The sequence below is a fragment of the Galactobacter sp. genome (assembly GCF_022712295.1).
In the GTDB taxonomy this organism is placed as follows: Bacteria; Actinomycetota; Actinomycetes; order Actinomycetales; family Micrococcaceae; genus Galactobacter.
In genome coordinates this window covers 1-42,022 of sequence record NZ_JALAGT010000061.1, presented here as the reverse complement: position 1 = coordinate 42,022, position 42,022 = coordinate 1, and the positions used below count along the sequence as shown (strand labels likewise).

Below are 42,022 nucleotides of genomic sequence, written 5' to 3'. Positions count from 1 at the left end.
TTGAAGACCTCATCCAGCCCGCCGGAGGCCTTCAACGCCTCCACCGCAGCAGCACCGCCACCGTTGGCATGAGGATCCGTATTCGTCATGGTCATGATTGTCCTTCCCAGAAGGGCTTACACAGACCATCTGACACGCTCACGCCCCGGCCCAGGCACCGCGTCTCTTCGAAGAATTCAGCCAAGGCCAGGTCAGTGAGGATCACCTCGTCACGTTCTTCGACGAGACCACCCTGCTCACCGAGGACGGCAAACGCCAAGCCGACACCGACCTCGCCGACGAGGCACCCCACCTCGGTGAACGCGAACTACGCCACCGCCTACGCTTCACCACCGCCCAACTCGAACCAGAACTCGCCGCAGAACGGGCGCGGAAAGCCGCCGAACAACGCCACGTCAGCGTCCGACCCCGCCCAGACAGCATGGCCAACCTCACCGCACTCCTGCCCGGAGCGGTCGCCATGGCCATCGACACCATCCTCACCCGCTACGCCAAATCCAAGCGCGCCGCAGGCGAGGAACGCCTCGAAGCCCACATCAAAGCCGACGCGTTGACCGGCATCGTCATCGGCTGGGCCGAAGCCACCGGCCACGTCCCCCGCAGTTTCACCCAGGCGCACCGCATCAAGACCAGCGGGAACGGTCCAACTGACCGCCCGAGTTCTCCCTCCGCCGGCACCGCCATGCCCGGCGCCGAACCTACCAAGGGCGGGACCTTGGGAAATACCGGCGCCATCATGCACGGTGCTCACCCTGACGGCACCCTCGAGGCTGAAGGTGCTACCGCCCGGACCAGTGAAGGTGTCTCATGCGCTCCGGACGAGATTGACACCGAGCCCGCGTTCGGAACGACCGCGGCCGTCGCGCATGGGGACCTGTCTGCCAACACCGACACCGACACCGATGCTGCCGCCAAGGACGACGGCTTCTTGCCCGGTTTCGCGGAGGTGGATCAGGCGAGGGACGCGTTCGCTGCCTTTTTGCGGTCCCCTGAAGGCCTGCCAGCCCCCACCGGCCCAACTCATCCCACCGGTGCAGGCCAGCACACCGGTTTTCACGCCCGTGTGGGTGTCCAGGTGAACGTCGTGATCACGGACCTGGCGCTCTTCGGCATCCAAGACACTCCCGCGGAGGTCTTCGGCCTCGGCCCCGTCCCCGCCGAGACCGCCAGGACCATGATCGCCACCGCCACCGCCAACCACCAGGCGACGCTGAAACGGCTCTACACCGACCCGGCATCCGGGGCACTGGTCGCCATGGAATCCAAGTCCCGGACCTTCCCCGACGGACTGGCCCAGATGATCGGCTTCCGAGATAAATTCTGCAGGCACCCCTACTGCAACTCCCCGATCAAACACCTGGACCACATCACCCCACACGTAACAGGCGGTCCCACCAGCTTCGCTAACGGCCAAGGTCTCTGCGCCCGCCACAACCTCATCAAAGACTCCGGCAACACCACCGCCACACCCCAACCTGCTGGCCCCACTCCAGCATCCACGGGAACCGCACCAGCACCCGACGGCACGGATCCCTCACCCATCGGCACAACGTCATCGCCCGATGGCACCGGGCCAACACCGAACGGCACAACGCCATTGCCCAACGGCACCGGGCCGATCACCACACGCCTACCCTCCGGCGCCTCATTCACCTCCCCAGCCAGGCCCTTCCCCCACGAGAACCCCAACACCATCGACTCGACCCTCTACTGGACCGGCTACCGTGCAGGCACCGCCGCAGCGGAAACCACGCTGACCCGACGGGAAGAACTGATGCAGCTGGGCCAAGACGCCAACTACGCCTTCGCCGACCAACTCAAGAAAGCAGCCGAACACGCCAAGAAAGTCCGCACCTGCCTCGCCGACGAATACCAAGAACTCACACGACTTCAGGCCGAACAGGAACGCGACGCCAAAGAGTTGCAGCGACAGCGCGAAAGCCTCGACCACGACGCCAACGCCCTGGGCAGGCTCCGCACCCACGTCGAGGCCCTACTGACCGACCACGCCACCCAACGCGACGAAAGCGAAGCCCAACCGGCCAACGGCGAAACCCCGCACGCCTACATCGAAGCCCCGTCCAGCGGCCTCGAAAGCCAGCTTCACGCATGGGCGCTCTCAGTCCCGGCAGTGGACATCCACCACTCAGCCACCGCGTTCGTCGTCGCAGGCATGGCAGCAACACTGAAACTGACGGCACCAACGCCCTGAGTTCCCACCACGGCTGAACTGTTCACGGCAATTAGTGAATCAACCGTGCAACGCCGACCACTCAGAAAGGCGGCAAGATCAGGGCCGGCATGAGTGCAACGCTTCACCCGTAGGGGGCACCGGTCAGGTCCCGCGCGGTGGGACCTGACCACCGATCGTCGGGCACAGGTGATAAACATGATGAGGCCGCCCAGCCGCACCGTTGCCGTATCCATCGAAGGAGCCATGTGAGCGCGTCCGCCTCCGAACCACAGAAGTTCGCCGCGTTGCGTCAGAAGACGCCGCGCAACTATCTGATCGGCGGAGCGCTGGCGATGATGGCGGACAACATCGAACACGTGATCACCTACTGGGTGTTGTGGGAGATGTTCCACTCCGAAGTGCTGGTCGGGTTCGAGGTCGTGTCCCACTGGCTGCCGTTCCTGCTGCTCTCCGTTCCCTTCGGCGCACTGGCGGAGCGCGTGGACTGCCGCAAGATCATCCAGTTCTCGCAGGTACTTTTCATGCTGGTGTCGCTGAGTTGGGGACTGCTCTTCCTCACCGACTCTTTGCAGATGTGGTCGGCCTGCGTCCTGCTGATTCTTCACGGCATCGCCGGTGCCATGTGGGCGCCGGCGGAACAGCTGCTGCTCCACGACTTCGTCGAGGAACGCGACCTGCCGGGCGCCGTTCGCCTGAACGCGACCTTCCGCAGCCTAGGGATCCTCTGTGGCCCAGTGGTCGGGTCCGCGTTGCTGCTCGGTCTGGGGCCGGTGTGGGGCATCTTCGTGAACATTCTCTTCTACCTGCCGCTGACACTCATGCTGATGAGGGTCGAGCAGACCGGGCACGGGTCCACGCAGGGGATGGTCGGCACCCGCCCCGGATTCCGGGCCATGTTCTCCTCGTTGGGATCCGTGGTCCGTGATCGCACGCTCTTCGGCGTCATCCTGCTCTCCGGGCTCTCCGCGGTGGCCATTGGCGGCTCCCTCCAGGTCTCCATCCCTGATTTCGCCACCAGCAACCTAGCGATCGGCGATGGTGGGATCGGCTACGGTGTGCTGCTCTTCGCCAACGGCGCAGGCGGCGTGATCGGCGGTCTTCTCATCGAGGCGCTGACTCGCGGGCGCCCAACACCGCGGGCCATCGTGGGCTGGTCCATCCTCTTCGGCGTGACCACGGTGGCTGTTGCCATGACCCACACCTACTGGCTTGCACTGCTGGCCCTGGTGCTCGGCGGCGTGGCGAACCTGGTGTCGAACTCCATGGGGCAAGCCCTTGCGCAGCTGCGGGCAGAGCCGTCGGAGCGTGGGCGTGTGATCGGCGTGTACGGAATGTTCTCCTCCGGCTTCCGCATCGGCAACGGGATCACCCTGGCTGTGCTCGGAACGATGTGGGGCATCGGCCCGGCCGTTGCACTGGGCGGCGGCTTCCTGGTGGTGGCCGCATTGGTGATGGGTTGGTACATGCGGGCAAACCGGAGTTCCTCCGCCGCAGAAGCGTGACCTAGGGGTACCTCGTCTCATAGGCTCGGCAGGGAAAACAGAGCGACAAGGAGACAAGCCATGAAGACCCCCGGACGCACACTCATCCGCAGCGTTGGACGCCTACTCACCGGAACCACGTTCGTGGTCCTCGGCGCTGACGCAGCCCGCAAACCCGGCGGCCGGGTGGAGCAGGCAGGGCCCACCTTGGACAGCATTCGCAAGGTGGTCCCGCTCCCCAAGAACGACGAGCTGCTGGTCCGAGCCAATGGTGCAGCCCAAGCAGCGGGAGGGGCTTTGCTGGCCCTGGGGCGTTTCCCTCGGTTCTCCTCGGCCGTGATCGCCGGTTCCATGGTCCCCACCACCTTGGCCGGGCATGCATTCTGGAAGATCCAGGATCCGGTGGCCCGCAAGCAGCAGCAGGTGCAGTTCTTCAAGAACGCGGCCCTGGTGGGTGGCCTGCTGCTGGAGGTCGCGTTGGATCAGCCCAAGAAGAAGGCCAAGAAGAGCAAGAAGTAGACCCTTCAACCGGCGTTGCCGGATCACGAATTGCGGCATGAGCGCACGGATGGCGGTGTGGATCCGAGGATCCACACCGCCATCCGTGCCAACGCACCGCAGGATGTAACCGGCTCAGCGCTTGCGGCGGCGCTTGCCGTCCTGCTCCAGGTCCTCCGGCAGCCCCGTGATATCGATGGCCCCCGTCACTGGGATCCGACCCACATCGGCCTGGGAGTCCTCGTGGATCTCGTCACGGATCTCCCGGATCACACCGGTCTCCGTACCGACGTCGCGCAGCTCGTGCACCAACTGCTCCAGCTCGGCCCCACCGGCCATCATGCTGGTCAGTTCTTCCAGTGTGATGTCCTCCTTCTCGTGGTAGCCGATGGACTGGCCCCGCTTGAGCAGAAGGAAACGGTCTCCCACGGGATAGGCATGGTGGGGGTTGTGGGTGATGAAGATGACCCCGAGGCCTCGCTCACGAGCCTGGATGATGTAACGCAACACCACACCGGACTGTTTCACGCCGAGTGCGGCGGTGGGCTCATCCAGAATCAGCACCTTGGCGCCGAAGTACACGGCTCGGGCGATCGCCACACACTGACGCTCACCGCCGGAGAGCGTCCCGATGGGCTGGTCCACATCGCGCAGGTCGATACCCATGTCCAACAGTTCCTTCTTGGCGGTCCTCCGCATGAACGCAACGTCCATCTTGGAGAACGGACCCCAACCCTTGGTGACCTCTGAACCCAGGAAGAAGTTGCGCCACACCGGCATCAGCGGCGCGACCGCCAGATCCTGATACACCGTGGCGATACCGGCGGCGAGGGCCTCACGCGGTGAACTGAAATGGACCTCTTCACCCTGGACGAGGTACTGGCCTGACGTGTTCTGGTGCAGGCCCGCGATGATCTTGATCAACGTGGACTTGCCCGCACCGTTGTCGCCCAGCACGCACATGACCTCACCCGCGCCGACCTTCAGGCTCACGTCCTTGAGCGCGATGATGTTGCCGTAGCGCTTGCCGGCTTCCTTCAGTTCCACCAGCGGCTGAGCGCCCTTGTCCGTGCCCGACGAGGGGGCGGTTACCTGGGCAGTCATTTCTTGCCTCCCTTCGCGGCCCTACGTTGCAGTGTGAAGTTCAGGACGGTGGCGCCCAAGAGCATGGCGCCCAGGAAGAACTTCAACCAGTCCGGGTTCCATTCCGCGTACACGACTCCCTTGAGGGCCATGCCGTAGATGAGAGCGCCGATGGCGCCGCCGATCGCGGATCCATAGCCACCGGTCATGAGGCAACCTCCCACAACCGCGGCGATGATGTAGAGGAACTCGTTACCGATGCCCTCGCCAGACTGAACCGTCTTGAAGGCGAAGAGCTGATGCATACCCAGCAACCAGGCGCAGAACCCCACACCCATGTAGAGGCCGATCTTGGTTCGAGCCACCGGAACCCCGACGGCACGTGCTGAATCAGGTGCTCCGCCGGACGCGAAGATCCAGTTACCCGTCCTGGTGCGCTGCAGGATCCAGGTTGCGACGGCCACCATGAGAATCCAGTAGAAGACCGTGATCTTCACCTTGACTCCGAACACCGACACGTCGGAGGCGAAAACGGCTGCTGCCGACTCGAAACCGGACCAACGTTCGATGGACGGGGTCGCGACCCCGCCCGTCAGGGATCTGGTCAGGCCCAGGTTCAGACCGGTCAGCATGAAGAACGTGGCGAGGGTGACGATGAAGCTCGCCAGTTTCGTCTTGGTCAACAGCCAACCGTTGAGAAAGCCGATGCCGAGGGAGAACACCAGGCTGGCCAGCACACCCCACCAGACATTGGTGCCGAACCAGTACAGGAACAGCCCGCCGCACAAGGCGGAGGAGACCACACCCACACCGGCGGAGAGGTCGACCTCGCCGCCGATCATCAGCAGGGAGACACCCACGGCCATGATGCCCACGGTGGAGGCACCGTAGAGGATCGTCGCGATGGAGCTGGCCTGAGTGAACTGCGGTGCCACCACTGCAAACAGGATCGCAATGACCACCGCTGCGGCCGTGGCGCCGGCTTCGGGTTTGGTGAAGAAGCGGACGAAGAGATTGCTCCGAGCGATACGCTCGTCCTTCTTCGTCGGCGTCCGATTCGAGGCTGGGAGAGTGGCCGTCATCGGGTGCCCTTCTCCACGTACTCCTCAAGCTCGTCGGCATCATCCTTGGTGATGATCTGCGGACCGGTCAGTACGGCACGGCCACCACCGAGTACATTGGCATTGCGCTTGTTCAGCCAGACCGCGTCCACGGCCTCATATCCCTGAAGGTACGGCTGCTGATCCACACCGAACTGCAACGAGTCGTTCTTGAGCCCCTTGATGACGTCAGCATTCATATCGAACGTTGCGAGCTTGGCGTCGGAACCAGCTTCAGAGATGGCCTTCTGGGCGATGGGCGCCTGCGGAGCACCGAGTGTCAGGACGTAGTCAACGCTCTTAGTGGTCTGCAGCTTCGAAGTGATGGTGGAGGAGATGTTGGTCGAATCCGCGGCAGTGACGTAGAGCCGCTCCATTTTGCCTCCCAGCTTCTCCTCGACGCCGGTGCAGCGATTCTCCAGCCCTACGTGGCCCTGTTCCTGAATCACGCAGACCACATGCTTTGCACCGAGCTCCTTGAGCTTCTCGCCTGCTGCCTGCCCTGCCACGCGGTCATCCTGGCCGAAGTGCGCCAGGACACCCATGTCCTTGTACTCGTTCTCACCGGAGTTCACGCTGTAGACCGGGATGCCCGCGTCCAGTGCCTTCTTGACCGACCCGGCCATGGCCTCCGGCTTGGCCAAGGAAACGATGATTCCGTCCACCTTCTGATCCACGGCTTGGTCCACGAGCTGAGCCTGCCTGGCGCCGTCGGGATCGGAGCTGTAGAGGACCTCGATATTGTCCTTCTTCCCCGCGGTGTCAGCGCCCTTGCGCATGATGTCCCAGAACGTGTCACCCGGGGTGGAGTGGGTGATCAGGGCGACCTTCATCTTGGGGCCACCGCCGGCAGCGACGCCATCTCCGGAGTCGTCCTTGCCGCCGGCCGGGCCCGAACAGGCCGCGAGCGACACCGCAGCGAGACCAGCTGCTAAGACGACACCCCAACGTCGCCGGCCCTTGGCCGTGCGGTTGAACTTGTTTGCACTCACTTTTGCACTCCATCGTGTCGTAGGTGCCCGCCCTCGAGTTTCTCAAGAGGGTGGGAGCGTCGCTCCGCTCCATAAAAGGCGAACGACTGCTCGAGTACCCGAATTCTAAGCACGTGATGCGCGTCACCACAATAGGAGTTCGAATATTTTTCGCAAGTAGTTTGGATGTGTTTTAAATAAACTCTTCCGGCCCGTTTTCTTCATGAATCGGAGTCATGAAGAAAACGGGCTACCGGATTTGTCGGTTGTCTCACACGCCCCCTCACGGGCTCAGAGAATCGCCTCCGTTGCGCGAAATGCTCGACGCAAACCTTCCGCGACAGATAGGGATCGGTGTTCCTCGGAGAGGATTTCAACACCCCACGCGCCTTGATACCCGAGATCCCTCATGCACTGCACAAAGCCGTGCATGTCTTGCACACCTTCGCCGGGATAACGGCGACGATCACGCGTATCCTCGAACAACGTGCCGATCGGCTCCGCATCGGCATCATTCAGCTCGACCCCGAAAATCATTTCCGGTGTCAAATTATTCACAACGTCAGAGAAACTCGTTCCCGCCCTGAAAATATGCCAGTAGTCCACCACGAGCCCACAGGCCGGATGGTCCGTGGCCCGCACCAGCTCCGCTCCAGCCGGCATGGAGGCCACCATCCCGAAGGGAAGCGGCTCCAGTGCGACCCTGGTGCCGTGGGCCTCCGCCTCGATGCCGAGCCTCCTGAACGCTGGCGCAAGCACGGTGGGGTCCTCCAGCGCCGGAGCCTGGTCGGTACCTGCCTTGATCATGGCCGCCCCGCCGAAGGCGTCCGAGGCCTCCAGTAGCTCCTTCCAAGCCCCGCGCCAGACCTCGTCCGGTTTCCACCATTCACCGACGAGTTCCACCTCAACGTGCGAGAGCCCCACGGCCGCCATCGCCTCCGCGACGGCCGCATATCCCACCCCGGCTTTGATGGCACGAAGGTCCTCCAAGACCCAACCCATACCGCGGTAGCCGGCCTCGGCGACAGCCCGCACCCGCTCCAGGGGGTCCACGGGGCTGGCCTCACTGGCCCGCATGGGAGCGGCATCGCCTGCACTGGTCCAGCAGGTGGCGACGATCGCCTCAGTCATGGCTGGTCACCGCTTCCGTTTCCTGGGACGCAGAGGCCCTCCGTGCCAGTCGATCCGCGGTCTCCCGATCGCGTTCGTCGCGCCACTCGGAGAAGCGATATGCCTGGCCTGACACCACGCCTTCCTCCATTCGTTCTAGGGAGACTCCACGGGTCTCAGGTACCTGCGTCACCACGAAGATCAGAGCGAGAACCCCGACCCCGGCAAACAGGAAGAAGACCCCGGTGATGCCGATGCCGGCCACGAGACTCGGGAAGAACAGTGCGAGCAGACCGTTGATTCCCCAGCCGAACAACTGAGAGATGCCGGTACCGACGCCACGCATGGGCAGCGGGAACGCCTCGGCAAGCCACACCCATACCGCCACGTTGAGGAAGGTCTGCATGGAGGCCACGAAACACACGATGAGGAAGAGCAGGACCCAGGGCCGTAACGCGGCGCCCTGCGGGATCGCCACGGAGCAGATCCCGATCAGCAGGTGGAACAGAGTGGTCAGGCTCAATCCGATGGTGAAGGTCTTGCGCCGGTCCACCTTGTCCATCATGTACAGGGCGAAACAGCCACCGACCACGGCCACGATGCCTGGAGCGATATTGGCGATGAGCGCGGCATTGGAAGCAAAACCGGACTCGATGAGCACGGTCTGCCCGTAGTACATGATCGAGTTGATCCCAGTCAGCTGCTGTGCCACGGCTACGCCGATGCCGACCAGGACGATACGCAAAGCCCATTTGGAGGTGAACACGGCCCTGAAGCCCACGCGGTTCTCCCCGGTGGTGTCCTTGGCCAGGTCCTCGATGATCTGCATCTCCGCCACGGCACGGTCCTCGGTGCGCACGCTCTTGAGCACCTGCAGAGCCTCGTCGTTCCGTCCATGTTCGATCAGCCAGCGGGGTGACTCCGGCATCCTCAGCATGCCGATGAAGAGGCAAACGGCCGGAACGGCACAGATGGCGAGCATGACACGCCAGATTCCGTCGATATGTCCCCACACCGTCCCGATCACGGCGTTGATCACGAATGCCGCAAGCTGACCTGTGACGATGGCGAGCTCGTTGCGCCCGGACAACGATCCGCGGATCTCGAACGGGGCCAGCTCCGACAGGTACACCGGCACCGTGATGGAGGCGCCGCCCACCGCGAGCCCGAGGCAGATGCGCCCTGCCACCAACACAGCGACCCCCGGTGTGAAGACACACAGCAACGTTCCCACGAAGAACAGGACGGAAAGCACGATGATCGTGCTTCGCCGCCCTACGGCATCGGAAAGTCGTCCACCGAACAGTGCGCCGATCGCGGCTGCGAACACCAGGGATGAGGTGACCACGCCCTCGGACAGAGCGGTCAGTCCGAGTTCGGAGGACATCGGGTTCAAGGCGCCGTTGATGACTCCGGTGTCATATCCGAAAAGCAGCCCGCCGAAGCACGCCACGATGGAAATGACGCCGATTCGCTTTCGATGCGGACCCTTGACGGGCATGGTCGGTAGGTCGTTGTCCTTGATCATGAGCGGTGGGACGTTGGTGCTCAACTTCTGAGCCTCCTGAGGTATCTGTGCGTGGTTGCACGCACCCGGCCGAGGGCCGAAGGTTTCCTGTGTCGGTTCTACTGTTCGTGGTGTGGGGACCACCGTCGTCGGTTCAGACGGCGACCACGGTGCCCGTATCGGCTGAACGCTGGGCCGCGTCCGCCAGAGCCAGGGCCGCACGCCCGTCCGCATAGGTCGCCAACTGCGAGGACTCGCCCCGGAGCAGTCCCACGAAGGCAGAGAGTTCGTCGGTGTAGGCCTGTGCGTATCGGTCCAGGAAGAAGTGCTGGTAGGGACCGCCAACCGACTCGACGGCCGTCGCGGTGGAGGAACGCAGCAGCGAGGTGGGTGCGTTGACCACGTCCAGCATCCCGTCGGGGCCGAACACCTCGATGCGCTGGTCGTAGCCCACGGCGCTGTGCCGAGAGTTCTGGATGCACACCAACGCACCGGTTGCCGCGCGAAGGGTCAGCATGACGGTGTCGAAGTCGCCATGCTGCGCAGCACCCGCGTCGAAGAGCCTGGCGCCCGTGGCCGAGACCTCCACGATGTCCCCGGCGATGTAGCGAGCCATGTCCAGGTCGTGGATGGTCATGTCGCGGAAGATGCCGCCGGATACGGCCACGTAGTCGGCGGGCGGGGCTGCGGGGTCGCGGCTGGTGATGCGCAATTGCTCAAGCTGGCCGATCTCCCCTGCGTCGAGACGAGCTCGCGCCGCTGCGAAGTCACGATCGAAGCGGCGGTTGAAGCCAACCACCACGGGTACGCCCGAGGCCTCGACCACGGGTGCCAGCCGGTCCACCCGCGCCAGGTCCAGGTCGATGGGCTTCTCGCACAGCACGGGGACGCCCGCGCCGACGGCCGCCTCGATGAGGTCCGCGTGCGTGGGGGTCGGGGAGGCGATGATGACCCCGTCCACGTCGCCGGCCGCGATGGCCGCTGCTGGGTCGTCGGTTGCCCGCGCCCCGGTCTGCGCTGCCACCCGGTTGGCGCCGTCCACGAATGGATCGGCCACCCAGGCAAGGTCGGCCTCGGAGGAGGCCCCGATGTTGGTGGCGTGGACGGATCCGATACGACCGGTCCCGATCAAACCCAGTCTCGCGTTGCTCATGCGGATGCTCCTTGTGTGCTTTCGATGTCCGACGCCGTGTGGTCGGCTTCGGTGCTCTTCTCGCCGTTTGCTACGGCGTCCTTGATCTCCGCCAACAGGACCGGACGCCCCGTGCGGACCGATTCCTCTGCTGCGAGCGCCAACCGCGATGCGGTGACTCCCGCACTGGGCGAGGTCAGCGAGTCCGCCTCGCCGTGCACCATGGCCACGAAGTGGGCGATCTCCCGGCGGAAGGCCGGTTCGAATCGGTTGACGAATTCGTCATACGTCGAGGCGGGAACGGGGCCGTCGGGTTCCGTGGAGGCGATGGGGGTCCTGGAGTCGTAGCCGGCCGCCGCGACGCCCTCGGAACCGTAGACCGTGGCGTCCACGTGCTGACCGGTACCGATGCGGCGGCCTGCGGACACGACGGCCTGCACGCCGGACTCGAAGGTCACCACGGCCGTGGCGGTGTCCAGGTCCCCGTGGTCTCCGTAGTCCGACCGATCCAGGACGGACCCCGAAGCGAACACGGACACCGGTTCCTCTCCCAGGATCCAGGGGATGACGTCGAAGTCGTGGATCACGAGGTCGCGCCAGATGCCGCCAGAGGTCGGGATGTAGTCCGGCGTGACGTGGTAGTGGTCGTGATCAACGGCCGCGACCTGACGGATCAGGCCGAGTTCCCGGGATTGCACCTGACGGCGCAGTTCCTGGTAGCCCTGATCGTAGCGGCGGTGGAAGGCCACCATGATGGGGGTTCCGTACGCCTCGAGTCGGGCAGCGAGGTTCGCGGTGTGCTCCAGGTCCAGCCCCAGTGGCTTCTCCAGCAGTTGCGGTACGCCCGCTGAGGCGGCCGTCTCAGCCAGTTCGGGATGGGTCCCGGTCGACGTGGCGATGACGACCCCGTCGAGGCCATCCGTCCAGGATCCCTCCGAGGTGAGTCGGGTCCGGATGGTGGGTGTCTCGACGTCCGCAGGCGCCAGCTCACCCGCGATCTCCGCCGGTGCGCCGGGGGCCAACGCCCGCTCCAACTCGGCCTTCGCAGCGTCCAGCTTCTCTTGGTTACGACCGATCAGCACCAGGACCTCGACGCCGGGCTGCTGCGCCAGATTCCTGGCGTGCATGATGCCGATCCGGCCGAGCCCGATGACGCCGATCGTCAGGGCAGCATCCTGCAGCGAACTCATGCGTTGACCTCCCGAGCTGAACCGTGTCCATCGGCCACGGAACGCAAGTACGCGAGGCTCGCCGCGGCGTCGGACACAGGGCCGTCACCAGGCGCCGGTTCTTCACTGATCACGTTGTCCTGCTCCAGCGTGAACCAGCCGGTGTAGCCGGCGTCCAACAGCGAGGTGACGATGGCCGCGATATCGATGTCGCCCTGGCCGAGCGGCCGATACATTCCCGCCACGACCTCGTCGTAGTACGTGCTCTGGCCCGCACGCACGCGCTCCGCGTGCTGCAGGGACACGTCCTTCAGGTGTGCGTGGAGAATACGGTCCGCGTGCTCGGCCGCGAAGGTCACTGGGTCTGTTCCGCCGATGAAGAGGTGTCCGGTGTCGAAGCAGAAGCCGATCTCGCTGCCGTCGAGGACCTGTTGCACATCCGCGGTGGTCTCCACCATGGTCCCGGCGTGGGGGTGCAGCACGGCGGTGACACCCACGTTCGCTGCGGCCTCACGCGCCCGCCCCAGGTTGTCCAGCAGGGTGGCCCAGCCGGTACGGTCCAGCTCGGGGCGGGCGTCGTAGCCATCCTGGCCGGAGACTGCGGAAAGCACGATGGTCCCGGCGCCTGCCGCCTCGTAGGAGGCCAGTTCCCTGACGATCTCCGGCAGCGGGTCGTGGTCCGGATCGTGCAAGAGGACGGGAACGAAACCTCCCACGGCCCGCATGCCGTGCTCGGCCAACAGCCGTGCCTTGGCCTCCGGGTCGGTGGGCAGGAAGCCCTCCGGGCCGAACTCGGTGGCCGCGAACCCGAGCTCGCCCATTTCGGTGAGCACGCGATCGGGATCCATCTGGTGGCCCCAGTCCGGGACCTCGCAGACACCCCAGGAGATGGGGGCTGCCGCGATCTGAATATCAGTCATGAGCTGGTTACTCGTCTTCTTCGTCGAAGTGATGGGGGGTTCAGGTGTCCGGTTGGGCCACCGCGGCCGGTGCGCCACCGTCCAGCACCGCGCGAACGGCACGGGCCGCGTCGATGAAGGTGGCACGCGCCGCCTTGGCGGACAGGCCCATGACATGGGGGGTGAGCACCACGCGCGGGTGACGGTAGAGCGGATGTGGGGTCGCAGGTTCAGGGTCGAAGGAATCCAGTCCCAGGCCACCCAGGTGACCGGATTCCAGCGAAGCGAGTCCCGCATCCAGATCCACCAACCCGCCGCGCGACACGTTGACGAGGACCGCGCCGGGCTTCATCCGGCTCAAGGCCTCCGCGTCCACCAGGTTGCGGGTGCTCGCGAGCAGCGGCACGTGCAGGGAGACGATGTCGGAGTTCTCGAGCAGTGCCTCCAGCCCTCCGGCATCTCGGTCCTCGGGTACCGGTGCCACGGGGTCGTAGGCCAAGACCCGGGCGCCGAAGGCCGTGGCCAGGTGAGCCACCCGTCGTCCGATCCGGCCATAGCCCACGATGCCCAGCGTTGCATCCTCGAGGTCACCCACGGGGATGCCGGTGCGTTCCGCCCACCCGCCCTTCCTGATGAGTTCCGTCAAGGGGCCGAGCGACTTCACGAGATGCAGGATGTGAGCCAACGCCCCTTCGGCCACGGCGTTGGTGTTGGCACCCGGGGTGATGGCCACCGGAATGGCGCGGGCGGCGGCGGCCGCCATGTCCACGTCGTCCACACCCACGCCGGTGCGGGCGATGACCCGCAGCTCCGGCATGTTCTCCAGTTGTTCCTCCCCCACCGTGACCGCCGCGCGCACGATGGCGCCGTGCGCCCGTGCGAGGTCTGCGGCGGTCGGCTCGGCCACGAACTCCACGTCACCGAGCACGGGCTCCACGACGTCTGCCGGAACCGGCCCGAGACCTACGACCACGGGACGTGTCATGCCGACGCTCCGGCTGCGCTGGGGACCGCGCTGGTGTTGCGGGCCGCAGTGGTTCCTGCGACTTGCTCCACATCCACCCAGGCGCGGCTCGCCGCCGCCTGTTCCCCCGCATACACGACACGGTTCGCGGCCAGTGCGTCATGCACATCTGCGTGCGCCGAGTCCTGCCCCACGAACGAGAGCAGGAACTTCTTGGCCTCCACGACCTTGAAGTCGTCGTAGCCCATGGAGGTGCCCGCGCCAGGCTGGAAGTGGCTGAAGTCCCCGAAGTCCGGGCCGGCCATGACACGAGTGAAGCCCACGTGAGGACCGTCGTAGCCCAATGCCAGTTCGAGTTCGTTCATGCGCTCGAAGTTCCAGCGAAGAGAGCCCTCGGTGCCATAGACCTCGAGCGAATACTCCGCACGCGGACCCACCGTGACCCGGGAGGCCTCGAGCGTGCCCACGGCACCGGCACCCACGGCGTCGGGCCCGAAACGCACCAGCAGTCCGGCGTAGTCCTCGTTCTCCACCGGAGCCATCTCGCCGTTCTCCACCACGGCGAAGTGGGTGGCCTGCCCCATGGGCAGCTTGGGACGCTCTGCGTAGACGGTCTTGGTGGTGGCAGCGACCGAGTCGATGGGACCCACGACGTAGTGAGCCAGGTCGGTCAAGTGACCCAGGAGGTCGCCCAGTACGCCGGAGCCGGCCAGGTTACGGATGAAGCGCCAGGACAGGGCACCGTTGGGTTCGGCGGAGTAGTCCGCGAAGAAGGCGCCGCGGACGTTGTTGATCCGCCCCAACTTGCCCTCCGCGATGATCTTGCGGGCATACTCGATGGCCGGCGCATTGCGGTAGTTGAAGCCCACCGCGGTAGCCACCCCCGCGGCATCCGCCGCGTCCACCACGGCCTGCGTCTCGTCGGCGGAACGGCCCACCGGCTTCTCGATCCAGAAGGCCTTGCCTGCAGCGGCCGCGGCAGCACCGATCTCTGCGTGAAGGAAGTTGGGCGCGCAGATGGAGACCACCTCGACCTCGGGGTCGGTCAGGACCTCGTGGTAGTCGGTGACGCCGCGCTCGTACCCGAGTACGTCCACGGCGTACTGGGCGCGCTCGGGATTGGTGTCTGCCGCGACGACCAGTCGGGGCTTGATGCCGAGCTCGGGGTACATGACGGGCAGCGCTGAGTAGGCGCGGGAGTGAAGCTGGCCCATCCAGCCGACGCTGATGAGGCCTACACCGATGGTGCGAGGTGAGTTCATGGGGGTACTCCTAGGGAAGATGAGGGGCGAGCGGCTCAGGCGAGCGTCGAGATGATGCCGCGGGCGGCATCGACCAGCAAAGTGGCGTCCGAGCCAACGGGGAGGAAGGTGAATCCCTCTTCGGCGCGACCGGCTGCGATGTCGGTGGTGGCGGAGAGGATTCCTGCGGATTTTCCGTGGTCCTTGGCCGCCTTGATGACCCGGTCCACCGCGGCCTTGAACGGTTCCGAGGAGAAGTCCAAGGGCGTGCCGAGCGCGTAGGAGAGGTCCAGCGGCCCGATGAAGAGGACATCCACGCCGGGAATCGCGGCGATCCGTTCCACCTGGTCCAGGGCGCCGAGCGTCTCGATCTGCACGATCACGAGGGCCGGGTCCGCTTCCAGCGCGGCCTTGTCCAGGCCCCACCGCACGGAGCGGTTGTAGGTCGCGACTCCTCGGTCACCGAGCGGCGGGTAGGAGAAGTGCTTCAGGGACTCCTCCACTTGCTCCGCAGAGGCGATGCGGGGCAGCATCACCCCTGCGGCTCCCGCGTCAAGGACACGGCCGATCCGGATGCGTTCTGCGCTCTCGACGCGCACCAGCGTGGCCGCACCGTAGGCACCTGCCGCCGCGACGGCGTCGCCCACCTGGGATTCGTCCCCGCCGCCATGTTCCAGGTCTACGAGGACCCAGTCGAGGCCCGCAGCGGCCAGCACCTCGATCGCCGTGGTGGAGCCGAGTCCCGCGAACGTTCCGATGGTGCGTTCGCCGGAGAGAATTCGCGCCACCACGCTCGTGGCGTCGCCGCCGCGCTGTACTGGGGTCATCGGCTGTACTGGGGTCATCGTCAGATCTTCCTGTCCGCTCACACGTGCCACCGCTGCTCCTTCAGGTCTTCTTCGTACTCGGCGCGGATGGGGGCCACCCACGCCTGTTCAGAGACCTCGGCCGGAGCCACGTCCCAGAACACCTCCGACCCGGGCAGGTCCACGAGCGGGACGGTCGGGACCACAATGGCCACAGGGCCGTCGATGTCCCGCGTGGAGTCCAACGCGGCACGCACCTCGGCAGCCGTGGTGGCTCGCACCGTGTGGGCGCCAAGGCCCTCAGCGATCTTCTCCAGACCCACGGCGAGGTAACCACCATCCAGGGCCGCCTGCTCGGTTCCGCCCTCGCCGCGGTAGCGGAAGTCGTTGCCGAACTGCTTGCCCACCTTGAGCATCTGCAGGCGACGAATCACCTGGAACCCGTGGTTCTCCGAGACGATGTAGGTGACCTTGAGGCCTTCCTGCGCCGCGGTCAGGATCTCGGTGGGGTTCATGAGGAACGTGCCGTCCCCGATGAAGACGGAAACGCGGTGTGCCGGGTCAGGGTCCGCGAGCCGCACACCCATGCCTGCTGGGATCTCGTAGCCCATGCAAGAGAAGCCGAACTCCAGGTGGCAGTGTCGAGCGCCCGTGGCGTCCCAGACCTTCAGCAGGTCTCCTGGAGGGCCACCTGCCGCAGCGATGAGGGTGTCGCCACCCTTGGCGTGCTCCTGCATCAGGCCGATGAGCTGCCCCTGCGTCAGGATCGCGTCGGTGTCCGGGGTGTCCGATGTCTTGGCGTAGACCTCATCGGGGTTCAGTGCGGCTGCGCGACGCGGAGCCCATTCGGCCTTCTGCGCTGCGGTCTCCTGGGTCCAGGAGGTATCCACGTGGTAACCGTCCAGCCGCTCGGTGAGGCCGGCGAGCCCCAGCTTGGCGTCGGCCACGGCCGCGATGGCGCCCTGCTTGATGGCGTCGAGTTCCGCCACGTTGATGCTCGCGAAACGCACGTCCGGGTGTTTGAACATGGTCTGCGCTCCCGTGGCGAAGTCCGTGAGCCGGGTGCCGACCGAGATGATCAGGTCCGCCTGCGCCACGAGCCTATTGGTGGCGGGCGTTCCCTCGAGCCCCAGCCCGCCCAGGAACCATTCCGCGTCGGTGCTGACCGCACCCTTGCCGCCGAAGGTTTCCGCCACGGGGATCCCGGTAGCTTCCCCGAAGGCCTCCAGCTCGGTGAAGGCTCGTGAGTAGTGCACACCGCCTCCCGCGATCAACAGCGGCTTCTCTGCGGAACGGACGGCCTCAGCGATCGCGTCGAGTTCCGTGGGCTGCGGGATGGTGCGGCGAATGACCCAGTCGCGGTCGCGGAACAAGGATTCGGGGAAGTCGTAGGCATGGGACTGGATGTCCTGGGGCACCGAGAGCACCACCGCGCCGGTCTCCACCGGGTTCGCGAGCACCCGGAAGGCCTGCGGAAGCGCGGTGATGAGCTGCTCCGGCCTGGTGATGCGGTCGAAGAAGGAGGAGACCGGACGGAAGGCATCGTTGACCGTGAGGCCCGGGTCCTGGGGGTTCTCGAGCTGCTGCAACACGGGGCCCTGTCGGCGGGTGGCGTAGGTGTCGCCCGGCAGCAGGAACAGCGGTAGCCGGTTCACGGTGGCCAAGGCGGCCGCCGTCACCAGGTTCATGGCCCCGGGGCCGATGGATGCGGTCACGGCCAGGGTCTGGGTCCGCTGCGTGGCCTTACCCAGGGCGGCGCCTGCGTGAGCCAGTGCCTGCTCGTTGCGTCCCTGGATGAAGGGCATGTCGTCACCGAACTGGGAGAAGGCCTGGCTGAATCCGGAGACATTGCCGTGGCCGAAGATGCCGGCGGAGGCCGGGATCATGCGACGGCGTTCCCCGTCCAGCACCGAGTATTGGTGATTCAGGAAACGCACCACGGCCTGCGCCACGGTGAGTCGGACGGTCGCGTCCTGAGGATGGCTTGACATCGGTGGTGTTCTCCTTCGAACAGATTCCGGGATGGTCCGGAGTAGGGCGCCCAAGGCGCCTTTTCGAGCGATTCTGTGCCCGACGCGTCGGGCATGGGTTGGGCGCCTGCGGCACCCGTGGTCGGGTGTCGGGATCAGGACCAGGGGCGGCCGTGCAGCACCACGGTCTTGACTTCCGTCATTTCCTCGACCGCGCTGCGCACACCTTCCTTGCCGATGCCAGAGGCGCCGAGTCCGCCGTAGGGCATCAGGTCGGCGCGGAAGAGGGAGGTCCAGTTCATGTCCACGGTGCCCGCGTCGATCTCACGCGCGCAGCGAACCACGGTGTCGAGATCATTGGTGAAGACACCGGCGCCCAGGCCGTAGCGGGAGGAATTCGCTACTTCGATGGCCTCATCCACGTCCTTGACTCTCACCAGTGCCATGACCGGGCCGAAGATCTCCTCCTGAGCGATCTCGGCGTCCGGGGCAACGTCGGTGAGCAGCGTGGGCTGCATGACCGCGCCTTCACGCTGACCTCCCGTGACCAACGTGGCGCCTGCGGCGATAGCGCGCTGCACCATCTCCTCCACGCGCTGCGCCTCCGGCTCGGAGATCAAGGGGCCGATGGTGGTCCCGGAGTCCTGAGGATCACCCGCCGTGATCTGCTCGGTGCGCTCCTTGAGGCGCTGCGTCAGCTCCGCCGCGATGTCCTGGTGCACCATGACGCGCTGGACGGAGATGCAGGCCTCACCGGTGTTGGTGTAGGCGCCAAGAGCCAAAGCGTTGGTGGCAAGATCCAGATCGGCGTCCGGGAGCACGATGACCGGGCAGCAGGAGCCGAGTTCCAGGGAGAGCTTCTTGATTCCGGCCACCGCGGCCAGGTGCTCACCTACCGAGGTGGAGCCGGTGAAGGAGATCTTGCGAATCCGATCGTCGGTGGCGAGCGCGTCGCCGATCGTTGATCCGCGGCCCGTGATCACGTTGAGAACGCCCGCCGGCAGTCCTGCATCCACGAAGCACTCCGCGATCGCCAAGGCGGTCAAGGGGGTCGCGGTGGCCGGCTTGAGGATCACCGCGTTCCCGGCGGCGATCGCCGGAGCGATCTTGTGGTTGACCAGCAGTGCGGGGTAGTTGAAGGGGGTGATGGCGGCGACGATGCCAACAGGCTGGCGCAGGGTGAAGCCGATCTTTTCCTGGCCGGTGCCCCGGTTGGCGTCCAGGGGCAGGGTCTCCCCGTAGAGCTGGGTTCCCTCGAAGGCGGCCAGGCGGATGATGTCTCCTGTACGTCCGGCCTCGCTGCGTGCCTCGGTGAGGGTCTTGCCGTTCTCGTAGGACATGACGCGGGCGATGTCTTCCGTCCGCTCGTCCGCCAGGGCCGCGGCCTTGGTCAGGACGTCTGCACGCTTCCAGGCCGGGGTGCGACGCCATTCCTCCGCACCCTGCTGCGCAGCCTTGATGGCGGCCTCCACGTCCTGGGCCCCGGCTGCCGGAACCGTTCCGACCACCCGAGAGTCATAGGGAGAACGCACATCCACGGTATCGCCGCTGCTCGCGGCGACCCACTCGTTGCCGATCAACATGTCTTGGCGCGCCATTGCTGCTCCTGATTGTTCTTGGTGGTCTTATCTGCTGGGTGGTCTTGTTGCTGGGTGGTCCTGCTCGGGCTTGTTCCAGGGCCGGGATGGTGCCCGCTGGCGGCGAGCTTCTGTCCCCGGCTCTTGAGACCGGGTCGCTCCATTTTGAACCGGTTCAAAATTGGGCCGAACAACGCCCTCGTTGAATGGAGGGAGATTTTGGACCGGTTCAAACCCGATCGAGACCACGCTATGGTGACACGTGGCACAGTGTCAAGCGGCGATTATGCAAGGATGTGCGGGTGGACGATTTGAACGCAGGCAGCCCGGAGGATCACGCCTCCCCAGGCAAGTCTGCACGCGCCACGATTCGCGACGTCGCTGCGGCAGCCGGCGTATCCAAGTCGCTGGTTTCCCTGGCGTTCAAGGAGCCGGAACGGGTCAGCGAAAGACGCCGCGAAGCCATCCTGAAAACCGCAGCCCGGCTCGGCTACCGCCCCAATATGCTGGCCAGATCCCTGGCCACCGACGGCATGCCCTTCGTCGCCATCGTGGTGGTGAACCTGCACAATCCGCTCTTCGCAGCCATCGCAGACGCCGTACGTGCCGAACTGGACCTCCACGGCGAGTATGGACTGATCACCGCCGCAACCCTTCCCGGGTACCCAGGAAAAGTCACCTCGTACGGTCGGCTCGATACGCGGGTCGTGACGATGGTGAAGGATCTCCGACCCAAGGCGTTGATCATCATCGGCACGGCAGAGGGTTCCCCCCTCTTCGACGACATCCCGACCGTGTACGCGTCCGCAGCCCCCGGACCCGGCTCTTACTCCATCCACGTGGATGACGCCGTCGGCATGCGTCTGGCCGTGGAGCATCTGGTCGCGGCCGGTCGCCAGCGCATCGGGTTCGTGGGCGGTAAGGCCGGCCCGGTTTCCGAAGCTCGCGAACGGGCCTATCGGGTCCTGGCCGCGGAACACGACGTCACGCCGCGCTCCCGACCGGCCGGTTTCTCCGAATCGGAAGGCAGGCAGGCGGCTGCCGAACTGCTTGCCCAGCCCGCGGGCCACCGGCCTGACGCCATCATCGCCGTCAACGACATGGCCGCCATCGGGGCGCTCACCGCCGTGGATGAGGCCGGTTTACGCGTTGCCCGGGACGTGGCCGTGGTCGGGTTCGACAATTCCACTCTGGCCTCCATGCCCCGGATCGATCTCACGAGCGTGGACCCCCACAATGACGAGATCGGCCGCCTTGCCGCCCGGACCGCGCTGACCCTCATGCGGGGCGATGAACCCAGCCAGCTGGAACAGGTCATCACTCCACACCTGGTGATACGCGGTTCCAGCGCTGGCTGACCCCCTCCTTCCAACGGAATATCGCGTTGTGCACGTGCGTTCCCGTAGTGAAGCACCAAGCCCGGTCAGTGACCACTGGGACTCCAGATCGTGACCTGGCCGGTTCGTAGACAAGGAGCAGAGCATGGCCATCAGTGACAAGAAGATCGCATTCCTCCTGACCCGTGGTGTGGAGCAGGTGGAACTGACCAGCCCCCGCGAGGCCCTGGACGAAGCTGGAGCCACCACGGTGCTGGTCTCGCCATCCGAGAAAACAGTGCAGGCCATGAACGGCGACTGGGAGCACGCCGCCGTCTTCACGGTGGACGTGCCCGTTGCGGAGGCCAAGGCAGAAGACTACGACGCCCTGGTGTTGCCCGGCGGAACCCTGAACGCCGATTCCCTCCGCCTGAATCCCGACGCCCAGGCCTTCGTGAAGGCCTTCTTCGATGCCAACAAGCCGGTCGCCGCGATCTGCCACGCCCCATGGATGCTGGCCGAGACGGGCCTGTCCAACGGACGCAAACTGACCTCCTACATCTCCACCCGCACCGACCTCGTCAATGCCGGCGCGGACTGGGTGGATGCAGAGGTCGTGGTGGACGGCAACCTCATCACGTCTCGCAACCCGGGTGACCTGGAGGCCTTCAACAACGCGATCGCAGAGGCTCTGAGCTGACCTCGGTTGTGAACGCCTGACACCGTCGGCGCCCACTACCCTTGACACCATGGCCCGCAACGAACCCCTTCACCACCAGCTCTACGCTGTGATGGCGGAACGCATCCGCACCGGGACGTGGAAGCAGGGCGATCGCGTCCCCAGCGAGAGCTCCCTGGTCAAGGAGTTCGGTACCTCCCGCGGGCCCGTGCGGCAGGCGTTGGCCAGGCTGCGCACGGAGGGACTGATCGTCGGTGGACAGGGCTCCCCGCCGACCGTGCAGCCGGCCGTCCCCTCTCAATCCTTCGACACCTATGTTTCCTTCACCGACTGGGCGGAGCAGTTGGGCAAGGAACCCGGGCAGAAGACGATCGAGATCGCCAGGCGTCTCGCGGATTCCACCGCGGCGGACCTCCTGCACGTCCGCGAGGGAGATCCCATCGTGACCGTGGACCGGCTGCGCATGTTCGATGGCGACCCCGTGATGATCGAGCACAGCATGTACACGGAACCCTGCGGAAAACACCTGCTGGCCGTGGACTTGGACCACAACAGCGTCTACCAGGTGCTCAAGGAGAACGGCATCCAAGCCAGCCGCGCACACAACGTCATCGACGCCATGTCCGCGGACGAATTCGACGCCCACTGGCTCGGGGCGAAGCCCGACTCCGCGCTGCTGCGGCTGCGGCGAACCACGTCGGATCAGCACGGCGTGGTCATGGACTACACGGACAATCGCTATCTCCCCGGACGGGCCACCTTCGCCATCGACAATGTGCGCAGGCAGCAGAGTCCGGCGGCCCGGATCTCCATCCGCACCGCACCCAAGCCCAGGGACTGAGCGGACAACACAGACTGAGCGGACAACACAAGGTCCGACGGCGGTGCCCCCTTTCGCGCGAAAGGGGGCACCGCCGTCGGACCTTGGGCCGCGCTGCGCGCGGGGTCATACTCCCGAGTTGAGCACCGCCAGGACCTGATCGTGGAGCTCCGGCGTTGCCGAGGCCACGCACGTCCCGCCGGTGGTCAGCAGGACCGGGCCACCGAAGCCGTCGGTCACCTTGCCTCCCGCACCCTCAATGATGGGGACAAGGCAGTTGATGTCGTACGGACCCACGGTCCCGGATTCCACCGCGATATCCACGCCCCCGGCGGCCAGACGGCCGTAACCGTACGCGGCCGCGCCGTAGACCCACCAGGCGGTGCGGTCCTCGAGGTCAGCCCACCCCGCGCGCTGGGAGTCGATGACCTTGGTCGGGTTACTGACGGCACCGGTGGCGCCGTCCAGCTCGGTGCGCCCGCTGGTTCGGATCGGCACGTCGTTGAGGGTCGTGGGACGACCTTCAACACCTAAGAAACGGTCCCTGGAACTCGGCGCGTTGATGACGCCGATGACCGGAACCCCGTTGTGGCACAGGGCGATCAACGTCGTGTAGATCGGGATCCCAACGACGAAGGACTTGGTGCCGTCGATGGGATCCATGATCCACACGAACTCGGCTTCCTCATTGTGGGGAGCGAACTCCTCCCCCACGATCCCGTGCTCCGGGTAGCGCTCACGGATCATCTCCCGCAGGCGGGTCTCGACGCCGCGGTCGAACTCCGTGACCGGGCTGGCATCCGGCTTGGTCTCGAAACGGCTGCCCTCGTGTCGCTCGCTCAGGAAGGTCCCGGCGGCGTCGGCGAGTTCGTGGATGAAGGAGACGAACTCCTCCACTTCCGGGTGGTCACTGATACTCACTTGGTGAGCTCCTTCCACAGTTCCAGGAATTCTTCGCGGCCGGCCTCGTCTTCATCGGTATCGATGTCCACGAGGGTGAGGTCGTCCAAACTCTTGAAGTCGGTGTAGTCACTGGGGTCGATGTCGGTCCGCACGGGGCGTCGGAAGGAGTCCTCAAGCTCTTGGATCTGGATGTCCTTGGACAGCATCTGATCCACGACCTCTGCCGCCTTCTGCGGATTCGGGGAGTCCTTCACCAGATAGACGCAGTCATAGGCGATCGCCGTGCCGTCGGTGGGGTAGTTCATCTCGATACCCGGCTGCTTGTTGGCCACATAAGGGTAGATGTTGGCCTCATAGCCGATCGACACCTGGTACTCGCCCTGCGAGACGGCCGGATAGATGTTGCCGGAGTTGTCACTGACCTCGAGGTTGTCCACCAACTTCTTGAAGTCGTCTTCGCCGAGCGTCTTGTAGGCGGCGTAGAGGCCCACCAACGCGGTGCTCGAATCCTCAGGGGAGGCCACGATGATCTTGCCCTTGAGCTTGGGGTCAAGCAGGTCCTCCCACGAGGTCGGTGCGTCAACATCAAGGCGAGTCGTGTTGACCATGAAGGCCACCACGTGGCCGTTGATCGGTATCCAGCCTTCCTGCTGCTCGAGCACCTCAGGATCGATGGCCTCCGTCTCGGAGGATTCCACGGGAGTTGCGTACTCCTCGTACGGGGCCAGGTTCTCCACCGGCGCACCGAAGAAGATGTCTGCCTTGGGCTTCTTGGACTCGGACTTGATGCGTTCGAGCAGGGGGCCGGAGCTGCCCGTGACGAGATCCAGTTTCAGGTCGTTGTCCCTGGCGGAGTCCTGGAGGATCCCCACCGTGGTCTCGTTGGCCGAGGAGTACATGACCACGGTCTTCTCCGGGTCCGATCCGCCGGAGCATGCGCTCAGGGCGAAGGCACTGGCGGCCAGGGCCGCCACCGCCCGCAAACTCCTACGTGGCTTCTTGGTGGTTTTCATGCTGCTTGCCTTTCGCCAGGGCGCTGACGCCGGCTGGGGGCTGATAAGGGATGACTGGGGTAATCCGTTGAATGGCTCATGCGAACAACCGAACCTTGAACACACGGGCCAGGATGATCGGCACGATGGCCAGCAGGAGCAGGAAGACACCGTAGGCGGCGGCCTGCCCGTTCAGTCCCGTCCCCATCAGGTTGTAGACCTTGATGGTGATGGTCTCCTGGCCGGCCGAGTACACCACCAGGGAGGCGGAGAGTTCCGCGATGATGGTGGTCCACGTCAACACCGTGGCGGCCGCGATACCGGGGACCATCAGTGGGAGCACCACCTTCACGAAGGACTTGAACGGTGGGACGCCGAGGCTGATCGAGGCATCCTCCAAGCTGTCCGGAATCGCGTGGAGGCTGGAGGAGGCGTTACGGATACCGTGTGGCAGTCGCCTGATCACATAGACGATCACCATGATGGCGGTAGTGCCTGCGAGCGCCAACGGGCCGTTGCCCAGGGAGGTCATGACGCCGATACCGAGCACGGTTCCGGAGAGCGCCAGCGGAAGCATCACCAGGTAATCCAACAGGGGCGTCAACAGGTTCTTCTTCTTCACCACCAGCACGGAGATGATGATCGAGACGCAGACACCGATGAGGCAGGCCATCAGACCGAAGGTGATGGTGTTCAGGATGGGCTGGGGATCACGCGTGATGACGTTGCGGAAGTTGTCCAGGGAGAACGTTCCCCACTCCATCACCGGCCCACGGGCCTTGGTGAAGGCGATGACCAGCACCATGACCATCGGCAGCGTGGAGGCGATCAACATGACTGCGGCGATGATGGACTGCACCACTCCGGAGACGCCGCGCAGCTTCATCGGGACCCAGGAGCGGCCCTGAACCATCTCGTACTTGCGCTTACCCACGGTTGACCGCTGTACATACAGGACGAGCAGGACGATGAGGATCGACACCGTCGCGAGCGTCGACTGCATCATGGGGTTGCCACCGGTCTCCGCGAGGAAGGCCTTGTAGGTCAGCGGCGCCAGCAGGTCCACCTTGCCGCCGATGATGGTGGAGGTTGCGAAGTTGCCGAGTGTGAGCGTGAAGACCAGCAGGGAATTGGCGATCACGGCGGGCATGATGGCCGGGAACGTGACCTTGATCCGGGCCATCAGAGGTGAGGTGCCCAGGCTCTGGGCCGCCTCCTCCAACTGGGCGTCGAAGCCGCGCAGTGCGGCCAAGGTGCCCAGGTAGACGTAGGTGTAGTACAGCAGCGGGAGGATCAGGATGAGGCCACGCCAGCCGTAGAGCGAGGGCAGGAGGATGTCGAAGTTCTCGTAGAACCAGCGAGTCACCACGCCGTTGTTGCCCAGGACCATCAGCCACGCCTGGGTCACGATGACCTCAGGGACCAGGATCGCGGTGATGGGCAGGATCGCGACCACGGCCTTGACCCAGAATCTGAACCGTGCCGTGAAGTAGGCAAGGTACACACCGATGATCGTGGCGATCACCGTGACGATGGCCGCGAGGAGAACCGAGTTCCCCACCGCCTTCAGATAGCTGGATTCACCGAAGAACTCCTTCCAGCCTCCCAGTCCTCCGCCGGCGAACGAGCCGACCAGGACGGAGAGCACCGGCCAGGCCACGAAACCCAGGGCCAGGACCACCATCACGATGCTCATGACCATCCACGGTGAGAAGTTGCGCTTGCGCTCCTTGGCGACGATGGCGATCGCCTTGGTCTGGGATGTCTGCGGGGACGCGATACGCCGGCTCATGACGCCATCACCAGCGTCTTGGTCTCCGGGAAATGCACCTGCACATCGGAGTGAGCGGGGAACCCCGGACCGTCCACGAGTTCGCTGATGTGGATCTCTTCGCCGTTGCTCAGCGCTACGCGGTACTGCCGCACGCGTCCCAGGTACTGCTCGTAGAGCACCTTGCCGGGTACGGCGTTCACCCCGGCAGGGACTGCGGCGTCCTTGGCCGCCAGCGTCAGGTGCTCGGGACGGGCAACGGCGAAGCCGTCTCCCGGAACGATCAAGGAACGGCTGACACCGTTCAGCCGCTGGGTGCCGAACGCCACGGTGACGGACTCGCCCTCACGCGATGACACCCCGTCCGGCACCGTGATGGGAAGGACGTTGGCCGCACCGATGAAGTCGGCAGCGTAGCTGGACACGGGCGACTGGTAGATGTCGGTGGGGCCTCCGAGCTGTTCGATCCGCCCGGTCTTGAAGAGGGCGATTCTGTCCGACATCGCCAGGGCCTCCTCCTGGTCGTGCGTCACGAAGACCGTGGTGATGCCGAGCTCGCGCTGCAGTTCCGCGATGGACTCACGGATCTGGATGCGCAACTTGGTGTCCAAGTTGGAGAGCGGTTCATCCATCAGCAGCACGCTTGGGCGGATGACCAGCGCGCGGGCCAGAGCCACGCGCTGACGCTGTCCGCCGGAGAGGGCACCGGGAAGTCGGTCGCCGAAGCCACCCATGCCGACCCGATCGAGCGCTTCCTCGATCCGGGCGGGGATCTCCGACTTGGGTACCTTGCGGGCCTTCAGGCCGTAGGCGACGTTGGTATTGACGGTCTTGTCGGGGAAGAGCGCGTAGTCCTGGAAAACCATGCCGATGTTGCGCTTGTGCGTCGGGATGGAGGTGACGTCCCTGTCACCGAACTTGATGGAACCCGAGGCCGGGGTGATGAACCCGGCGATGGTGCGCAACAGGGTGGTCTTGCCGCAACCGGACGGTCCGAGCAGCGTGAAGAATTCCCCGTCCTGGATGTTCAGGTCCAGTCCGGAGATGACCGTGTTGTCACCGTAGGTGATGGTCAGAGAGTCGATGTTGATGGATGTCATGGCGGGTGCTTCCCCTCGTCGTGAGCCACGTGATGAGTGCGGCGATGTGACGAGAGTAACGAGGATCACACCACTTGTACATACAAGTCACGATATTCGCGAAGAAGTTCTTCCCAACGAAACACACACCGAGTTCAGGCGCGCCATCCAGGACCCACCCGCACACCCTTCGGTGTGAAAGCACGAATGGCGGTGTGGATCCGTGGATCCACACCGCCATTCGTGTCAACGCACCGCTAGACGAAGCGGCGCGACTGCGTCATGGGCACGCGCGATAGGCCGCCTTCAAGCGGTCGGCTGCGGAGCGCACCTCGTCCGTCACCAGCTTGGACTCGATGATCTTCTGCGTGCCGCCGCCCGCAGCCTTGGCCTTCTTCAGGTACTGCTTCCAGACCACCATGTCCTTCTTCAGGCTGCCATCCAAGTCCTTCACCTTGTCCAGGTACCCCAGCTGCTCGTCGATGTCTGCGACGGAAGAGGCCGAGACGTAAGGCAGGAACGCCTTGGCGCTGGTCACACTGAACTCCGGGAACGCATCGCACAGCCCACCCGAGCCGGAGCCGCCGCTACCCGCCGACGGCGTGGCGGCCCAGGGCAGGTCTGTGCCGCCGCCCGAGCCGCCCGAGCCGCCCGAGCCGCCCGAGCCATAATCGATCTGCACCCCGCCGTTCGAGAAGCGGTAGGTGATCCCGCCCTCGCTGACGTAGTAATCACCCTCGTTCTTGAGATCCGTAATGGAGTCGACCTTGTTCCCGCCAGCCGGTGTGTCGGTCTCGCTGGGTGCGTCGGTCTCGAAGGGCCCCTCAGTTTCCGTTGGCTCGTCGGTCTCCTCGGGCCCGGCCGTCGGAGTGTCGGTGGCCGCCGCCTGCGCGGACTGAGAGCTCTTGGCCGTGTCTTCAGCAGGGCCGTCGGCCTGCTTGGGGCCGCACGCCGCGAGGCCGGCGACGGCAAGGGCCGCGACGGCCAGAGCAGATGTAAGACGAGTGATCATGGTCGCGCATTCTACCCAAGCCAACACAAATCGTTCAACGTTTGGATTTACTTGGACCTGTGCCCCGAACGCACAAGACCGACGAGGAGCGCGGCAGCCCTCCCAGGCCACCGCGCTCCTTTGCTGTCTTCAGGAGAGGTAGGAACGGATGGTCTCCAGTTGGTAGCGGGAGACCTCGTCCGCCCGCTCGTCCTCGGCGAAGACGTTGGAGACGATCAGTGCGTCCGGATCGTTCAGGTAGCCGCCCGCCTTCAGCAGCCCGAAGAGCTCCTCGAAGTTCACGTCCCCGTCCCCCACCTTGAGGTGCTGGTGCACGCGGGCGGTGTGCCCGGGCGGGTTGGAGATGTAGCGCAGGCTGTGGGAGCGACGGTGGTCGAACGAATCGGAGATGAACACGGACTTCAGACCGGCACCGACCGTGGGCAGGAGCGAAGCCGCCGGCTCCACGTAGTGGAACGCATGCGCACCCACGTACACGAAGCCGATCCGGTCAGAATTCAGCGAACGCAGGATCCGCCACGCGTCCAGGCCGTTCTCCACGAAATCGTCCGGATGCGGATCGAAGTTCATGGTGACTCCCTCGGTCTCCAACACCGGAAGCAGTTCATCCATGGCGCGATAGAAGCAGTTCTCGCTCTCCTCCTCACGCTCGGGCCGACCTGAGAACTCCGTGTTGATGATCGGTGCGTCCAGCTCCGCGGCCAGGCGGATGTAGGCCTTGGCGTTGTAGATCGCGGCCCGCACTTGGTGTTCCTCCGGGCCGCCGAATCGCTGGACCGGCTGCACGGAGGTGATGCTCACGCCCGCGTCCGAGGCACGCTTCTTCAGCGACGTCACCATAGAACGGTCCAGCTTGGGGTGATGGAAATGCGTGCCCAGATCGGGATTCGGCGTGAGTTGCAGGTACTCGTACCCGAGCGAGGCGGCCTTGTCCGGGAAGTCCAGCAGGCTCAGCGTGTGGTTGTACGGGGTGGGGTCAAGTGCAATGCGTGCCATGTGCTTCTCCTTGAACTGATGGGGTCAAAATGCCCGACGGCGTTGTCGCGGCTTCGGTGCTCGGGTCACCAGAGCCGGCCCGGCGCCCGAGGCGCCGCGCCCGCGCGGCCCCCGACCACACGTCGTCGGGCAGTCGATCTCAGGCGTAGAAGCCCGGGCGGACCTCGTCGCGGATGGCCACGGGGCCGTCCTGCCGCAGTGCTGTGACGCCGGCCTCGCAGCACAAGGCCACCTCGTAGCCGTCCCAAGCATTGGGGCCGTCCACCAGGTCGCCGCGCTTGATGGCGTCGATCCAGGACTGCACCTCGGCGTCGTAGGCCGCGCCGAAGCGGGTCTCGAAGCCGGTGTGCTCTGCCGTGAAGAACTGGCCGTCCTGCCACCGTTGCATCCCTGAGGGCTGCCCTATCCGGGCGATGCCCTTCTGGAACACGGCCTCCGTGGCGACCTGGTACCCGAACTGCACGGAGACGTTCATCTCCACGTCGATGAGGACACCGTTCTCCAGGGTCATGAGCACCAGGATTGGTTCCTGCAGGTCCCGGGGAGCCAGAGAGTTGCGGCGGGGGTGTTTGACCTCAAGCGACACCACGCGGGAGTCGGCGATCCACGGAAGCACCGAGAACTCATGCACCACGGAGTCGGTGATGAGCATGTCGGTGGTGTAGTAGTCGTTGACGTCCGGGTTGCGGTGCACGCCGCGCAGCATCAGCACGTCGCCGGCATCCTTGGATTCCACCAGGGACTTCAGCTGCCGGTACTCCGCGTCGAATCGGCGCATGAAGCCCACCTGGATGTGCGGCTTGTCCAGCTTCATCTCCGCCTCCACAATCTTCCGCGACGAGACCGGGTCCTGGGTCAGCGGCTTCTCGCAGAGGATGGGCAGCCCCGCCTCCAACGCCGGGATCAGCACCGGCGCATGGAACTGTCCGGGAGTCGCGATGAGCACGGCATCCATGGCGTTGGCGGCAATGGCCTCCTCGATGGAACCGAAGACGGCCGCGTCCCCGGCCTCCTTCGCCATCTCGGCTGCGCGATCCAGGGCCACGTCCACCACGGCCGAGACCACGGCGCCGTTGGTGGTGTTGGTGATGCGGGCGATGTGGTCTGCGCCCATGCGGCCTGCGCCGACCACGGCGACGCGGATGTCGTTACTCATGACGTGTCTTTCGATCCTTAAGCGTTGTTGGGGACGTGGGTTTTCAGTTGATGCGCGCCATGTGCGTGCAGGAGAAGATGTGCTCACGCGTGCGCTGAGCGATGGGGAACGGCGTATCGACGGAGCAGCCGTACATGTCCTGCTCGACGATCGCGAAGATCTCCGGGTTGATCTTGGCGACGGCCTCGATGATGGGGGCCAGGTCCGGAACGCCGTAGGGCGGCTCCACCATGATGCCGTCGGCGACCGCCTTGTTGAACGCCACGTCGCCCTTGAGTACGTCGAAGAGCAGGCTGGTGTCCACCTGCTTCAGGTGAAGGTAGCCGATCCGCTCGGGGAACTCCTCGATCAAACGCACGTTGTCGCCGCCGTAGTAGGCGAAGTGCCCGGTGTCGAGGCAGAGGTTGGTGTAGCGCTGGTCCGTGGATTCCAGGAAGCGGTGCATCTCCCGCGTGGTGCCCACATGGGAGTCCGCGTGGGAGTGGAACTGCTGCTTGATGCCGAACTCCTCCAGCAGCGCCTTCCCCAACCGGTCGTGCCCCTGGCCCAGCTTGGTCCACTGCTCATCGGTGAGGGTGCGCGGTTCCAACGCCTCACCGGTGGCATCGGAGCGCCACAGATCCGGGATCACCACGAGATGCTCTGCGCCGAGCTTGGAGGCCAGTCCCGCGACGTCCAGCGCCTGGTCCCAGGCGCGCTTCCACTGGTCATCACCCTTGTGGAAACCGGTGAAGACCGTGCCGGCGGAGAGCTTGAGGTTGCGCTTGCCGAGTTCGTCCTCAAGCTGGTGCGGGTCTGTAGGCAGATAACCGTAGGGCCCCAGTTCGATCCACTCGTAGCCGGCCTTGACGACCTCGTCGAGGAAACGCTCCCACGGGACCTGAGTGGGATCATCGGGGAACCAGACGCCCCAGGAATCGGGGGCGGTGCCGATGCGCAGGCCGGGGTTCCCCGTGCCCGCCGCGGCTGCTGCGGGGGTGGCTTCGGTGGTCATGGTCTTCCTTCTCATCTTCGAGGGTGTCTGGTTTCATGCCCAACGGAGCATGCGCACCTGTCGCTCGCAAGGCGAGCATGCGTCGTCGGGCATTTATGGCGACTTTGGCGCCGCGGGCACTCAGCCCAGGTAATTGCGCTGTGGCTCCTGCTCACGCTCGTACTGCTCACGAGCCGCCTGGGTCGAGGAGATCTCGGAGACCTGAGCCACCGGGACGTCCCACCAGCCCTCGCCGTCCGGCGCGTAGATGTGCGGATTGGAATTGATATGGATGAACGTGGACTTCTCGGAGGCCTTGGCCGTCGCGATGGCGGCCTTGAGCTCCTCGATCGCGTTCTCCGACGGCTGCACCTCGATCACGTCGAGGCCGTAGGAGCGGGCATTCATGGCCAGGTCCACGGGGAGGACGTCCTCACCCTGGAAGTTGTCCGCGTCCCGATCGTAGGCACGGTACTTGGTACCGAAACGCTCGGATCCCACCGTCTCGGAGAGGTGACCGATGGACGCATAGCCATGGTTCTGGATCAGGACCACGATGATCTTGATTCCCTCCGCCACCGCGGTGACGAGCTCGGTGTTGAGCATCAGGTATGAGCCGTCCCCGACCATGACGATGACGTCGCGATCGTCCCCTGAGGCCTCAAGGCCACGCTTGGCGCCGATGCCGCCGGCGATCTCGTATCCCATGCAGCTGAAGGCATATTCCACGTGGTAGCCCAACGCGTCGCGAACCCGCCAGAGCTTGTGCAGGTCACCAGGCAGGGAGCCCGCCGCTTGGATCACCACGTCCTTGGGTGCGGAGGCCTGCTGGGTGGCGCCGATGATCTCCGGCTGCCCCGGCAGACTCAGCCCGGAGGGCTCGAACGCCTCGTCCACCAGCCCGTCCCATTCGCCCTTCACGCGGGCCACCTCGGCCGCGTAGTCGGCGGAGACCGTGAAGCCGGAGAGTTCCTGGGACAGTTCGGTCAGGGCTTCGCGGGCATCCGCGATCACCGCAATCTGGGTGCCGTGCTTGTAGGCGTCGAAGGAGGCCACATTGATGTTCACGAACTTCACATCCGGGTTCCGGAACGCGGTGCGGGAGGCGGTGGTGAAGTCCGAGTAGCGCGTGCCGATGCCGATGACGACGTCGGCCTCTGCTGCGATCTTGTTGGAGGCCAGGGTGCCGGTGGCCCCAACGCCGCCCAGGTTCTGATCGTGATCCCAGACCAGCACGCCGCCACCGGCCTGCGAGGTGCCGACCGGAATACCGGTGGCCTCGACGAACCCGCGCAGTTGGTCCTCGGCACCCGAGTAGAGCACGCCGCCGCCGGCCACGATCAGCGGGCGTTCGGCGCCCGCGATGGCCCGAACGGCCTCCGCCAGTGCGTCGCGCTGGGGCAGCGGGCGGGAGAGCCGCCACTCGCGCTGCTGCAGGAACTCCTCCGGAACGTCCAGTGCCTCGGCCTGCACGTCCTCCGGCAGGGCGATCGTCACCGCGCCCGTCTCCGCAGGATCCGTGAGTGAGCGCATGGCGGAGAGGGCGATGGAGAAGAGCTTCTCCGGGCGGTCCACGCGGTCGAAGAAGACGGAGACCGGGCGGAAGGCGTCGTTGACGGTGATGGAGGTGTCCCACGGGTGCTCCAACTGCTGCAGCACGGGGTCGGAGACGCGCGTTGCGAAGGTGTCGGACGGCAGCAGCAAGGCGGGCATCCGGTTGGACGTGGCCAGCGCCGCACCGGTGAGCATGTTGGAGGCGCCCGGGCCAACCGAGGCAGCAGAGGCCCAGGTCCCCAGTCGCCGGTGCATGCGCGCGTAACCCACGGACTGGTGCACCATCGCCTGCTCGTTCCGGGCCTGGCGATACGGCATCAGGCCCGGCCGCAATTCGTTGAGCTGCTTCAGCGCCTGGCCCACTCCGGCCACGTTGCCGTGGCCGAAGATGCCGAAGGTTCCTGCAATGGTGCGCTCACGGTGGTCGCCGTCCACCGTGTACTGATTGGCCAGGAACTCCATCAGGGCCTGGCCCACGGTCATGCGGCGGGTCGAGTTGGTGCTCACGGTTCTCAGGCCTCCTGGCTCTGGTCGTTGGTGGGCTGGGGCAAGTTCTTGCCCAACGGGAGCCTGGAGTCGAACTCGAGGCCTTCCCAGGTCTCGCGCACCCAGCCGTAGGCCGGGTCGTCGCTGATGAGCCAGACACGCTCAGGGTCCGGGCCAGCCATGACGTTGAGGTAGTAGAGGTCGTAGCCCGGCGCCGCCACCGCCGGACCGTGATAGCCGTAGGGCACCAGGGCGATGTCGCCGCTGAAGACCCGAGCGTCCACCTCGATCTTCCCAGCGGAGGAGGTGTAGGTGGAGAACATGCCGAAGGCGGATTGGGGGTCCACAGCGTCCGAGGCACCCGTCGTGGGCCGCGCCTCGAAATAGTAGATCTCCTCCAGCCGGGATTCGTGGCCCGGCTTGTCCTCGTCGTGCTTGTGAGGCGGGTAGGAGGACCAGTTCTCCGAGGGGGTGAGCACCTCGCAGACGATGAATTTCTCCGCGTCCAGGGCCGCGGGCGTGCCGTAGTTGCGCACCTCGCGCGACGATCCGCCCGCGCCACGCATCTCCACCGGATACTCCTCGACCGGCAGGTACCGGTTCGGCTTGGGCTCGCTCGCAGGGGCGGTGGCGATGGCCACGCGGCCCTCACCTGCCGTCGCGGTGATGGTGCCCGTGGTCTGGGCGTTGAGGAAGAGCACATCCGTGGCCGCATCGAAGACGTTGGGACGCCCGGCCAGTTCCTGTGTGGTGGCCTCTCCCCCGTGCGAATACCCCACGGTGAAGGAGCCGGCCAGTGGGATGATCAGCCGCTCCACGCCGGTGCCGCCCAGTTCCAGTCCCTGGCCGGGTTCCAGTGCTGCCACGTCCAGGCCGGTGTGGGTCCAGCCCGGCAGGGTGGCGTCCACCCGTGCCTCCCAGCCGTCGCGGGCCAGTTCGCCGCGGCGGAAGAACCACTTGCTCTCGGTCATCGTCGTCTCGCACACCTTTCTTGATGGTTTTCCTGCTTGTGCCCGACGACGTGTGCGTGCGTCGGGTGCCTCCGCCCGGTTGCGTGGCTCCGGCCTGACGGCCGGGCCACCCGTGCTCTGCCCTGGGGACTGAATCTCAGTCGGTGATGGGGAAGCCGAGGTTGATGCCGCCGTGCTTGGCCGGGTCCACCCAGCGGGTGGTCACGGCCTTCTCCCTGGTGAAGAAGTCGAAGGACTTGGCACCGTAAGCCTTGGAATCGCCGAAGAGGGACTGCTTCCACCCACCGAAGGAGTGATACCCCACCGGCACCGGGATCGGCACGTTGATCCCGATCATGCCCACCTGGATCTCATCGGTGAAGCGACGAGCAGCACCACCATCATTGGTGAAGATCGCCGTCCCGTTCCCGAAACGACCCGAATTGATCAGATCCACACCCTCCTGGAAGGAGGACACCCGCACGACCTCGAGGACGGGCCCGAAGATCTCCTCCGTGTAGGCCTTCGACGTCGTCGGAATCGCATCGATCAACGTGGGCCCGAAGAAGAACCCATCCTCATGACCCTCCACCGCGAACGTGCGACCATCCACCACGATCTTCGCGCCATCGGCCTCAGCCACATCCACGAACCCGGAGACCTTCTCCTTGTGCTGCGCGGAGATCAACGGACCCATATCCGGCTCACCACCGGCCGGCAACCCGGCACCATTACCGACCTTCAGGTTCCCGATGCGTTCGGTGATCTTCTCGATCAACGCATCAGCACTGGTTCCCTGCCCACCGTCAGTACGGGGGGCCTCCACGGCCAGCACCACGGACACGGCCATGCACCGCTCACCCGCGGCACCATAGCCGGCGTTGATCGCATTATCAGCCACCAGATCCAGGTCAGCATCCGGCAGCACCAGCATGTGGTTCTTCGCCCCACCCAGGGCCTGAACCCGCTTCCCGTTCTTCGCTGCCGTCTCATAAATGTACTGAGCGATCGGCGTGGACCCCACGAACGAGATCGACTGGACCTCCGGCGCGTTCAGCAGGCCATCCACCGCGAGCTTGTCGCCGTTGAGGACGGTGAAGACACCATCAGGCAGGCCGGCCTCCTGCCACAACTTCGCGATCCACAGCGACGCAGACGGATCCTTCTCCGACGGCTTCACGATCACCGAGTTGCCCGCAGCGATCGCCACGGGGAAGAACCACGCCGGAACCATCACCGGGAAGTTGAACGGAGAGATGATGCCCACCACGCCCAAAGGCTGGCGGAAGGAGTGCACATCCACCCCCGTGGACGCGTTCTGAGAGAAATCACCCTTCAACAGGGACGGGAAACCACAAGCCAGCTCCACAACCTCCTGACCACGGGCGATCTCACCGAGGGCATCGGAGAGGACCTTGCCATGCTCACGCGTGACGATCTCAGCCAACTCACCCTTGCGAGCATTCAACAACTCACGGAAATTGAAGAGGACGGAGAGACGCTTGGCGATCGACAGCTTCGACCACACCTGGAAACCAGCCTGAGCCGACGCCACAGCCCGATCGATCTCCGCCTGGTCCGCCAAACCCAAAGAAGCAACCTGCTCCCCCGTCGCCGGATTGAACACCGGAGAACTCTTACCAGAACCCGACTCGACGCCAGCACCGTCGATCCAATGACCAATCGTGGGGATCTCTGCAGTCATGTTTGCTCCTCTTGTACGTGGTGCTGTACGTGGTTACGCATCAGCGTTGGAAAGGAAAGGGAGAAGTGCGCGGCGCGCGTTCCCCTCAATCTTGTGCCATGTCACCGACTTTTGCTCCCTTCACAACGTCAACGAAAACTCCAGTTGCCTTTACAGTGTGTACATGCAGATCACCGTCGCATCCGTACTGGACCTCCCGGCCGCCCGGAAGGGCACTCCGGAGCTCGTCTCGGGCCAGGAGAACCTGGAGAATCCGGTGCGTTGGGTCCACGTCTCCGAGCAATTGCGCCTCTCGGATCTGCTCCAGGGCGGCGAGTTGGTGCTGACCACCGGCCTCATGCTCCAGGACGCGGAGACCGCTGCCGAGCTGATCCAGGATCTGGACGACGCCAACGCAGCCGGCCTCATCGTGGAGCTGCTTCCCGGACGGGAACCCACCATGTCCGCGTTGCGCACCGCCGCCCGCCACACGGCCACCACACTGCCCATCGTGATCCTGCATTCCAAGGTGCGCTTCGTGGAGTTCACCGAGGCGGCCCACCGTTCCATCCTGGGCGATCACCTGGAGGCGTTGGAATCCAACCGCCGCGTCCATGAGACCTTCACGGATCTGGCCCTCTCAGATGCCGAACCGGCCACCGTCCTCACCGCTGCCGCAGACATGTTGCAGGCACCAGTGCTGCTGGAGGATCCCTTGGGTCGGGTGGTGGAGGTCGGCTTCCCTGGCGGGAGGACACCGTCCGCCGAGGAGACCGCACAGGTGCTTCGCCATTCCTCGGCCGCCGACCATCCGGACAGCCCGGACGAGGACAACCGCATCAGCGTGGTGGTTCGAGTGCGGAACACGGCCTGGGGCCGCCTGGTGTCCGTGCTTCCCGACCACGCCCAGGCTCAGCACGTCCTGGAGCGCGCCGCGCAGGCCGTGGCACTGCACCTGATGGCCGAGCGCGACGAGCGCGATCTGGCCGGCATCGCCCAGTCCAGCTTCCTGACGGAGCTGAACCAGTGGTCCGGTTCCGCCGAGGACGCCCAGACGCGTGCTGCATCGCTCGGGCTCAACAACGCGGGGCGCCTGGTTCCGTTGGCCGTGCGCACCAGCACGCTCCCCGAGGATCCGTTGGCGGCCACGCGTGAGGAGCGTCGGCTGCGCGATGACCTGACGCGCGCTGTGGACGAGTCCGGCGCGACGGCCCTGGTGGGCCACCTGGGCGCGGATGGGCTCTCCGTCCTCTTGGCCCCCGGACGTGGGACCCGGCGCGGCGTCACCTTGGACCGGGTGGCCAGTGCCGTGGTGTCCGCGGATCCGGGGAACCGCTGGGTGGCGGTCGGGCCCACGTCGGCCACCGTGGTGGAGGCCGCGGCGGGCCTCGTGGAGGCCGCCCACGTTGCTGAGGCCGCGCAGCGGCTGGCACAACGGCAAGTGCGCGACGAATCGGGGGCACCCGCCGTCGGGCCTTCCACGAACGCCGATGAACGCGCGTGGTACCGCGCAGCGGACGTCCGCCTACCGGGCCTGATGGCCATGTTGGCGGGCGACGAACGGGTGGTCAGGTTTGCGCGCTCCGAGCTGGGTCCGCTGTTGGAGGACGATCGTGAGGAGGACCTCGCGTTTCTCCGCACCCTCGTGGCTGCGGGTGGTTCCAAGCAGGAGACGGCGCGACGGGCGTATTTGTCACGCCCGGCCGTGTATCACCGCATCTCCCGACTGGAGGAGGAACTCGGCGTCAGCCTGTCCGAGCCGGCCTCGTTGACGTCCTTGGCCGTGGCGCTCTCTGCAGCCGAGCGCTGAGTCCCCGGCACGCGAGTCGCCTGCGCACGGCCGTCGCCGGTGTGGATTCAGGCCGAGGGCTGCTCGCCCGTAGTCTTGGACACCGTGAACCTCGAATCCGTCGTATACCCCGGCATGGTGGCGTCGCTCTTCTCCGTCGGCGCGCTGTTGCTGGCGGGGATCTACCTGTTGGCGCTGCAGTACCACCGCTTCGGGCGACTGACCTGGGGTCATTCTCTCGCCGGGATCGCCACCATGGTCTACGTCTTCGCGGTGGGCGCCTACACCATGCTTCCGTTGCCGGAGTCCCGTGAGGCCTCGTGCCAGGTCAGGACCGGGGGCCTGCAGCTGGATCCATTGCAGCCGTTGCGGGATCTGCGTTCCCTCGCCGAGCAGGGTGGCTCCGTCATGCTGCACTCCAGCATCTTCTGGCAGCTGGCCCTCAACGTGCTGCTGTTCATTCCGTTGGGCATCCTGGCCGTGCGTTGGCTCGGCCTGAATCCCCTGGTGGCGGTGGTCTTGGGGTTCATGGGATCCGTGTTCATCGAGGTGCTGCAGTACACGGGTATCGGCGGGCTGTACTGCAGTTACAGGGTGGCCGATGTTGGCGACATCGCGACCAATACGTTGGGTGCACTCATCGGCGTCCTGCTGGCCTACACGCCGCTGTTCGCCTGGATCCGGACGCCCAAACAGCTCTCCAGTGCCGCGAAACAACACCCGCTGACACGAGTCCGCAGGCTCTGGGGCATGCTCTTCGACCTCGCCTTCGTGGCCCTGGCTGTGGTCCTGGGCCAGACCGCTCAGACCGTGGTCGATGAGGCCATCCGCCTGGGCCTGCCCAGTTTCTTCTCGGGTCTCGGAGACCTGATGGTGTGGGTGTTCCCGCTCTGCGTCACCGTGGTCCCGCTCTTCGGTGCACGCCGTTCCACCCTGGGTCAGCGTGCGGTGTGGTTGGATCGGTCCTCCATATCCGGCGGACAGGCGCCCCTGGGCTTCACGCTGATCGCGGGGCTCCTCGGTACCGGCGGCTACACCATCTGGACCGTACTGGAGCGATCCTCCCTTGACTCCCCCAGTTGGGTCAGCGGGCTCTCCGGGCTGTGGGTCCTGGCCAACGGCGTGTTCATCCTGCTGGATTCCAGTGCGAGGGGGCTCTCGAGCCGCCCCACCGGCCTCACCTTCACCCCACGCAGCCGCCGCGACTCCCCCGCTCCCACCACGCGGTAGAAGCAAGCGAAGCAGGACCGGCGCGCGCTCGCGGCGGGCAGCGGAATTCAAGATGTGACCGGTACCTCACGGGTCACGGTAAGGTCTTGACTGATCAGCCCCTGACCCGAGGACCCTCATGCCCACAGCACGTACGGCCGCGAACCAGAGCGGCAACGAATCCACCAACCACTCCCGCGGACCACTGCTCCGCGAACGCAATGCAGAGGACGAGCCGGACAAGGTGGAGCCCATCTACAGGCTCACCAAGCGCTTCTGGCCCTACGTCTTCGGCCGCGCCTTCCGAGAGTTCGGTCGCGACGGCTGCATGGACCTGGCCGCCGGCCTGACGTACCGCACGGTCTTCGCGATGTTCCCGGCGCTGCTGGCCGTCGTCTCCATCCTCGGTCTCGTGGGTCAGGGCCGCAACACCACGAACTTCCTCGTGGACATGATCGCCCAATACGGTTCCCAGTCCATGGCCGACACCTTGGAAGGGCCCATCGACTCGCTGGCCTCCGGTGCTGGCGCCGGGACCGCGTTCATCATCGGTGTTCTCGGTGCCGTCTGGACCGCATCCAACTACGTGGTGGCCTTCGGCAAGGCCATGAACAAGATCTACGGCGTGCAGGAAGGCCGTCCGGGACTGCAGTTGCGCCTGGGCATGTATGTCCTGACTCTGGGTCTGCTGATCATGGCGGTGCTGATCCTGGGCATCCTGGTGTTCTCCGGTTCCGTGGTTCAGGCCGTGGGAGACACCGTGGGGTTGGGGCCCGAGGTCCTGACCATCTGGGCGTGGGCCAAGTGGCCCGTCCTCGTGATCATCGTGATCCTGATGATCGCCTGCCTCTACTTCTTCACCCCCAACGTGCGTCGTTACCGTTTCCCGTGGCTGTCGGTGGGTGCTCTAGTTGCACTGGTGGTGCTGGCCATCGCTTCCGCCGGCTTCGCCTTCTATCTGGCCAACTTCGCCAACTACAACAAGACCTATGGCTCCATCGGTGGTGTGATCGCCTTGCTGATGTGGCTGTGGATCGCCAATTCGGTGCTGCTGTTGGGTGCAGAGGTGGATGCCGAGTCGGAGCGTGCCAAGCAGCTCAAGGCCGGCATCGTGGCCGAGGAGACCCTGCAACTACCCCCGCGTTCGGAGAACAAGTCCGACAAGGCTCAGGTCAAGCTCTCCAAGGATGTCTACAAGGGACGGGAACTGCGCGCCCAAGCCAACCCGATCACCGCTGCAGAGGTGCCACGTCGTAATCCGTGGAAGCGGGTCATGTACGTGGGTTTGGCCGTGGTCGGTGTGTTCCGGCTGCGCACCATGGCACGCCTGCGAGGCGAAGAGATTCAGCGCAAGAAGGCCGCCGAATCTCAGGAGCAGTGATCACCGGAGCCGTGATCACGGGGCAGCAATCAGGGCGCATCCCACTGCGGAACACAGCGGCCCTCATCCGGTGACTCGAACACCGGATGAGGGCCGCTTCCGTCGTGATGCACCGGGAACGTCGGTCAGGCGCTGACCGGCCCCGGGACCACCTCGTCGCTCTGCTTGACCAAGGACAACTCGAATTCGAGGCTGATCTTGTCGCTGACGATCACGCCGCCGCCGTCCAGGGCAGCGTTCCAGGTGACACCCCAGTCCTTCCGGTTGATGCGACGGGAACCTTCAAAACCTGCGCGGGTCTGACCGTACTGATCGGCGTGGACACCCACCAGGGCCAACGGGATGCTGACCTGACGGGTCATGTCACGGATGGTCAGGTCGCCCACCACCACGAATTCATCCTGGTCCACCTCGTCGATCTTGTGGGACACGAAGGTCATGGTCGGGTAGGTGGCTACGTCGAAGAAGTCTGCGCTGCGCAGGTGCTCGTCGCGCTGGGCGTTGCGGGTGTCGACGCTGTTCATCTGTACCTCGAGCTTCACCTCGGATGCGTCGGGCTGGTCAGCGTCGTAGATCGCTTCCCCGTAGAAGTCGTTGAAGGCGCCGCGGATCTTCGTCACCATGGCGTGCCGCGTGGAGAAACCGATCCGGCAGTGCTGCGGGTCGAAGACCCAGCGTCCCGTCAATTGCTGCTCTTGGGTGGTTTCACTCATGCTGAGGTTCCTTCTCTCGGGTCGGCCTCATCGTCGGCTCACTTGATGACTCTTGCGCCCGGGACTCCCGGCCGGTACCCGCACGATGCGCGGGGTCACGCTCGGGAAGCCGTACGCAAATCCCTCCAATCATTGAGCATCGTTGCCCCTTTGTATAGTTCTTCGCGCCGGATCGGTACTACGTAGTTGAGCCAGGCTCCCGGGCCGTGTGGCCCTCCGGACGAGGGACGTCGGTGACGGGACTCCTGCGAGATTCCGACGGACGGGGATAGTCTGAGTCGTGAAAGGTGTTTCCTCATCGGGAACTCCACGCCGTCTCAACGATTCATGAACCAGGAGATTTTCATGGCTTCACCGTCCACTGCCGTCATCACTGCCGCTGGCCTCACCGGGGGTTACGCCACCGCACGCAAGACGGGCAACCGTCAGCTCGGTGGCGTGGTTCTGGGTGCCGCAGGTCTGGTGGCGTTCTCCCGTTGGAAGAAGAACGCAGGCCTGGGCCGTGCCCTGCTGCTGACCGGTGCCTACGTGGGTGCGTTCGGAGCTTCCCACCCGCTGGCCAAGAAGCTGGGCGCCTGGGAGTCCGTGGCCGCCGTGACCGCTGCCGATTCCTCGCTGTCCTTCCTGCTGGGTGGCTCCAAGAAGTCCAGAGCCAAGCAGGCCGCCAAGCGCGCCGAGAAGCAGGCCAAGAAGCTGGCGAAGAAGGCTGCCGACGCCTGATCCACTGAGTGCGGTCCGTGTGGGCCACTCTTGTGCCCGACGACGTGGGGGTGCGTTACGTACGGAACGCACCCCCCCGTCGTCGGGGCGTGGTTTTACACTGGTTCGGTTCACCATCATTTAGCCCCAAGGCATTG

General features: G+C 65.3%; 34 protein-coding genes and 1 pseudogene. 10 read left to right on the top strand and 25 right to left on the bottom strand.

Annotated features, from left to right (window positions below; translation table 11 throughout):
* Positions 1-169: 169 nt before the first annotated feature.
* The 3 genes and pseudogenes from Q0A15_RS04785 to Q0A15_RS04775 all read left to right on the top strand — a co-directional run.
* Positions 170-2,212: pseudogene (locus tag Q0A15_RS04785) on the top strand (DUF222 domain-containing protein); the annotation flags it as partial.
* A 227-nt stretch (positions 2,213-2,439) separates the two neighbouring features.
* Positions 2,440-3,696 (top strand): MFS transporter, encoded by a 1,257-nt coding sequence (locus Q0A15_RS04780; protein ID WP_291278386.1) that lies wholly within the window; start codon positions 2,440-2,442, stop codon positions 3,694-3,696.
* Between the two features lie 60 nt (positions 3,697-3,756).
* Positions 3,757-4,194 (top strand): DoxX family membrane protein, encoded by a 438-nt coding sequence (locus Q0A15_RS04775; RefSeq protein WP_291278385.1) that lies wholly within the window; start codon positions 3,757-3,759, stop codon positions 4,192-4,194.
* Positions 4,195-4,308: 114 nt separating this feature from the next.
* Here the strand turns inward: Q0A15_RS04775 and Q0A15_RS04770 are convergent, their stop codons facing one another.
* From Q0A15_RS04770 to Q0A15_RS04710, 13 genes are all read right to left on the bottom strand, one after another.
* The gene (locus Q0A15_RS04770) at positions 4,309-5,277 is read right to left on the bottom strand and encodes an ATP-binding cassette domain-containing protein (protein ID WP_291278384.1); all 969 of its coding nucleotides are present in this window, start codon (positions 5,275-5,277) and stop codon (positions 4,309-4,311) included.
* Entirely contained in the window at positions 5,274-6,338 is a 1,065-nt protein-coding gene (locus Q0A15_RS04765) for an ABC transporter permease (RefSeq protein WP_291278383.1), read from the bottom strand. Before Q0A15_RS04765 ends, Q0A15_RS04770 begins: the two co-directional genes overlap by 4 nt.
* Positions 6,335-7,348, bottom strand: a complete 1,014-nt coding sequence (locus Q0A15_RS04760; protein WP_291278382.1) for a sugar ABC transporter substrate-binding protein — start codon at positions 7,346-7,348, stop codon at positions 6,335-6,337. Before Q0A15_RS04760 ends, Q0A15_RS04765 begins: the two co-directional genes overlap by 4 nt.
* 270 nt (positions 7,349-7,618) lie before the next feature.
* Entirely contained in the window at positions 7,619-8,458 is an 840-nt protein-coding gene (locus Q0A15_RS04755; RefSeq protein ID WP_291278381.1) for a TIM barrel protein, read from the bottom strand.
* Positions 8,451-9,965 carry a sugar porter family MFS transporter gene (locus Q0A15_RS04750; RefSeq protein WP_291278389.1) on the bottom strand — a complete coding sequence of 505 codons (1,515 nt, stop codon included), beginning with the start codon at positions 9,963-9,965 and terminating at the stop codon, positions 8,451-8,453. The genes Q0A15_RS04755 and Q0A15_RS04750 overlap by 8 nt, the downstream gene beginning before the upstream one ends.
* Positions 9,966-10,098: 133 nt before the next feature.
* Positions 10,099-11,097, bottom strand: coding sequence for an inositol 2-dehydrogenase (gene iolG, locus Q0A15_RS04745; protein WP_291278380.1), 999 nt, complete (start codon positions 11,095-11,097; stop codon positions 10,099-10,101).
* Positions 11,094-12,266, bottom strand: coding sequence for a Gfo/Idh/MocA family oxidoreductase (locus tag Q0A15_RS04740; protein ID WP_291278379.1), 1,173 nt, complete (start codon positions 12,264-12,266; stop codon positions 11,094-11,096). The genes iolG and Q0A15_RS04740 overlap by 4 nt, the downstream gene beginning before the upstream one ends.
* Positions 12,263-13,156 carry a sugar phosphate isomerase/epimerase gene (locus Q0A15_RS04735; RefSeq protein WP_291278388.1) on the bottom strand — a complete coding sequence of 298 codons (894 nt, stop codon included), beginning with the start codon at positions 13,154-13,156 and terminating at the stop codon, positions 12,263-12,265. Before Q0A15_RS04735 ends, Q0A15_RS04740 begins: the two co-directional genes overlap by 4 nt.
* Before the next feature lie 49 nt (positions 13,157-13,205).
* Positions 13,206-14,129: an NAD(P)-dependent oxidoreductase gene (locus Q0A15_RS04730; RefSeq protein ID WP_291278378.1), complete on the bottom strand. Its 924-nt coding sequence runs from the start codon at positions 14,127-14,129 to the stop codon at positions 13,206-13,208.
* Complete coding sequence (locus Q0A15_RS04725; protein WP_291278377.1) at positions 14,126-15,370, bottom strand: Gfo/Idh/MocA family oxidoreductase; 1,245 nt, start codon at positions 15,368-15,370, stop codon at positions 14,126-14,128. Before Q0A15_RS04725 ends, Q0A15_RS04730 begins: the two co-directional genes overlap by 4 nt.
* A 35-nt stretch (positions 15,371-15,405) precedes the next feature.
* Positions 15,406-16,218, bottom strand: coding sequence for an aldolase/citrate lyase family protein (locus Q0A15_RS04720; RefSeq protein ID WP_291278376.1), 813 nt, complete (start codon positions 16,216-16,218; stop codon positions 15,406-15,408).
* Positions 16,215-18,146, bottom strand: coding sequence for a 3D-(3,5/4)-trihydroxycyclohexane-1,2-dione acylhydrolase (decyclizing) (gene iolD, locus Q0A15_RS04715; protein ID WP_291278375.1), 1,932 nt, complete (start codon positions 18,144-18,146; stop codon positions 16,215-16,217). The genes Q0A15_RS04720 and iolD (Q0A15_RS04715) overlap by 4 nt, the downstream gene beginning before the upstream one ends.
* A 134-nt stretch (positions 18,147-18,280) precedes the next feature.
* Positions 18,281-19,723, bottom strand: a complete 1,443-nt coding sequence (locus Q0A15_RS04710) for an aldehyde dehydrogenase family protein (protein WP_291278374.1) — start codon at positions 19,721-19,723, stop codon at positions 18,281-18,283.
* Between the two features lie 281 nt (positions 19,724-20,004).
* On the opposite strand from Q0A15_RS04710, the gene Q0A15_RS04705 reads away from it, so the two are divergent.
* The 3 genes from Q0A15_RS04705 (at position 20,005) to Q0A15_RS04695 (ending at position 22,538) form a co-directional block, all read left to right on the top strand.
* A complete protein-coding gene (locus Q0A15_RS04705) occupies positions 20,005-21,060 on the top strand; it encodes a LacI family DNA-binding transcriptional regulator (RefSeq protein WP_291278373.1) in 1,056 nt (351 codons plus the stop codon).
* Between the two features lie 124 nt (positions 21,061-21,184).
* Positions 21,185-21,718 carry a type 1 glutamine amidotransferase domain-containing protein gene (locus Q0A15_RS04700; protein WP_291278372.1) on the top strand — a complete coding sequence of 178 codons (534 nt, stop codon included), beginning with the start codon at positions 21,185-21,187 and terminating at the stop codon, positions 21,716-21,718.
* A 49-nt stretch (positions 21,719-21,767) separates the two neighbouring features.
* On the top strand, positions 21,768-22,538 hold the full coding sequence (locus Q0A15_RS04695; protein ID WP_291278371.1) for a GntR family transcriptional regulator: 771 nt from the start codon (positions 21,768-21,770) through the stop codon (positions 22,536-22,538).
* A gap of 105 nt (positions 22,539-22,643) precedes the next feature.
* Here the strand turns inward: Q0A15_RS04695 and Q0A15_RS04690 are convergent, their stop codons facing one another.
* The 11 genes from Q0A15_RS04690 to Q0A15_RS04640 form a co-directional block, all read right to left on the bottom strand.
* The gene (locus Q0A15_RS04690) at positions 22,644-23,438 is read right to left on the bottom strand and encodes an inositol monophosphatase family protein (RefSeq protein WP_291278370.1); all 795 of its coding nucleotides are present in this window, start codon (positions 23,436-23,438) and stop codon (positions 22,644-22,646) included.
* The gene (locus Q0A15_RS04685) at positions 23,435-24,433 is read right to left on the bottom strand and encodes an extracellular solute-binding protein (RefSeq protein WP_291278369.1); all 999 of its coding nucleotides are present in this window, start codon (positions 24,431-24,433) and stop codon (positions 23,435-23,437) included. Before Q0A15_RS04685 ends, Q0A15_RS04690 begins: the two co-directional genes overlap by 4 nt.
* Positions 24,434-24,509: 76 nt before the next feature.
* Positions 24,510-26,204 (bottom strand): iron ABC transporter permease, encoded by a 1,695-nt coding sequence (locus Q0A15_RS04680; protein WP_291278368.1) that lies wholly within the window; start codon positions 26,202-26,204, stop codon positions 24,510-24,512.
* Entirely contained in the window at positions 26,201-27,283 is a 1,083-nt protein-coding gene (locus Q0A15_RS04675) for an ABC transporter ATP-binding protein (RefSeq protein WP_291278367.1), read from the bottom strand. Before Q0A15_RS04675 ends, Q0A15_RS04680 begins: the two co-directional genes overlap by 4 nt.
* Before the next feature lie 259 nt (positions 27,284-27,542).
* The gene (locus tag Q0A15_RS04670; protein ID WP_291278366.1) at positions 27,543-28,274 is read right to left on the bottom strand and encodes a hypothetical protein; all 732 of its coding nucleotides are present in this window, start codon (positions 28,272-28,274) and stop codon (positions 27,543-27,545) included.
* A gap of 129 nt (positions 28,275-28,403) precedes the next feature.
* Positions 28,404-29,270 (bottom strand): sugar phosphate isomerase/epimerase, encoded by an 867-nt coding sequence (locus Q0A15_RS04665; RefSeq protein WP_291278365.1) that lies wholly within the window; start codon positions 29,268-29,270, stop codon positions 28,404-28,406.
* Positions 29,271-29,409: 139 nt separating this feature from the next.
* Positions 29,410-30,426 (bottom strand): Gfo/Idh/MocA family oxidoreductase, encoded by a 1,017-nt coding sequence (locus Q0A15_RS04660; RefSeq protein ID WP_291278364.1) that lies wholly within the window; start codon positions 30,424-30,426, stop codon positions 29,410-29,412.
* A 43-nt stretch (positions 30,427-30,469) separates the two neighbouring features.
* The gene (locus Q0A15_RS04655) at positions 30,470-31,420 is read right to left on the bottom strand and encodes a sugar phosphate isomerase/epimerase (RefSeq protein ID WP_291278363.1); all 951 of its coding nucleotides are present in this window, start codon (positions 31,418-31,420) and stop codon (positions 30,470-30,472) included.
* A gap of 120 nt (positions 31,421-31,540) precedes the next feature.
* Positions 31,541-33,436 carry a 3D-(3,5/4)-trihydroxycyclohexane-1,2-dione acylhydrolase (decyclizing) gene (gene iolD, locus Q0A15_RS04650; RefSeq protein WP_291278387.1) on the bottom strand — a complete coding sequence of 632 codons (1,896 nt, stop codon included), beginning with the start codon at positions 33,434-33,436 and terminating at the stop codon, positions 31,541-31,543.
* Positions 33,437-33,465: 29 nt separating this feature from the next.
* Positions 33,466-34,410, bottom strand: a complete 945-nt coding sequence (iolB, locus tag Q0A15_RS04645) for a 5-deoxy-glucuronate isomerase (protein WP_291278362.1) — start codon at positions 34,408-34,410, stop codon at positions 33,466-33,468.
* A gap of 136 nt (positions 34,411-34,546) precedes the next feature.
* The gene (locus tag Q0A15_RS04640; protein ID WP_291278361.1) at positions 34,547-36,094 is read right to left on the bottom strand and encodes a CoA-acylating methylmalonate-semialdehyde dehydrogenase; all 1,548 of its coding nucleotides are present in this window, start codon (positions 36,092-36,094) and stop codon (positions 34,547-34,549) included.
* A gap of 163 nt (positions 36,095-36,257) precedes the next feature.
* On the opposite strand from Q0A15_RS04640, the gene Q0A15_RS04635 reads away from it, so the two are divergent.
* The 3 genes from Q0A15_RS04635 to Q0A15_RS04625 all read left to right on the top strand — a co-directional run bounded on the left by Q0A15_RS04635 (position 36,258) and on the right by Q0A15_RS04625 (position 40,452).
* Complete coding sequence (locus Q0A15_RS04635) at positions 36,258-37,883, top strand: PucR family transcriptional regulator (RefSeq protein ID WP_291278360.1); 1,626 nt, start codon at positions 36,258-36,260, stop codon at positions 37,881-37,883.
* Positions 37,884-37,967: 84 nt separating this feature from the next.
* The gene (locus tag Q0A15_RS04630; protein ID WP_291278359.1) at positions 37,968-39,092 is read left to right on the top strand and encodes a VanZ family protein; all 1,125 of its coding nucleotides are present in this window, start codon (positions 37,968-37,970) and stop codon (positions 39,090-39,092) included.
* 118 nt (positions 39,093-39,210) lie between these two features.
* Positions 39,211-40,452, top strand: coding sequence for a YihY/virulence factor BrkB family protein (locus Q0A15_RS04625; protein WP_291278358.1), 1,242 nt, complete (start codon positions 39,211-39,213; stop codon positions 40,450-40,452).
* A 125-nt stretch (positions 40,453-40,577) separates the two neighbouring features.
* Here Q0A15_RS04625 and Q0A15_RS04620 read toward each other — a convergent pair whose 3' ends face one another.
* Positions 40,578-41,165 (bottom strand): YceI family protein, encoded by a 588-nt coding sequence (locus tag Q0A15_RS04620; RefSeq protein ID WP_291278357.1) that lies wholly within the window; start codon positions 41,163-41,165, stop codon positions 40,578-40,580.
* A 345-nt stretch (positions 41,166-41,510) separates the two neighbouring features.
* Here Q0A15_RS04620 and Q0A15_RS04615 point away from each other — a divergent pair, with 345 nt between their 5' ends.
* Entirely contained in the window at positions 41,511-41,885 is a 375-nt protein-coding gene (locus Q0A15_RS04615) for a hypothetical protein (RefSeq protein ID WP_291278356.1), read from the top strand.
* The last annotated feature ends 137 nt before the right edge of the window (positions 41,886-42,022 follow it).

Excerpts from the sequence above, each read along its gene's own strand:
- Q0A15_RS04775 (WP_291278385.1), top strand. The coding sequence starts at position 3,757 with ATGAAGACCCCCGGACGCACACTCATCCGCAGCGTTGGACGCCTACTC.
- Q0A15_RS04665 (WP_291278365.1), bottom strand. The coding sequence starts at position 29,270 with ATGGCACGCATTGCACTTGACCCCACCCCGTACAACCACACGCTGAGC.
- Q0A15_RS04695 (WP_291278371.1), top strand. The coding sequence starts at position 21,768 with ATGGCCCGCAACGAACCCCTTCACCACCAGCTCTACGCTGTGATGGCG.
- Q0A15_RS04620 (WP_291278357.1), bottom strand. The coding sequence starts at position 41,165 with ATGAGTGAAACCACCCAAGAGCAGCAATTGACGGGACGCTGGGTCTTC.
- iolB (WP_291278362.1), bottom strand. The coding sequence starts at position 34,410 with ATGACCGAGAGCAAGTGGTTCTTCCGCCGCGGCGAACTGGCCCGCGAC.
- iolD (WP_291278387.1), bottom strand. The coding sequence starts at position 33,436 with ATGACCGTGGGCCAGGCCCTGATGGAGTTCCTGGCCAATCAGTACACG.
- Q0A15_RS04685 (WP_291278369.1), bottom strand. The coding sequence starts at position 24,433 with ATGAAAACCACCAAGAAGCCACGTAGGAGTTTGCGGGCGGTGGCGGCC.
- Q0A15_RS04635 (WP_291278360.1), top strand. The coding sequence starts at position 36,258 with ATGCAGATCACCGTCGCATCCGTACTGGACCTCCCGGCCGCCCGGAAG.
- Q0A15_RS04655 (WP_291278363.1), bottom strand. The coding sequence starts at position 31,420 with ATGACCACCGAAGCCACCCCCGCAGCAGCCGCGGCGGGCACGGGGAAC.
- Q0A15_RS04730 (WP_291278378.1), bottom strand. The coding sequence starts at position 14,129 with ATGACACGTCCCGTGGTCGTAGGTCTCGGGCCGGTTCCGGCAGACGTC.
- Q0A15_RS04680 (WP_291278368.1), bottom strand. The coding sequence starts at position 26,204 with ATGAGCCGGCGTATCGCGTCCCCGCAGACATCCCAGACCAAGGCGATC.
- Q0A15_RS04750 (WP_291278389.1), bottom strand. The coding sequence starts at position 9,965 with ATGATCAAGGACAACGACCTACCGACCATGCCCGTCAAGGGTCCGCAT.
- Q0A15_RS04740 (WP_291278379.1), bottom strand. The coding sequence starts at position 12,266 with ATGAGTTCGCTGCAGGATGCTGCCCTGACGATCGGCGTCATCGGGCTC.
- Q0A15_RS04725 (WP_291278377.1), bottom strand. The coding sequence starts at position 15,370 with ATGAACTCACCTCGCACCATCGGTGTAGGCCTCATCAGCGTCGGCTGG.
- Q0A15_RS04625 (WP_291278358.1), top strand. The coding sequence starts at position 39,211 with ATGCCCACAGCACGTACGGCCGCGAACCAGAGCGGCAACGAATCCACC.
- Q0A15_RS04755 (WP_291278381.1), bottom strand. The coding sequence starts at position 8,458 with ATGACTGAGGCGATCGTCGCCACCTGCTGGACCAGTGCAGGCGATGCC.
- Q0A15_RS04670 (WP_291278366.1), bottom strand. The coding sequence starts at position 28,274 with ATGATCACTCGTCTTACATCTGCTCTGGCCGTCGCGGCCCTTGCCGTC.
- Q0A15_RS04640 (WP_291278361.1), bottom strand. The coding sequence starts at position 36,094 with ATGACTGCAGAGATCCCCACGATTGGTCATTGGATCGACGGTGCTGGC.
- iolG (WP_291278380.1), bottom strand. The coding sequence starts at position 11,097 with ATGAGCAACGCGAGACTGGGTTTGATCGGGACCGGTCGTATCGGATCC.
- Q0A15_RS04675 (WP_291278367.1), bottom strand. The coding sequence starts at position 27,283 with ATGACATCCATCAACATCGACTCTCTGACCATCACCTACGGTGACAAC.
- Q0A15_RS04770 (WP_291278384.1), bottom strand. The coding sequence starts at position 5,277 with ATGACTGCCCAGGTAACCGCCCCCTCGTCGGGCACGGACAAGGGCGCT.
- Q0A15_RS04765 (WP_291278383.1), bottom strand. The coding sequence starts at position 6,338 with ATGACGGCCACTCTCCCAGCCTCGAATCGGACGCCGACGAAGAAGGAC.
- Q0A15_RS04710 (WP_291278374.1), bottom strand. The coding sequence starts at position 19,723 with ATGGCGCGCCAAGACATGTTGATCGGCAACGAGTGGGTCGCCGCGAGC.
- Q0A15_RS04615 (WP_291278356.1), top strand. The coding sequence starts at position 41,511 with ATGGCTTCACCGTCCACTGCCGTCATCACTGCCGCTGGCCTCACCGGG.
- Q0A15_RS04700 (WP_291278372.1), top strand. The coding sequence starts at position 21,185 with ATGGCCATCAGTGACAAGAAGATCGCATTCCTCCTGACCCGTGGTGTG.
- Q0A15_RS04660 (WP_291278364.1), bottom strand. The coding sequence starts at position 30,426 with ATGAGTAACGACATCCGCGTCGCCGTGGTCGGCGCAGGCCGCATGGGC.
- iolD (WP_291278375.1), bottom strand. The coding sequence starts at position 18,146 with ATGTCAAGCCATCCTCAGGACGCGACCGTCCGACTCACCGTGGCGCAG.